General features: G+C 54.2%; 49 protein-coding genes, 1 tRNA gene and 3 rRNA genes (1 of these 53 running past the window's edge). 29 read left to right on the top strand and 24 right to left on the bottom strand.

The features are described 5' to 3' along the window. Positions 1–503 precede the first annotated feature (503 nt). The gene (gene yihA / locus AC3WS9_RS22240) at positions 504–1130 is read left to right on the top strand and encodes a ribosome biogenesis GTP-binding protein YihA/YsxC (RefSeq protein WP_282492211.1); all 627 of its coding nucleotides are present in this window, start codon (positions 504–506) and stop codon (positions 1128–1130) included. Positions 1131–1230: 100 nt separating this feature from the next. Here the strand turns inward: yihA and spfP are convergent, their stop codons facing one another. Then, the gene (gene spfP, locus AC3WS9_RS22245) at positions 1231–1278 is read right to left on the bottom strand and encodes a small protein SpfP (protein ID WP_071892919.1); all 48 of its coding nucleotides are present in this window, start codon (positions 1276–1278) and stop codon (positions 1231–1233) included. 166 nt (positions 1279–1444) lie between these two features. Beyond that, the gene (gene polA, locus AC3WS9_RS22250; RefSeq protein WP_324723244.1) at positions 1445–4237 is read right to left on the bottom strand and encodes a DNA polymerase I; all 2793 of its coding nucleotides are present in this window, start codon (positions 4235–4237) and stop codon (positions 1445–1447) included. Between the two features lie 438 nt (positions 4238–4675). Between polA and yihG the strand changes: the two genes are divergently transcribed. Then, a complete protein-coding gene (yihG, locus tag AC3WS9_RS22255) occupies positions 4676–5584 on the top strand; it encodes a 1-acylglycerol-3-phosphate O-acyltransferase, YihG family (protein ID WP_282492213.1) in 909 nt (302 codons plus the stop codon). 15 nt (positions 5585–5599) lie between these two features. Here yihG and dsbA read toward each other — a convergent pair whose 3' ends face one another. From dsbA to AC3WS9_RS22270, 3 genes are all read right to left on the bottom strand, one after another. Next, a complete protein-coding gene (gene dsbA, locus AC3WS9_RS22260) occupies positions 5600–6223 on the bottom strand; it encodes a thiol:disulfide interchange protein DsbA (RefSeq protein WP_282492214.1) in 624 nt (207 codons plus the stop codon). A gap of 26 nt (positions 6224–6249) precedes the next feature. Continuing rightward, the gene (locus AC3WS9_RS22265; RefSeq protein ID WP_492490275.1) at positions 6250–7236 is read right to left on the bottom strand and encodes a serine/threonine protein kinase; all 987 of its coding nucleotides are present in this window, start codon (positions 7234–7236) and stop codon (positions 6250–6252) included. A 75-nt stretch (positions 7237–7311) separates the two neighbouring features. Continuing rightward, positions 7312–7581: a YihD family protein gene (locus AC3WS9_RS22270; protein WP_282492216.1), complete on the bottom strand. Its 270-nt coding sequence runs from the start codon at positions 7579–7581 to the stop codon at positions 7312–7314. 68 nt (positions 7582–7649) lie between these two features. Here AC3WS9_RS22270 and mobA point away from each other — a divergent pair, with 68 nt between their 5' ends. Both mobA and mobB read left to right on the top strand, forming a co-directional pair. After that, the gene (gene mobA / locus AC3WS9_RS22275; protein WP_492490276.1) at positions 7650–8234 is read left to right on the top strand and encodes a molybdenum cofactor guanylyltransferase MobA; all 585 of its coding nucleotides are present in this window, start codon (positions 7650–7652) and stop codon (positions 8232–8234) included. Further along, entirely contained in the window at positions 8231–8737 is a 507-nt protein-coding gene (gene mobB / locus AC3WS9_RS22280; protein ID WP_285154576.1) for a molybdopterin-guanine dinucleotide biosynthesis protein MobB, read from the top strand. The genes mobA and mobB overlap by 4 nt, the downstream gene beginning before the upstream one ends. A 75-nt stretch (positions 8738–8812) precedes the next feature. Here the strand turns inward: mobB and rrf are convergent. From rrf to AC3WS9_RS22300, 4 genes are all read right to left on the bottom strand, one after another. Next, positions 8813–8928, bottom strand: a 5S ribosomal RNA gene (rrf, locus tag AC3WS9_RS22285). Positions 8929–9028: 100 nt separating this feature from the next. After that, positions 9029–11934, bottom strand: a 23S ribosomal RNA gene (locus AC3WS9_RS22290). Between the two features lie 216 nt (positions 11935–12150). Next, a tRNA-Glu gene (locus AC3WS9_RS22295) sits at positions 12151–12226 on the bottom strand. Positions 12227–12311: 85 nt separating this feature from the next. Beyond that, positions 12312–13853, bottom strand: a 16S ribosomal RNA gene (locus tag AC3WS9_RS22300). The 16S, 23S and 5S rRNA genes sit together here with 1 tRNA gene alongside, the layout of an rRNA operon. A gap of 481 nt (positions 13854–14334) precedes the next feature. On the opposite strand from AC3WS9_RS22300, the gene AC3WS9_RS22305 reads away from it, so the two are divergent. Next, on the top strand, positions 14335–15042 hold the full coding sequence (locus AC3WS9_RS22305) for a FadR/GntR family transcriptional regulator (protein ID WP_492490277.1): 708 nt from the start codon (positions 14335–14337) through the stop codon (positions 15040–15042). After that, positions 15039–16466 (top strand): multidrug transporter subunit MdtD, encoded by a 1428-nt coding sequence (gene mdtD, locus AC3WS9_RS22310; RefSeq protein WP_282494089.1) that lies wholly within the window; start codon positions 15039–15041, stop codon positions 16464–16466. Before AC3WS9_RS22305 ends, mdtD begins: the two co-directional genes overlap by 4 nt. Here the strand turns inward: mdtD and rbsR are convergent. The 7 genes from rbsR to kup form a co-directional block, all read right to left on the bottom strand. Further along, positions 16414–17424, bottom strand: coding sequence for a ribose operon transcriptional repressor RbsR (rbsR, locus tag AC3WS9_RS22315; protein ID WP_282494088.1), 1011 nt, complete (start codon positions 17422–17424; stop codon positions 16414–16416). The two genes, mdtD and rbsR, sit on opposite strands and share 53 nt — an antisense overlap. A 3-nt stretch (positions 17425–17427) precedes the next feature. Continuing rightward, positions 17428–18357, bottom strand: coding sequence for a ribokinase (gene rbsK, locus AC3WS9_RS22320; protein ID WP_285151080.1), 930 nt, complete (start codon positions 18355–18357; stop codon positions 17428–17430). Between the two features lie 108 nt (positions 18358–18465). After that, the gene (rbsB, locus tag AC3WS9_RS22325) at positions 18466–19356 is read right to left on the bottom strand and encodes a ribose ABC transporter substrate-binding protein RbsB (protein ID WP_492490278.1); all 891 of its coding nucleotides are present in this window, start codon (positions 19354–19356) and stop codon (positions 18466–18468) included. Positions 19357–19383: 27 nt separating this feature from the next. Continuing rightward, entirely contained in the window at positions 19384–20349 is a 966-nt protein-coding gene (gene rbsC, locus AC3WS9_RS22330; RefSeq protein ID WP_492490279.1) for a ribose ABC transporter permease, read from the bottom strand. 4 nt (positions 20350–20353) lie between these two features. Further along, complete coding sequence (gene rbsA, locus AC3WS9_RS22335; protein ID WP_492490357.1) at positions 20354–21859, bottom strand: ribose ABC transporter ATP-binding protein RbsA; 1506 nt, start codon at positions 21857–21859, stop codon at positions 20354–20356. Between the two features lie 7 nt (positions 21860–21866). Next, on the bottom strand, positions 21867–22286 hold the full coding sequence (gene rbsD / locus AC3WS9_RS22340; protein ID WP_125914997.1) for a D-ribose pyranase: 420 nt from the start codon (positions 22284–22286) through the stop codon (positions 21867–21869). A 225-nt stretch (positions 22287–22511) separates the two neighbouring features. Next, the gene (gene kup, locus AC3WS9_RS22345; RefSeq protein ID WP_492490280.1) at positions 22512–24380 is read right to left on the bottom strand and encodes a low affinity potassium transporter Kup; all 1869 of its coding nucleotides are present in this window, start codon (positions 24378–24380) and stop codon (positions 22512–22514) included. A gap of 222 nt (positions 24381–24602) precedes the next feature. Between kup and ravA the strand changes: the two genes are divergently transcribed. After that, positions 24603–26099: an ATPase RavA gene (ravA, locus tag AC3WS9_RS22350; RefSeq protein ID WP_492490281.1), complete on the top strand. Its 1497-nt coding sequence runs from the start codon at positions 24603–24605 to the stop codon at positions 26097–26099. Further along, entirely contained in the window at positions 26093–27544 is a 1452-nt protein-coding gene (viaA, locus tag AC3WS9_RS22355) for an ATPase RavA stimulator ViaA (RefSeq protein ID WP_285146308.1), read from the top strand. Before ravA ends, viaA begins: the two co-directional genes overlap by 7 nt. Positions 27545–27546: 2 nt before the next feature. Here the strand turns inward: viaA and asnA are convergent, their stop codons facing one another. After that, entirely contained in the window at positions 27547–28539 is a 993-nt protein-coding gene (asnA, locus tag AC3WS9_RS22360; protein WP_282494080.1) for an aspartate--ammonia ligase, read from the bottom strand. A 150-nt stretch (positions 28540–28689) separates the two neighbouring features. Here asnA and asnC point away from each other — a divergent pair, with 150 nt between their 5' ends. From asnC to AC3WS9_RS22425, 13 genes are all read left to right on the top strand, one after another. Beyond that, positions 28690–29148, top strand: a complete 459-nt coding sequence (asnC, locus tag AC3WS9_RS22365) for a transcriptional regulator AsnC (RefSeq protein ID WP_088221282.1) — start codon at positions 28690–28692, stop codon at positions 29146–29148. Positions 29149–29237: 89 nt separating this feature from the next. Further along, complete coding sequence (gene mioC, locus AC3WS9_RS22370; RefSeq protein ID WP_282494079.1) at positions 29238–29687, top strand: FMN-binding protein MioC; 450 nt, start codon at positions 29238–29240, stop codon at positions 29685–29687. Between the two features lie 373 nt (positions 29688–30060). Further along, on the top strand, positions 30061–31950 hold the full coding sequence (gene mnmG / locus AC3WS9_RS22375) for a tRNA uridine-5-carboxymethylaminomethyl(34) synthesis enzyme MnmG (protein WP_492490282.1): 1890 nt from the start codon (positions 30061–30063) through the stop codon (positions 31948–31950). Positions 31951–32069: 119 nt separating this feature from the next. Beyond that, complete coding sequence (gene rsmG / locus AC3WS9_RS22380) at positions 32070–32693, top strand: 16S rRNA (guanine(527)-N(7))-methyltransferase RsmG (protein WP_492490283.1); 624 nt, start codon at positions 32070–32072, stop codon at positions 32691–32693. A gap of 616 nt (positions 32694–33309) precedes the next feature. Continuing rightward, the gene (atpI, locus tag AC3WS9_RS22385) at positions 33310–33690 is read left to right on the top strand and encodes a F0F1 ATP synthase subunit I (protein ID WP_282494076.1); all 381 of its coding nucleotides are present in this window, start codon (positions 33310–33312) and stop codon (positions 33688–33690) included. Between the two features lie 8 nt (positions 33691–33698). Then, complete coding sequence (gene atpB / locus AC3WS9_RS22390) at positions 33699–34514, top strand: F0F1 ATP synthase subunit A (protein WP_282494075.1); 816 nt, start codon at positions 33699–33701, stop codon at positions 34512–34514. 50 nt (positions 34515–34564) lie between these two features. Then, positions 34565–34804 (top strand): F0F1 ATP synthase subunit C, encoded by a 240-nt coding sequence (gene atpE, locus AC3WS9_RS22395; RefSeq protein ID WP_000429386.1) that lies wholly within the window; start codon positions 34565–34567, stop codon positions 34802–34804. A 47-nt stretch (positions 34805–34851) separates the two neighbouring features. Next, positions 34852–35322, top strand: a complete 471-nt coding sequence (gene atpF, locus AC3WS9_RS22400; protein ID WP_095284091.1) for a F0F1 ATP synthase subunit B — start codon at positions 34852–34854, stop codon at positions 35320–35322. A gap of 14 nt (positions 35323–35336) precedes the next feature. Continuing rightward, complete coding sequence (gene atpH, locus AC3WS9_RS22405; RefSeq protein WP_282494074.1) at positions 35337–35870, top strand: F0F1 ATP synthase subunit delta; 534 nt, start codon at positions 35337–35339, stop codon at positions 35868–35870. Positions 35871–35882: 12 nt separating this feature from the next. Beyond that, complete coding sequence (gene atpA, locus AC3WS9_RS22410) at positions 35883–37424, top strand: F0F1 ATP synthase subunit alpha (RefSeq protein ID WP_100778298.1); 1542 nt, start codon at positions 35883–35885, stop codon at positions 37422–37424. A gap of 50 nt (positions 37425–37474) precedes the next feature. Further along, positions 37475–38338, top strand: a complete 864-nt coding sequence (gene atpG / locus AC3WS9_RS22415; protein WP_095284095.1) for a F0F1 ATP synthase subunit gamma — start codon at positions 37475–37477, stop codon at positions 38336–38338. Positions 38339–38364: 26 nt separating this feature from the next. After that, a complete protein-coding gene (gene atpD, locus AC3WS9_RS22420) occupies positions 38365–39747 on the top strand; it encodes a F0F1 ATP synthase subunit beta (RefSeq protein WP_095284097.1) in 1383 nt (460 codons plus the stop codon). A gap of 20 nt (positions 39748–39767) precedes the next feature. Then, positions 39768–40187, top strand: coding sequence for a F0F1 ATP synthase subunit epsilon (locus tag AC3WS9_RS22425; RefSeq protein ID WP_003023809.1), 420 nt, complete (start codon positions 39768–39770; stop codon positions 40185–40187). A gap of 302 nt (positions 40188–40489) precedes the next feature. Here the strand turns inward: AC3WS9_RS22425 and AC3WS9_RS22430 are convergent, their stop codons facing one another. Beyond that, positions 40490–42586, bottom strand: coding sequence for a right-handed parallel beta-helix repeat-containing protein (locus AC3WS9_RS22430; RefSeq protein ID WP_492490284.1), 2097 nt, complete (start codon positions 42584–42586; stop codon positions 40490–40492). Between the two features lie 344 nt (positions 42587–42930). On the opposite strand from AC3WS9_RS22430, the gene glmU reads away from it, so the two are divergent. From glmU to phoU, 7 genes are all read left to right on the top strand, one after another. After that, on the top strand, positions 42931–44301 hold the full coding sequence (gene glmU / locus AC3WS9_RS22435; RefSeq protein WP_492490285.1) for a bifunctional UDP-N-acetylglucosamine diphosphorylase/glucosamine-1-phosphate N-acetyltransferase GlmU: 1371 nt from the start codon (positions 42931–42933) through the stop codon (positions 44299–44301). A 224-nt stretch (positions 44302–44525) separates the two neighbouring features. Next, positions 44526–46355, top strand: coding sequence for a glutamine--fructose-6-phosphate transaminase (isomerizing) (glmS, locus tag AC3WS9_RS22440; RefSeq protein WP_285155066.1), 1830 nt, complete (start codon positions 44526–44528; stop codon positions 46353–46355). A 300-nt stretch (positions 46356–46655) separates the two neighbouring features. Next, positions 46656–47696 carry a phosphate ABC transporter substrate-binding protein PstS gene (gene pstS, locus AC3WS9_RS22445; protein WP_282494070.1) on the top strand — a complete coding sequence of 347 codons (1041 nt, stop codon included), beginning with the start codon at positions 46656–46658 and terminating at the stop codon, positions 47694–47696. Between the two features lie 124 nt (positions 47697–47820). Then, positions 47821–48780: a phosphate ABC transporter permease PstC gene (gene pstC / locus AC3WS9_RS22450; protein WP_282494069.1), complete on the top strand. Its 960-nt coding sequence runs from the start codon at positions 47821–47823 to the stop codon at positions 48778–48780. After that, positions 48780–49670 (top strand): phosphate ABC transporter permease PstA, encoded by an 891-nt coding sequence (pstA, locus tag AC3WS9_RS22455; RefSeq protein ID WP_282494068.1) that lies wholly within the window; start codon positions 48780–48782, stop codon positions 49668–49670. The genes pstC and pstA overlap by 1 nt, the downstream gene beginning before the upstream one ends. Positions 49671–49716: 46 nt before the next feature. Beyond that, on the top strand, positions 49717–50490 hold the full coding sequence (gene pstB / locus AC3WS9_RS22460) for a phosphate ABC transporter ATP-binding protein PstB (RefSeq protein ID WP_282494067.1): 774 nt from the start codon (positions 49717–49719) through the stop codon (positions 50488–50490). A 13-nt stretch (positions 50491–50503) separates the two neighbouring features. Continuing rightward, positions 50504–51229: a phosphate signaling complex protein PhoU gene (gene phoU, locus AC3WS9_RS22465; RefSeq protein ID WP_095284109.1), complete on the top strand. Its 726-nt coding sequence runs from the start codon at positions 50504–50506 to the stop codon at positions 51227–51229. A gap of 57 nt (positions 51230–51286) precedes the next feature. Here phoU and yieH read toward each other — a convergent pair whose 3' ends face one another. Next, on the bottom strand, positions 51287–51952 hold the full coding sequence (yieH, locus tag AC3WS9_RS22470) for a 6-phosphogluconate phosphatase (protein WP_285151071.1): 666 nt from the start codon (positions 51950–51952) through the stop codon (positions 51287–51289). A 167-nt stretch (positions 51953–52119) separates the two neighbouring features. On the opposite strand from yieH, the gene adeP reads away from it, so the two are divergent. Next, complete coding sequence (gene adeP / locus AC3WS9_RS22475; RefSeq protein WP_285146299.1) at positions 52120–53457, top strand: adenine permease AdeP; 1338 nt, start codon at positions 52120–52122, stop codon at positions 53455–53457. Between the two features lie 94 nt (positions 53458–53551). Here adeP and AC3WS9_RS22480 read toward each other — a convergent pair whose 3' ends face one another. The 5 genes from AC3WS9_RS22480 to mnmE all read right to left on the bottom strand — a co-directional run. Next, positions 53552–54118, bottom strand: a complete 567-nt coding sequence (locus tag AC3WS9_RS22480; RefSeq protein WP_492490286.1) for an NADPH-dependent FMN reductase — start codon at positions 54116–54118, stop codon at positions 53552–53554. Positions 54119–54155: 37 nt separating this feature from the next. Continuing rightward, entirely contained in the window at positions 54156–54902 is a 747-nt protein-coding gene (locus tag AC3WS9_RS22485; RefSeq protein ID WP_282494063.1) for a 4'-phosphopantetheinyl transferase family protein, read from the bottom strand. A gap of 142 nt (positions 54903–55044) precedes the next feature. After that, positions 55045–56007, bottom strand: a complete 963-nt coding sequence (gene yidZ, locus AC3WS9_RS22490) for an HTH-type transcriptional regulator YidZ (protein WP_492490287.1) — start codon at positions 56005–56007, stop codon at positions 55045–55047. Beyond that, positions 55976–57151, bottom strand: coding sequence for an MFS transporter (locus AC3WS9_RS22495; RefSeq protein ID WP_282494061.1), 1176 nt, complete (start codon positions 57149–57151; stop codon positions 55976–55978). Before AC3WS9_RS22495 ends, yidZ begins: the two co-directional genes overlap by 32 nt. A gap of 111 nt (positions 57152–57262) precedes the next feature. Then, on the bottom strand, positions 57263–57671 hold the end of the coding sequence (mnmE, locus tag AC3WS9_RS22500; RefSeq protein ID WP_095284122.1) for a tRNA uridine-5-carboxymethylaminomethyl(34) synthesis GTPase MnmE. It continues 956 nt past the right edge of the window; only the last 409 of its 1365 coding nucleotides appear in the window; the start codon falls outside the window, past its right edge; its stop codon occupies positions 57263–57265.

Consider the following 57671-nt stretch of genomic DNA (forward strand, 5'->3'; position numbering starts at 1 on the left):
CGACAGAGCAATCTGTCGCCTTTTTTCCTGACTCTCAACCCTTAACGGGTCAAACATTCCATGTTTGCCAACAACTAACCCTGTTTATCCTTTAGCGGATACCGTCCATGATACGGTTCCTTTTCCTTTCAAACGCCTCCAGGCGTGTCACCATCCTGGTTGTCCTGAGTCTTCGCCTCCTGGCGCTCCTGACCCTTCATCCTGAAGTCGTTATCCTGCTGGCATCCTCGCCTTGGTTGCTACTTTACCTTTTTCAGGTTTTCTGACAAGCCACCTGCGCGTCCAAATTAGAACTTTCGGATAATTCCTTATCGTCAACATTATGATTTTAAAGGTTTTGCTATTTTTTCTGCATGAGGATCCTCTTAAATATCCCATAGCAATAATGGTCAATGTCTTACATTTATAATGGTTTTAATCTACAGCCCGAACGCGAAGAGAAAAGCCTTTTGCCTGCATTCAGGTATACTCCCCATCAGATTACGATTTTTGGAGACGACCACGTGACTACCTGGAACTACCAACAGACGCATTTTGTCACCAGTGCGCCTGATATTCGCCACTTACCGCCTGATACGGGTATCGAAGTGGCATTTGCTGGCCGCTCCAATGCGGGAAAATCCAGCGCCCTGAATACGCTGACAAACCAGAAAAGCCTGGCGCGTACCTCAAAAACCCCGGGTCGTACTCAGCTGATTAACCTGTTTGAAGTTGCCGACGGTAAGCGTCTGGTGGATTTACCCGGTTACGGCTACGCCGAAGTGCCGGAAGAGGTCAAAATCAAATGGCAGCGCGCGCTGGGTGAATACCTGGAAAAACGCCAGTGCCTGAAAGGTCTGGTGGTGCTGATGGACATCCGTCACCCGCTGAAAGATCTCGATCAGCAGATGATCCACTGGGGCGTTGCGAGCGATATCCCGGTTCTGGTGCTGCTGACCAAAGCCGATAAACTGGCGAGCGGTGCGCGTAAAGCGCAGCTGAAACTGGTGCGTGAAGCCGCAGTGGAGTTCGGCGGTGACGTGCAGGTTGAGACGTTTTCATCCCTGAAAAAGCAGGGTGTGGACGTGCTGCGTCACAAGCTCGACAGCTGGTATAACGGTCTGGAACCCGCGACTGAAGCGGAAGAGTGATGAAGAGCGCGGCGATGACCGCGCTTTTTTTTGGTCCAAATATTTTCTTTGCCGCAATAAAAAACGCCCCAGTCATTACTGACTGGGGCGGCTAAAATATTCAGCCAAATCCGATTACGTGAAGTAAAAGGTCTGAAAGATAGAACATCTTACCTCTGTACCCTACATCGATAACTCTACTCTTTTTTTATCGCTGGACAAAGCACTTTTTGTAGTTTTTTTTCACTCTTTACATAGGTAAATCTAATGGTTGTCACAAAAAGCGGGCTGTTATGTTGCTTACTTACATAATCAGCCGCTTGTTCATCGAACCCTTAGTGAGCCTGATCCCAGTTCGCCCCACTCCCCACTTCCACCAGCAATGGCACATCTAATTTCATGCTGCTTTCCATCAGTTCGTGGATCTTTTTCGATACGGCTTCCAGATCGTCTTTGTGCACTTCGAACACCAGTTCATCGTGCACCTGCATGATCATTTTCACGCGTGGTTTGTCGTTTTCCAGCCAGGCATCAACCGCAATCATGGCGCGCTTGATGATATCCGCGGCCGTCCCCTGCATCGGGGCGTTGATGGCCGCGCGCTCTGCACCAGCACGACGCGCCGCGTTGCTGGAGGTAATATCCGGCAGATACAGACGACGACCATCCAGCGTTTCAACGTAGCCCTTATCTTTTGCCTGGGCACGCGTGCGTTCCATATATTCCAGCACGCCCGGATAACGCTCGAAGTAGAGATCCATGTACTTCTGCGACTCTTTACGCGGAATATTCAGCTGGCGAGAAAGGCCAAAAGCGCTCATACCGTAGATCAGGCCGAAGTTGATCGCCTTCGCGCTGCGGCGCTGCTCGCCGGTTACGCTCTCTAATGGCAGACCAAAAACTTCTGCCGCCGTAGCGCGGTGGATATCTTTCCCTTCCGCAAACGCGGTCAGCAAACCCTTGTCACGCGACAGGTGCGCCATGATGCGCAGTTCGATTTGCGAGTAGTCGGCAGAGACGATCAGGTAATCTTGCGGAGCGATGAAGGCCTGACGAATGCGTCGCCCTTCTTCGTTACGCACCGGAATGTTCTGCAGGTTAGGATCGGTGGAGGACAAACGCCCTGTCGCCGCTACTGCCTGATGATAGGAGGTGTGAACGCGACCGGTTTTTGGGTTGATCATTAGCGGCAGCTTATCGGTGTAGGTCGATTTAAGCTTCGCGAGGCCACGGTATTCCAGAATCACTTTTGGCAGCGGGTAATCCAGCGCCAGCTCTTCCAGTACCTCTTCAGACGTCGACGGCGCACCGCCCGGCGTTTTCTTCAGCGGTTTAATACCCTGTTTTTCAAACAGAATGGTTTGCAGCTGTTTGGTCGACGCCAGGTTGAAGGGCTCGCCCGCAATGTCATGAGCTTTCAGCTCCAGCTCATTCAGACGCAGGGTGATCTCTTCCGAATGCTTGTGCAGAACGGCCGGATCGATTTTGACGCCGTTGCGCTCAATACGAGACAGCACAGGCACCAGCGGCATTTCGACATTCTCGAAAATGTTCAGCGGCCCTTCCTGCTTTTGCAGTTTCGGGTACATTTTCAGGTGTAACTGCAGCGTCACGTCAGCATCTTCTGCCGCGTAGCGACCCGCCTCTTCCAGGGCAATCTGGTTGAAGGTCAGCTGATTTTTGCCTTTGCCGGCAATTTCTTCGAAGGTGACGGTTTTATGCTTAAGCCAGCGATCGGAGAGCGAATCCATATCATGACGGCCCGCGACGCTGTTCAGAATGTAGGATTCCAGCATGGTGTCGTAGGCGATACCGCGCAGCTCGATGCCGTAGTTCTGCAAAATACCGCGATCATATTTCAGGTTTTGCCCAACCTTGAGCGCTTTGTCATCTTCCAGCAGCGGCTTGAGCAGCTCAAGTACGCGGTCACGCGAGATTTGATCCGGCGCGTCCAGATAGTCATGCGCGACAGGGACATAAGCGGCGATGCCCGGCTCTGTCGCAAAGGAGAGACCGACCATGTTGGCGGAGATATTATCGAGGCTGTCGGTTTCGGTATCGAACGCGAAGACCGGCGCTTTTTTCAGTTTCTCAATCCAGGCGATGAGCTGCGCTTCGTCGAGTACCGTTTCGTAGTTTTCGAAGGAGAGCTGACTCGCCGCCTCTTCGACTTCCTCTTCGGCATTAACAACGAGGGTCTCTTTTGGCTTGGCGGCAGGTTTGGCACCTTTCGCCTGCATCCATTTCCCGGCTTCGACGTCGGTTATCCAGCGTTTGAACTCATACTGCTTAAACAGGCCAAGGAGCTCTTCCGCGACCGGCTGCTGGACCTCAAGCTGCTCGCAGGTAAGTTCCAGCTCGACGTCAGTTTTGATGGTGGCCAGCTTATAGGAGAGGTAAGCCACATCTTTATTTTGCTCGAGCTTCGCGGCCATGGTTTTGGCACCACGGAACGTCAGCCCGGCGATTTTGTCGGATTCGGCATACAGCGTATCCAGTCCGCCGAGGCCCTGCAGCAACGCCTGCGCGGTTTTCTCGCCCACGCCTGGCACGCCCGGAATGTTATCCGAGGAGTCACCCATCAAGGCGAGGAAATCGATGATCAGTTCTGGCGGCACGCCATATTTGGTGACGACCTCTTCCGGCCCAAGGATGGTGTTGGTCATGGTATTGATCAGGGTGATCCCAGGAGTCACCAGCTGCGCCATGTCTTTATCACCGGTACTGATCAGCACCGGACGGCCCATTTTCTCCGCTTCACGCGCCAGGGTACCGATAACGTCGTCAGCTTCCACCCCAGAAACCGCCAGCAGCGGCAAGCCCATCGCTTTCACCATGGTGTGCAGCGGCTCGATTTGCGCGCGCAAATCATCCGGCATCGGCGGACGGTGGGATTTGTAATCCTCGAATAGCTCATCGCGGAAGGTTTTGCCCTTCGCATCAAATACCACCGCCGCATGGGACGGCTGGTATTGCAGGATCAGGCTGCGCAGCATATTCAGCACGCCATACATCGCGCCGGTTGGCTCCCCCGCGCTGTTGGTCAGAGGAGGAAACGCATGATACGCCCGATACAGGTATGAAGAGCCGTCGACGAGAATAAGAGGGTTTTCTGGAATCTGAACCATAATGTCCGTGCCTTTAATCAATTTATGGCTAAAGGATGCCACAGAAGGATGAAAACATCAGTTTTTAGCGCCGAATACAGGAAAAGATTTTGCGATCGTCAGGATCGATCGCAAAATCAAACTGTGGATAAGTTTGTGCATACTTTTAATTCATATGAAGAATCGAGTCATAGTTGGATCTTAATTAATTTTTTTATAAACTAAAATCAATGCTTTATAAATAGATCCGATCGGTATATTTCCAATTGATGACTATTTGCTCTATGTGGATATAAGAAGAGCCAAATAGGCTATCGCAGACAAATACTCTGTTAAGGCACATATCCCACACTATCGCAGAGTGAAAGCCCCCTGCTTTAATTCGTTTTCTGGTAAAATCAGCGCCCTGCGCAGCGATCTGGCCGCCAGATTCCAGCTAACTATCTGAAAAAACTCATCATGTCGAGATTACTCGCTGCGATAACATTACTGTTAAGCATCATTTTAACCATCCTGGTGACCATCGCCTGTTCTGTGCCGATCATCGTCGCCGGAATCATTAAACTTCTGCTGCCCGTTCCAGTCGTCTGGCGCGCGGTATCCGCATTCTGCAATTTTATGATGTACTGCTGGTGTGAAGGGCTGGCGCTGCTGCTGCGTCTTAACCCTCATCTGAAATGGGATATCGAAGGGCTGGAAGGCCTCAACAAAAAAAACTGGTATTTGCTGCTCTGTAATCACCACAGCTGGGCCGATATCGTGGTGTTATGTGTGCTGTTTCGCAAACATATTCCGATGAACAAGTACTTTCTTAAGCAGCAGCTGGCCTGGGTGCCGTTTATCGGGCTGGCATGCTGGGCGCTGGATATGCCGTTTATGAAACGCTACTCGCGCAGCTATCTTATTCGACACCCGGATCGCCGTGGCCGTGATGTTGAAACAACGCGTCGCTCCTGCGAGAAATTCCGCGCACACCCGACGACCATCGTTAACTTTGTTGAAGGCTCCCGTTTTACGGAACTGAAGCGTCAGCAAACTCGCTCCCCTTATAAGAATCTCCTGCCGCCGAAAGCCGCAGGGATTGCGATGGCGCTTAATGTGCTGGGCGCGCAGTTCGATAAATTGCTGAACGTCACTCTGTGCTATCCAGAAAATGACGGCACGCCGTTCTACGATATGTTGAGCGGGAAGCTGACTCGGATTGTGGTGAGAGTTAATCTGGTGCCCGTGGATGAAGAACTACACGGGGATTACATCAATGATAAGAATTTCAAACGTCGCTTCCAGCTGTGGCTGAACACGCTGTGGAACGATAAAGATGTGCTGATAAACGATATTAAATCTGCAAACAAAAACGCCGGTCAATGACCGGCGTTTTCACTTTTATTTCTTCTCAACCAGATATTTCACGGTCTCGGCATACTGCTGCACGAAGATATCCATGCTGCTGGTATCCATACCCTGTGGGTTCACCTGGTATTTACCGTTAACGAACATCGCCGGAACACCCTGCAGCTGGAGATCGGCTGCGGCTTTCTCCTGCTGAGCCACCAGAGATTTCACCACAAAGCTGTTCCAGGCCGCGTCGTAATCTTCGCCTTTCACACCGGCATCAACAAAGACTTTACGAATATCCGCAACGGTCTGAACGGTCTGGGTTTTCTGTACGGCTTCAAACATTGGCGCCGTCACCTGATCTTCCACGCCCAGCGCCAAAGCAACCGCCCAGGCTTGCGTCAGATCTTTACCCAAAGGACCCAGGAATTCGACATGATACTTGGTCATTTTGGTGCCTTCAGGCAGCTTTTTCTTCACGTTATCGGAAACGTGCAGAACTTCTTCAAACTGGTAGCAGTGCGGGCAATAGAATGAGAAGAACTCCAGCACCTGAGGCTCACCGGCGACCGGCTTTTCAAGGGTAGTGAACTGCTTGCCATCGCTGAATTGAGCAGCAGATGCGCTAAATGCCAGAATCATACCTGCCAGCGCCAGCCATATTTTTTTCATGATCAACTTTCTCCTGATGTGTCCGATTAATACATTGGCGTTAATTGTAGTGGCGGTTCCTGCAGAACCTTAACTTGCTGAATAAAGGTGGTTGTCTGGCTGCGCCAGTAATCTTCCCCGGTCAGCCATGGGAAGTTTTTAGGAAACGCGGGATCGTCCCAACGCCTGATTAACCATGCGAGATAATATACAAATCGCATGGCGCGTAAAGGTTCAATCAGGGCGATTTCGTCTGAATTGAAGGGGCTAAACTCTTCATAGGCTTCAATGATGGTTTCGAGCTGCATACGCTGTTCGGCTTTATCACCATTGAGCAGCATCCAGAGATCCTGAATCGCTGGCCCCATGCGGGCATCGTCAAGATCCACAAATAGCGGGCCGTCGCGCCAGAGGATATTCCCGGCGTGGCAGTCGCCGTGCAGGCGCAGAATGTCCGTTTGATCGTCCCAGCGCTCAGTCACCGCCGCAACAAGAGCATCAGTGGCTTTCAGGAAATCCGCTTTCAATGCCTTCGGAATAAGCGTTGATGTTTCGAATACCTGGCGGGGTTCGGTCAAATATTCCTGAATCCCGATCGTAGGGCGTACGTTGAAGGCCTTTTTACGTCCCGTCTGATGGATTCGTCCCAGATAACGGGCAACCCACTCCATCTGATCGATATTATCCGCCTCAAACTGGCGGCCACCCAGGCTCGGAAAAACAGCAAAATAATATCCCTGATGCATGAGCAGTGACTGGTTATTAAACTGAATGGGTGCGGCAACCGGAACATCATCGTTGACCAAATCGAGAGCGAACTGATGCTCTTCCTGAATTTGCTCAGCCGACCAACGCTGGGGGCGATAAAATTTAACGACGAAGCGCTGACGATCCTCGTCCTGGAATTGATAGACGCGGTTTTCGTAGCTGTTTAAGGGAGTTAGCCCGGAATCCACCCGAATACCCTGTTCGAAGAGGGCATCCATAATGGTATCCGGGTTTAATGTCTGGAAAGTAAAAGCCGTGTCGTTCATCCGATCATCCGGAAATTATACGAATGATTCAGGATATCATTTCACAGCGATTTCGGTGGCGCCGCTTACAAGGTTTTACTCTTTAATTACGCCACGGGCGCGCAAAAGCGCGGTTTTGAAATCTTCTTCATAGTCTTTCTTAATGCCTGGAATAGCGGCATCTTTATCAGAATCACGCATTTTGAGATGGTAGATCAGGATGTCATCAGAAAGGTCGGTCAGTTCACCGTCATAACCTGACTCTTTCGCCAGTTTCTGTAAAAATTGCATCAGGTTGAGCTCAGGCTCTTTTTGCCAGGCGGGCTGGAGAAGTTCGATAACTTCGTTCAGGCGTTTACATTTCATCGTAGTGCTCCTTTCATTGATAGGGACACGTTAGCAGGGTCAATCCCACAATAAAAGAGGCGACATTCGTGAATCAGTGCCGAGGAGTGACTGGCATCGTGCTTGCCGGGGGAAGAGCGACGCGTATGGGCGGGAAAGATAAGGGTTTACAGTTACTTAATGGCAAACCTCTATGGCAGCACGTTGCCGCTACGCTGAGTGGACAGGTTGAAATGATGGCTATCAGCGCTAACCGCCATATCGAGATTTATCAGCAAAGCGGGTATCCGGTATTTCAGGATAGCTTAGCGGATTACCCTGGCCCACTGGCCGGTATGCTGAGTGTTATGCAGCAGTCTGACGAGGAGTGGTTTCTCTTTTGCCCGTGCGATACGCCGTTTATTCCATCCTGTCTGGCTGAACGTCTTACTCATCAACGCAAAAACGCGCCCGTGGTCTGGGTATATGACGGTGAGCGCGATCATCCCACGATTGCGTTAATGAATCGGGCATTGATTCCTGAACTGCAGGATTATCTGGCAGCAGGAGAGCGGCGTGTGATGGTGTTTATGCGCCAGTCTGGCGGCCACTCCGTTGATTTCAGCGATCTGAAGTCTGCTTTTATTAACGTCAACACGACTGAGGATTTGCAAACGATGCAGGGGAAAGAATGAAACCTGTTTTAGCGATTGCCGCCTGGAGCGGCACCGGGAAAACGTCGCTTTTGAAGAAGCTGATCCCAGCCCTGTGCGCGCAGGGGATCCGTCCAGGGCTGATTAAACATACTCATCACAACATGGATATCGATAAGCCGGGGAAAGACAGCTACGAGCTGCGCAAAGCCGGTGCGGCGCAAACCATGGTCGCCAGCGCTCAGCGATGGGCATTGATGACGGAAACACCTGAGGAAGAGGTGCTGGATTTAGATTATCTGGTGAGTCGAATGGACCATTCGACGCTGGATTTGGTGCTGGTTGAGGGGTTTAAACATGAATCCGTGGCGAAGATTTTGCTTTTCAGAAGCGATGCGGGGCATGAGATCGAGGAGTTAACTATCGATCAGCATGTGATTGCGGTCGCCAGCGACGTTTCACTATCGCTTGATGTTCCGGTGCTGGATTTGAATGATACTGATGCGATCGTAGGGTTTATTCGGGGATGGATGGCTGGGCGCTGACATATTGCCAGCTTCTTATCAACGACAAAAACGCAAAAAGGCCATCCTTGCGGATGGCCTCTTCACTTGTTTGATGCCTGGCAGTTCCCTACTCTCACATGGGGAGACCCCACACTACCATCGGCGCTACGGCGTTTCACTTCTGAGTTCGGCATGGGGTCAGGTGGGACCACCGCGCTAAAGCCGCCAGGCAAATTCTGTTTTATCAACACGCATCTCTGCACGTCGATTAATCTGTTATCAGGCTGAAAATCTAAGTCTCTGCTTTCGCCAAAACATCTTCGGCGTTGTAAGGTTAAGCCTCACGGTTCATTAGTACTGGTTAGCTCAATACATCGCTGCACTTACACACCCAGCCTATCAACGTCGTAGTCTTCAACGTTCCTTCAGGACTCTCAAGGAGTCAGGGAGAACTCATCTCGGGGCAAGTTTCGTGCTTAGATGCTTTCAGCACTTATCTTTTCCGCATTTAGCTACCGGGCAATGCCATTGGCATGACAACCCGAACACCAGTGATGCGTCCACTCCGGTCCTCTCGTACTAGGAGCAGCCCCCCTCAATTCTCCAGCGCCCACGGCAGATAGGGACCGAACTGTCTCACGACGTTCTAAACCCAGCTCGCGTACCACTTTAAACGGCGAACAGCCGTACCCTTGGGACCTACTTCAGCCCCAGGATGTGATGAGCCGACATCGAGGTGCCAAACACCGCCGTCGATATGAACTCTTGGGCGGTATCAGCCTGTTATCCCCGGAGTACCTTTTATCCGTTGAGCGATGGCCCTTCCATTCAGAACCACCGGATCACTATGACCTGCTTTCGCACCTGCTCGAGCCGTCACTCTCGCAGTCAAGCTAGCTTATGCCATTGCACTAACCTCCTGATGTCCGACCAGGATTAGCTAACCTTCGTGCTCCTCCGTTACTCTTTAGGAGGAGACCGCCCCAGTCAAACTACCCACCAGACACTGTCCGCAACCCGGATTACGGGTCTACGTTAGAACACCAGCCATTAAAGGGTGGTATTTCAAGGTCGGCTCCACGCAGACTGGCGTCCACGCTTCAAAGCCTCCCACCTATCCTACACATCAAGGACCAGTGTTCAGTGTCAAGCTATAGTAAAGGTTCACGGGGTCTTTCCGTCTTGCCGCGGGTACACTGCATCTTCACAGCGAGTTCAATTTCACTGAGTCTCGGGTGGAGACAGCCTGGCCATCATTACGCCATTCGTGCAGGTCGGAACTTACCCGACAAGGAATTTCGCTACCTTAGGACCGTTATAGTTACGGCCGCCGTTTACCGGGGCTTCGATCAAGAGCTTCGCCTTACAGCTAACCCCATCAATTAACCTTCCGGCACCGGGCAGGCGTCACACCGTATACGTCCACTTTCGTGTTTGCACAGTGCTGTGTTTTTAATAAACAGTTGCAGCCAGCTGGTATCTTCGACTGGTTTCAGCTCCGTCCGCAGGGACTTCACCTACACACCAGCGTGCCTTCTCCCGAAGTTACGGCACCATTTTGCCTAGTTCCTTCACCCGAGTTCTCTCAAGCGCCTTGGTATTCTCTACCTGACCACCTGTGTCGGTTTGGGGTACGATTTGATGTTACCTGATGCTTAGAGGCTTTTCCTGGAAGCAGGGCATTTGTTACTTCAGCACCGTAGTGCCTCGTCATCACACCTCAGCGTTAAAAAAGGTCCGGATTTACCTAAACCTTCCGCCTACATGCTTAAACCGGGACAACCGTCGCCCGGCTAACATAGCCTTCTCCGTCCCCCCTTCGCAGTAACACCGAGTACAGGAATATTAACCTGTTTCCCATCGACTACGCCTTTCGGCCTCGCCTTAGGGGTCGACTCACCCTGCCCCGATTAACGTTGGACAGGAACCCTTGGTCTTCCGGCGAGCGGGCTTTTCACCCGCTTTATCGTTACTTATGTCAGCATTCGCACTTCTGATACCTCCAGCATCCCTCACAGGACACCTTCAACGGCTTACAGAACGCTCCCCTACCCAACAACGCATAAGCGTCGCTGCCGCAGCTTCGGTGCATGGTTTAGCCCCGTTACATCTTCCGCGCAGGCCGACTCGACCAGTGAGCTATTACGCTTTCTTTAAATGATGGCTGCTTCTAAGCCAACATCCTGGCTGTCTGTGCCTTCCCACATCGTTTCCCACTTAACCATGACTTTGGGACCTTAGCTGGCGGTCTGGGTTGTTTCCCTCTTCACGACGGACGTTAGCACCCGCCGTGTGTCTCCCGTGATAACATTCTTCGGTATTCGTAGTTTGCATCGGGTTGGTAAGCCGGGATGGCCCCCTAGCCGAAACAGTGCTCTACCCCCGAAGATGAGTTCACGAGGCGCTACCTAAATAGCTTTCGGGGAGAACCAGCTATCTCCCGGTTTGATTGGCCTTTCACCCCCAGCCACAAGTCATCCGCTAATTTTTCAACATTAGTCGGTTCGGTCCTCCAGTTAGTGTTACCCAACCTTCAACCTGCCCATGGCTAGATCACCGGGTTTCGGGTCTATACCCTGCAACTTAACGCCCAGTTAAGACTCGGTTTCCCTTCGGCTCCCCTATACGGTTAACCTTGCTACAGAATATAAGTCGCTGACCCATTATACAAAAGGTACGCAGTCACCCCATAAAGAGGCTCCCACTGCTTGTACGTACACGGTTTCAGGTTCTTTTTCACTCCCCTCGCCGGGGTTCTTTTCGCCTTTCCCTCACGGTACTGGTTCACTATCGGTCAGTCAGGAGTATTTAGCCTTGGAGGATGGTCCCCCCATATTCAGACAGGATACCACGTGTCCCGCCCTACTCTTCGAGTTCACAGCGTGTGCATTTTTGTGTACGGGACTATCACCCTGTACCGTCGGACTTTCCAGACCGTTCCACTAACACACGCGCTGATTCAGACTCTGGGCTCCTCCCCGTTCGCTCGCCGCTACTGGGGGAATCTCGGTTGATTTCTTTTCCTCGGGGTACTTAGATGTTTCAGTTCCCCCGGTTCGCCTCATGCCACTATGTATTCATGACATGATAGTGTGTCGAAACACACTGGGTTTCCCCATTCGGGTATCGCCGGGTCAAAGGTTCATATCACCTCGCCGACGCTTATCGCAGATTAGCACGCCCTTCATCGCCTCTGACTGCCAGGGCATCCACCGTGTACGCTTAGTCGCTTAACCTCACAACCCGAAGATGTTTCGTAAAACATCTCGTGTTGCGAAAATTTGAGAGACTCGAACACACCGTCATTCTGTTCTTATTACGGAGAACAGACGCAGCGTGTCGTTTCAATTTTCAGCTTGATCCAGATTTTTAAAGAGCAAATATCTCAAACATGACTCAGGAGTCAGTTTTGAGATATTAAGGCAGGTGACTTTCACTCACAAACCAGCAAGTGGCGTCCCCTAGGGGATTCGAACCCCTGTTACCGCCGTGAAAGGGCGGTGTCCTGGGCCTCTAGACGAAGGGGACACTGAAGTCTCAATCGCAAGACGCCTTGCTATTTACTTTTCATCAGACAATCTGTGTGAGCACTACAAAGGCAGGTTCTTTCAGGTAAGGAGGTGATCCAACCGCAGGTTCCCCTACGGTTACCTTGTTACGACTTCACCCCAGTCATGAATCACAAAGTGGTAAGCGCCCTCCCGAAGGTTAAGCTACCTACTTCTTTTGCAACCCACTCCCATGGTGTGACGGGCGGTGTGTACAAGGCCCGGGAACGTATTCACCGTAGCATTCTGATCTACGATTACTAGCGATTCCGACTTCATGGAGTCGAGTTGCAGACTCCAATCCGGACTACGACGCACTTTATGAGGTCCGCTTGCTCTCGCGAGGTCGCTTCTCTTTGTATGCGCCATTGTAGCACGTGTGTAGCCCTACTCGTAAGGGCCATGATGACTTGACGTCATCCCCACCTTCCTCCAGTTTATCACTGGCAGTCTCCTTTGAGTTCCCGGCCGAACCGCTGGCAACAAAGGATAAGGGTTGCGCTCGTTGCGGGACTTAACCCAACATTTCACAACACGAGCTGACGACAGCCATGCAGCACCTGTCTCAGAGTTCCCGAAGGCACCAAAGCATCTCTGCTAAGTTCTCTGGATGTCAAGAGTAGGTAAGGTTCTTCGCGTTGCATCGAATTAAACCACATGCTCCACCGCTTGTGCGGGCCCCCGTCAATTCATTTGAGTTTTAACCTTGCGGCCGTACTCCCCAGGCGGTCGACTTAACGCGTTAGCTCCGGAAGCCACTCCTCAAGGGAACAACCTCCAAGTCGACATCGTTTACGGCGTGGACTACCAGGGTATCTAATCCTGTTTGCTCCCCACGCTTTCGCACCTGAGCGTCAGTCTTTGTCCAGGGGGCCGCCTTCGCCACCGGTATTCCTCCAGATCTCTACGCATTTCACCGCTACACCTGGAATTCTACCCCCCTCTACAAGACTCTAGCCTGCCAGTTTCGAATGCAGTTCCCAGGTTGAGCCCGGGGATTTCACATCCGACTTGACAGACCGCCTGCGTGCGCTTTACGCCCAGTAATTCCGATTAACGCTTGCACCCTCCGTATTACCGCGGCTGCTGGCACGGAGTTAGCCGGTGCTTCTTCTGCGAGTAACGTCAATCGCTAAGGTTATTAACCTTAACGCCTTCCTCCTCGCTGAAAGTACTTTACAACCCGAAGGCCTTCTTCATACACGCGGCATGGCTGCATCAGGCTTGCGCCCATTGTGCAATATTCCCCACTGCTGCCTCCCGTAGGAGTCTGGACCGTGTCTCAGTTCCAGTGTGGCTGGTCATCCTCTCAGACCAGCTAGGGATCGTCGCCTAGGTGAGCCATTACCCCACCTACTAGCTAATCCCATCTGGGCACATCTGATGGCAAGAGGCCCGAAGGTCCCCCTCTTTGGTCTTGCGACGTTATGCGGTATTAGCTACCGTTTCCAGTAGTTATCCCCCTCCATCAGGCAGTTTCCCAGACATTACTCACCCGTCCGCCGCTCGTCACCCGGAGAGCAAGCTCTCCTGTGCTACCGCTCGACTTGCATGTGTTAGGCCTGCCGCCAGCGTTCAATCTGAGCCATGATCAAACTCTTCAATTTAAGTTTGATGCTCGTGAATTAAACTTCGTAATGAATTACGTATGTTCACTCAGAGACTTTGGTATTCATTTAGCGTCTTGCGACGTTTAGAATCCATGTCACTTTGAGTGCCCACACAGATTGTCTGATAAATTGTTAAAGAGCAGTGCAACGCGGCTTTCGCTCACCGTTGCGAGGTCCCGTATAATACGTTTTCCTCATTCAGAGTCAAGCGTTTAATTTCGCTTTTCTCTGTCGGCGTTCATCGCTGAACCCCTGCTGCTACGGCGGCTTGCGTGCCGTTGTTCCGTGTCAGTGGAGGCGCATTATAGGGAGTTATTCTGAGGTGACAAGAGGAAATGTAAAAAAACTTTCTAACCGTGTTTTTTTTCACCAATACGCCCGCGAATGAGCCATAAATTGCTCTATTTGCTGTTCCTGCAGCCACAATCACACTCCAGATGGCATACTAAATAGCATGAACCATTAAGGAATAAGAGCGATGCCCTTAAGCGCGCAACAGCTGGCAGCCCAAAAAAACCTCTCTTATGTGCTGGCAGAAAAACTGGCTCAGCGGATTCTGGCAGGAAAATACACGCCAGGAAGTATTCTCCCAGGCGAAATGGAGCTGGGTGAGCAGTTTGGCGTGAGCCGTACCGCCGTTCGTGAAGCAGTAAAAACCTTAACCGCGAAAGGAATGGTGCTCCCGCGCCCGCGCATCGGGACACGCGTGATGCCTCAGAGCAACTGGAACTTCCTCGATCAGGAACTGCTCTCCTGGTGGATGACCGAAGAGAACTTCCAGCAGGTCGTTGAACACTTCCTTATTATGCGTAGTAGCCTGGAACCACAGGCCTGCCTGCTCGCCGCCGTGCAAGGCAGCGCCGAACAGAAAGCCCAGCTCAACACGTTGATGGACGAAATGACCTTCCTGAAGCAGCATTTCAACCGCCAGCGCTGGATTGAAGTGGATATGTCCTGGCATGAGCAAATCTATGCAATGAGCGGAAACCCCTTCCTGACCTCCTTTGCCTCCCTGTTCCATTCGGTGTATCACACCTACTTTGCTTCTATTACTCAGAATGACGTGGTGAAGCTGGATCAGCACCAGGCTATTGTCGATGCCATTCAGGACAGCGACGGACAACGGGCTTTACTCGCCTGCCAGATTTTATTAGCGACACCACACCAACAACCGGACAATCAATGACTGAGAAAAAAGCACGCAGCATGGCGGGATTGCCATGGATTGCGGCAATGGCTTTCTTTATGCAGGCGCTGGATGCCACCATTCTTAACACGGCCCTCCCGGCCATCGCCGAAAGCCTCAACCGTTCTCCACTGGCGATGCAATCCGCCATCATCAGCTATACGCTGACCGTCGCGATGTTGATCCCGGTTAGCGGCTGGCTGGCGGACCGCTTCGGCACGCGGCGGATCTTCATGCTCGCTGTTACGCTGTTTACCCTCGGCTCGCTGGCCTGTGCGCTTTCGACCTCCTTATCCGAGCTGGTTGTCTTCCGCATTCTGCAGGGCATTGGTGGCGCGATGATGATGCCGGTCGCACGCCTGGCGTTACTCCGCGCTTATCCGCGCAGCGAACTGCTGCCGGTGCTGAACTTCGTCACCATGCCCGGGCTGGTTGGCCCGATCCTCGGCCCGGTTCTCGGCGGCGTACTGGTGACCTGGGCGAGCTGGCACTGGATATTCCTGATTAACATTCCGATTGGCGTGGCCGGTCTTTGCTACGCCCGCAAATACATGCCGAACTTCACCACCCCGAAGCGCAGCTTCGATATGGGCGGATTCTTCCTGTTCGGCCTGAGCCTGGTCCTGTTCTCGACCGGCATGGAGTTATTCGGCGAGAAAATCGTCGCCACCTGGATCGCGCTTTCCATTATCCTGAGCGGTATCCTGCTTTTCCTTCTTTATATACGTCACGCGCGCCGTCATCCGACGCCTCTCATTTCATTGCTGCTGTTCAAAACCCGAACCTTCTCGGTGGGCATTGCCGGAAACATCGCCTCGCGTCTGGGTACAGGCTGCGTGCCGTTTCTGATGCCGCTGATGTTGCAGGTCGGGTTTGGTTATCCGGCGCTGATTGCCGGATGCATGATGGCGCCGACCGCCGTCGGGTCTATCCTGGCGAAATCCATGGTGACGCAGATCCTGCGCAGGCTGGGCTATCGTAAAACCCTGGTGGGCGTCACCGTCTTCATCGGCCTGATGATTGCGCAGTTTTCGCTCCAGTCCGCCGCCTTCCCGGCGTGGATGCTGTTACTCCCGCTCTTTATCTTAGGGATGGCAATGTCGATCCAGTTCACCTCGATGAATACCATCAGCCTCGCCGATCTCACGGATGAAAATGCCAGCGGCGGCAACAGCGTGCTGGCCGTAACACAGCAGCTGTCGATAAGTCTTGGGGTTGCAGTGAGCGCAGCGGTGCTGCGCGTCTATGAAGGGATGGAAGGGACGAACACGGTGGAGCAGTTCCACTACACCTTTATAACGATGGGCGTCCTGACGGTGGTCTCGGCGCTGGTGTTTATGCTGCTGAAACCGAAAGACGGTCGCAATCTGATTAAAGATCGCCACCCGCCGAAACAGAACCGCGTTCCATCAGAACAGGAGTAAGCTGCAATCGCTGCTGCTGAAGGGCGGGCTGCGCCATCCGATGAATCAACACGTCGATCGCCAGCTCGCCCAGCTCATCTTTCGGCTGATGAATCGTGGTCAGCGGCGGCGTCATATACTGAGCCAGTTCGATATCATCGTAACCAATCACCGCCATATCCTGAGGGACGCGCAATCCCGCCTGATACAGCGCCTGATACGCGCCAAATGCCATCGCATCATTGCCAATAAATACCGCCTGCGGTCGCACGTCCTGCGCCAGCAGTTTTTGCATCGCTTCAAAACCGCCGTTAAATTCAAAATCACCGGTAATGCGATACCCGTCCGGAACCGGCAGGCCCGCGCGATCCATGGCCGCAAGATACCCTTCCAGACGCAAACGCGCCGGGGTTTTATCCAGCGGCCCGGTAATGCAGGCGATGCGGGTGTAGCCTTTGTCGATCAGATGTTGCGTCGCCATATCCCCGCCGAGCAGGGAGTTGTCCTGAATCAGATCGCTGGTCCCGTCGAAGGGTGCCCAATCCATCATCACCGTCGGAACCGACGGATAGCGCTGCATAATTTCTTTCGAGGGCTGGTGCGTTTCGGTACACAGCAGCAGCAATCCGTCGACGCGCTTTTGCATCAACGTTTCCAGATTACGGTTCATCCGCTGTTCGTCGCCCTCGGTGTTACACAGCACCAGGCTGTAACCGCGTTCGAAACAGCTGCGTTCAACGCCGCGCACCAGCTCAGAATAGAACGGATTGGTACTGGCAGTGATCAGCATGCCGATGGTGTGGGTCTGATTAAGCTTGAGACTGCGCGCGAGCGCCGAAGGAGCGTAGTTGAGGTCTTTGACGGCAGCTTCGACTTTTTCCCGTATCGCCTCGCTGACAAAGCGATCCTTATTAATGACGTGGGAAACCGTCGAGGTAGAAACGCCCGCCATGCGGGCGACATCTTTCATTGTGGCCAAGCGTTACCCCTGCTGACTCAAAAATTCATCAATCTCTTTGCGCCATGGAACCGAAGGCTGTGCCCCTTTGCGCGTCACCGCAATTGCCGCAGCGGCATGCGCAAAGCGAATGGCGTTGTCGAGCGACCCGCCTTCCAGCAGCGCCGTGACCAGCGCACCGTTAAAGGTGTCGCCCGCGGCGATGGTATCAATGGCCTTAACGTTAAAACCGGGAACGCGACGACCTTCGCCGTTAACGCTCGCCCACACGCCGCGACTGCCCAGCGTAATGATGACCGTGCCGATACCTTTATCGTGCAGCGCCTGAGCGGCACGCGCCGCGTCGTCATCATTTTCCACGCGAATGCCCGTCAGCTTTTCAGCTTCCGTTTCGTTCGGGGTGATAATATCCACCAGCGCCAGCAACTCGTCTGATAATAGACGCGCTGGAGCAGGGTTAAGTACGACAGTGGTATGATTTTCATGTGCAATTTTCGCGGCCGCCAGCACGCTTTCCACCGGCGACTCGAGCTGCATCAGCAGCGCTTCGGCGCTGGCAATCAGCCCACGCTGTTCTTCTACACGCTCAATATTCAGCGCCGCATTGGCTCCCGCATGAATACCGATAACATTCTCACCTTCCGCGTTGACGAAGATCAGCGCCACGCCGGTTGATTCGCCCGCCACCACGCTGACCGGCGCAATATCAATATTGTCGCTCTCCAGCTGTTTACGCACGCGCTCGCCGGTGTCGTCATCACCCGTACAGGCGATGAAGGCAATGTGCGCCCCGCTGCGTCCGGCGGCCACCGCCTGGTTGGCGCCTTTGCCACCGAAAGCCACCTGATACTGGTTGCCGGTGACGGTTTCGCCAGGGGTCGGGAAAGTCTCAAGGTTAAGAATGTGATCGGCATTGATACTGCCAAGGACGACGAGATTGACTGCGGTTTTCATGATTGAGGTGTCCAGTAAAGGAAGCCACCGGTTTTACCCGGTGGCGTATGCCACACTTTTCTTTATTTTTAGTCCCTCAGGCCGCCAGATGACTGCCTGAATCGCCTATTACTGCTTAACGACCAGCTTCAGGTCAACCGGATATTTCGCCTGGACTTTCTCGCCCTTCAGCACTTTATCCGCAGTCTGAACGTCTGTCGCGCCGATCTGCTCTGGCAACTGAGCGATAGTCGCCGCCAGTTTGCCATCATTAACCGCTTTCTCACCGTCTGGTGTACCGTCAAAACCGACCACCATCACATCAGATTTACCGGCAGTCTGCAGAGCGCGCAGCGCACCCAGAGCCATTTCGTCGTTCTGTGCGAACACAGCCTGCACTTCCGGATGCGCGGTCAGCAGGTTCTGCATCACGTTCAGACCTTTAGTACGGTCGAAGTCAGCGGGCTGGCTGGCCAGAACATTGAATTTGTGTGCCGCAACGGCCTGCTGGAAACCTTCGCCACGCTCACGCGCCGCAGAAGTCCCTGCGATACCCTGCAGTTCGATAACTTTGGCGCCTTCACCGGCTTTCTTAGCGATGTAGTCACCGGCAATTTTGCCGCCCAGCACGTTGTCAGACGCGATGTGGCTGACCACTTCGCCTTTGGTCGCTACGCGGTCCAGAGTAATGACCGGGATTTTTGCCTGGTTGGCCATCTTCACGGCGTTACCTACCGCATCAGAATCGGTTGGGTTGATCAGCAGGATTTTGGTGCCACGAACGGTTAAGTCCTGAACGTTGGCCAGCTCTTTCGCCGGGTTGTTCTGAGAATCCAGAACCACCAGGTTGTAACCCAGTTTGTCGGCTTCTTTCTGTGCGCCATCCTTCAGGGAGACGAAGAACGGGTTGTTCAGCGTTGAGATGACCAGCGCGATGGTGTCTTTCGCCATGGCGTTCGCACTCACGGTAGCGCTCAGCGCCACAGCAGAAACCAGGGTAGCCAGTTTTTTCATGTTCATATTCAAGATGTCCTGTAGTGTCGTCAGTTACTGTTTTTTGTTGTCTACCAGAACCGCCAGCAAAATCACCACTGCTTTAACGATCATCTGGTAATAGGAAGAAACACCTAATAAATTCAAACCATTATTCAGGAAGCCAAGGATAAGTGCGCCGATCAATGTCCCAACAATGCGACCTTTACCGCCCGCGAGGCTGGTACCGCCCAGCACGACTGCGGCAATCGCATCCAGCTCATATCCCGTCCCCGCCGTCGGCTGCGCAGAAGAGAGACGCGCCACTTCGATGATACCCGCCAGCGATGCCAGCAGACCGCACAGGGAATAGACGATAATTTTGACTTTATTGACGCTGATGCCGGAAAGACGCGTCGCCGCTTCGTTACCGCCCAGGGCATAGATATAACGGCCCAGACGAGTGTGGTGCAGCATGTACCACGCCGCCAGGAAGACGATCCCCATAATCCACACTGGCGTCGGAATACCCAGCGGACGACCGATACCAAACCAGCCAAACAGATCGGCGTTGTCGGTAAAGCCGGTATTGACGGGGCTGCCGTTGGTGTAAACCATCGTCACGCCGCGCAGCAGCAGCATCATCACCAGCGTGGCGATGAACGCCTGCACGCGGCCTTTTGCCACAATCATCCCGGTGACCGCACCGACAGCCGCACCTAACGCCAGCGCAGCCGCAATGGCCACCAGCGCGTTGACCTCAATCCCTACAATCGAGGCCGCTACCGCGCCGGTGAGCGCCAGCAAAGAACCGACGGACAGGTCGATTCCCGACGTCAAAATCACCAGCGTCATGCCCACGGCCATAATGGCGTTGACGGACGTCTGCTGGAGAATGTTGAACAGGTTATTAACGGTAAAAAAGTTCGGGCTCATGGTCGACACAATCGCGATCAACACCAGCAGGGCGATCAGCGATTTTTGTTCCAACAGCCATGCTTTAGTGAAATAGCGGCGACCAGTAACAGCCTGGGTAGTCATCTTCTTACTCCTGATTCACGCGATTAAGCTTGCCCACAGCGGCAGCCATCAGAACTTCCTGGGTGGCCTGCTCGCGAGTGAATTCACCGCCGAGATGCCCTTCATGCATAACCATAATGCGATCGCTCATGCCTAATACTTCTGGCATCTCGGAAGAGACCAGAATGATGCTCAGACCGTCAGCCTTGAACTGATTAATCAGCTGATAAATCTCTTTCTTGGCGCCGACGTCAACGCCACGGGTTGGCTCGTCGAGGATCAGCACTTTCGGACGCGTCATCAGGCCGCGGGCAATCGCCACTTTCTGCTGATTCCCGCCGGAGAGCAGACCGATCCCCTGTTCCATCGATGGTGTTTTGACGTTGAACAGGCGGATAAAATCGCTGACTGCCTGCTGTTCGTCTTTGTGTTTTAAGCTGCCGCCGCTGCGGCTGAAGTAGCGCAGCGCCGTCAGGGACATATTCTCTTTTACCGACATGCCCAGCACTAAGCCGTCGCGCTTACGGTCTTCGGAGATATAGACGATGCCGTTCGCCAGCCCATCCTGCGGTGAGCGAGTGACCACTTCGTGACCATCGAGGGTGACGTAACCGCTGGTGCGCGGCAGCGCGCCGTACAGGACTTTCATCAGTTCGGTACGACCGGCGCCCATCAATCCTGCCACGCCGAGGATTTCTCCCTGACGCAGAGTAAAGGAGACATCGTTCACGCTCGGCCCGCAAAGGTTGTCGACTTTAAGGCGAACCGCGCCCGGCGTTTTGTCGAGGCGTGGATACTGCTCTTCGAGCTTACGCCCCACCATCATCTCGATCAGCGTATCTTCGGTCAGGGAGGAGACTTCGCGCTCGGCGATGAACTGCCCGTCGCGGAACACCGTGACGTCATCGCAAATCTCGAAGATCTCTTTCATGCGGTGGGAAATATAGACGATCCCGCGTCCCTGAGATTTCAGCTCACGGATCACGCGGAACAGGGATTCGGTTTCGGTATCGGTCAGGGCGTCGGTCGGTTCATCCATGACGATGACTTTTGACTCGAAGCTCAGCACCTTGGCGATTTCGACCATCTGCTGATCGCCGATAGACAGGTCGCCCACCAGACGGTCGCTTTTGAAGCGCAGATTCAGCTTCGCCAGCAGAATGTCGGCCTCGGCGTACATCTTTTTCCAGTCGATTTTGCCGAAGCGGTTTACGAACTCGCGGCCCAGGAAGATGTTTTCCGCAATGGTGAGCTGCGGGATCAGGTTCAGTTCCTGATGGATGATGCCGATCCCGGCTTCCTGAGAGGATTTAGGTCCGTTGAAAGTGGTCTCTTTCCCCAGCCACAGCAGCGAACCGGCGTCACGGGCATAGATGCCGGTGAGCACTTTCATCATCGTGGATTTGCCCGCGCCGTTTTCACCCACCAGCGCCATGACGCGCCCGGAGTAAACGTTTAACGCCGCGCCGGAGAGGGCTTTTACGCCCGGGAACGATTTATCGATCCCTTTAAGTTGCAATAATGCGTCCATGATGGCCTCAGAAGGTGACGCCAGCACAGAGAATGATATTCGCATACGGGGAACACTCCCCGCTGCGAATCACCGCCTGACTGTCTGCGGTTTGTTGTTTGAATTGTTCGTGCGTTGTGTAACGAATTTCTATGGTGTTTCCCTGGTGTTGTTGCAGTTGCTCAATGTGGCTGAGCAACGTTTCGTGGAGTTGCGGATTATGTTGTTTGATCTCCGTCGCGAGAATGGCCGCCTCAACCTGCATCTCCGCCGTCACCACGCCCAGTACCTGCATAAACGAGGGCACGCCCTGCGTTAACGCCATATCAATACGGGTTGTGCTGCGCGGAACCGGTAAGCCTGCATCGCAAACCACCAGCGTATCGGTATGCCCAAGACGGGAAATAACCGATGAGATTTCAGAGTTGAGAACCGTACCTTTCTTCATTTTCTTGCTCCACTAGCGAAACGTTTCGCTGAAATAAGTTTAATCTCAACGGTGTTCAGAAAACCATCATGACGTAACAGAATTGTGATCAACGTCGAAACGTTTCGCTAAGTGAAATGGGGAGCAAAAGAATTGCCCGGCGGCGCTACGCTTGCGCGGGCCTACGGGTAAAGTAGGCCGGGTAAGCGAAGCGCCACCCGGCATTTTTGGAAGGTATTGCGGATGTTAAATCTCGACCTGCGTCCCTAGCTCAATCACGCGGTTAGGCGGGATTTCGAACTGGTCGGGCGCGCGCAGGGCGTTACGCTGCAGGATAAGGTACAGCTTGCCGCGCAGACGCAGATACCACGGACGTTTGCCAACGATCAGCGACTCGTGGGACATAAAGAACGAGGTCTCCATCATTCGGCAGCTCAGGCCTTCAAGACCGCAGCGGTGGAACACCTCTTCCACGTTTGGCGTTTCACGCCAGCCGTAGCTCGCCACCACGCGCCAGAAGGTCGGCGACAACTGCTCGATCTGCACGCGACGAACGTTATGCACGTACGGTGCATCTTCGGTTCTGAGCGTCAGCAGGATCACGCGCTCATGCAGGACTTTGTTGTGCTTGAGGTTGTGCATCAGGGCAAAAGGAATCACATTCAGCGCACGCGACATATACACCGCGGTGCCCGGCACGCGCACCGGCGGGGATTTCTCCAGCGAGGCGATCATCGCTTCCAGAGAGTTACCGTGCTCATGCATACGGCGCAGCAGACGGAAGCGCTCGCTCTTCCAGGTGGTCATCACCAGGAACATCACCAGACCCAGAGTCAGCGGCAGCCAACCGCCGGAGACGATTTTGTCGAGGTTCGCGGAGAACAGCGGCACGTCGATGCACAGGAAACCGATCAGAATCAGCGCCACCAGGAACTTGTTCCAGTGCCAGTTTCGATACGCCACGGTGGTGGAGAGAATCGAGGTCAGCACCATGGTGCCCGTCACGGCGATACCGTACGCCGCCGCCAGGTTGCTGGAGTGCTCGAAGCTGACAATCACGATCACCACGGCGAAGTAGAGCAGCCAGTTAATGAACGGAATGTAGATCTGCCCGGATTCCATCTCCGAGGTGTGAATAATACGCATCGGCGACAGATAGCCCAGACGAACCGCCTGGCGCGTCAGGGAGAAGACGCCTGAAATCACCGCCTGAGACGCAATCACCGTCGCCAGGGTGGCGAGGATCAGCATCGGAACCAGCGCCCAGTCAGGAGCCAGCAGGAAGAACGGGTTCTTGATCGCTTCCGGATGTTTGAGCAGCAGCGCGCCCTGGCCGAAGTAGTTCAGTGCCAGAGAGGGCAGCACCACGGAGAACCACGCCAGACGAATCGGCAGCTTACCAAAGTGGCCCATATCGGCGTACAGCGCTTCCACACCGGTAATCGACAGCACGACCGCACCCAGTGCAACAAACGACACCGTTTTATATTCGAGGAAGAAGTGGACCGCCCACATTGGGTTCAGCGCCTGCAGCACTTCTGGATTGCTGAGAATACCGCGCAGGCCGAGCGCCGCCAGGATCAGGAACCAGGCCAGCATAATCGGTGCAAACAGCTTACCCACCAGCCCTGTGCCGTGTTTCTGAATCGCGAACAGCAGTGTCAGCACAATAATGGCGAGGGGCACCACCCAGGTATCCAGCTGCGGCGCGATAATCTCCAGCCCCTCTATCGCCGAGAGGACCGAAATCGCCGGGGTGATCACCACTTCTCCATAGAAGAAGCTGCCGCCAATCAGGCCGATAATCACCAGGAACGAGGTCATTTTTGCCGACGTGTTACGACCGGCAAGGGACATCAACGTCAGGATCCCACCTTCACCGGCGTTGTCTGCGCGCATGACGAAAGAGAGATATTTAACCGAGACCACCAGGATCAGCAGCCAGAAGATGAGTGACAAAAAGCCAAAAACGGCGTCACGTTCAACACCAAAACCAAACTGACCGGACAGACATTCGCGAAGCGTATAGAGCGGGCTGGTACCGATATCACCGTACACAACCCCAATGGCCGCCAGCGTTATAGCGCGTAATGATTGCTTATTATCATTGCTCATAGACTAGTCTTTTCGTTGTATAACAAATGTGTGCTTAGTCCCTTGGCCCACAAAAAGGCGCACAGTATGCACGATTAATCGCAAGATCGTACCCCTAAATGCAAGCGTATTAATGTAGCGCAAAGAAAATAGCGCCGCACTTCAGTCTATTACCAGCCCATGCTGAAACGTCTATACTCGCATCAATTAGCTGCGACGACGCCGAAAGGACGCAACACAATTATGGCTCACTCACATTTATTAGCAGAAAGAATTTCCCGCCTCAGCGGTGCGCTGGAGAAAGGCCTTTTCGAACGCAGCCATGCGATTAGGCTCTGTTTGCTGGCAGCGCTCAGCGGCGAAAGTGTGTTCCTGCTCGGTCCACCCGGCATCGCCAAGAGCCTGATTGCTCGTCGACTGAAATTTGCCTTCCAGAACGCGCGCGCCTTCGAATATCTGATGACCCGTTTTTCCACCCCGGAAGAGGTGTTTGGCCCGCTCTCGATTCAGGCCCTGAAAGATGAAGGGCGCTATCAGCGCTTAACGGCGGGTTATCTGCCCGAAGCGGAAATTGTCTTTCTGGATGAGATCTGGAAAGCGGGCCCGGCAATCCTGAACACCCTGCTCACCGCCATCAACGAACGCCGCTTCCGAAACGGCGCCTTTGAGGAAAAAATCCCGATGCGTCTACTGGTGGCAGCGTCTAACGAACTGCCGGAAGCCGACAGCAGCCTCGAAGCGCTGTATGACCGTATGCTGATCCGCCTGTGGCTGGATAAGGTGCAGGACAAATCGAATTTCCGCTCCCTGCTGGTGAGCCAGCAGGATGAAAACGAAAACCCGGTTTCGCCCTCCTTGCAGGTGACGGATGAAGAGTACCAACAGTGGCAGCAGGATATCGGCAAAATAAAACTGCCGGACGCGGTGTTTGAGCTGATCTTTATGCTGCGCCAGCAGCTGGATCTCTTACCCGCCGCGCCTTACGTCTCAGATCGTCGCTGGAAAAAAGCGATTCGCCTGCTGCAGGCCAGCGCCCTGTTCAGCGGCCGGGATTCCGTCGCCCCCATCGATCTAATCCTGCTGAAAGATTGCCTGTGGCACGATGCCGAAGGGATGCATCTGTTGCAGCAGCAGCTGGACGTTTTGATGACCGGACACGCGTGGGGGCAGCAGGCGATGCTCACCCAACTGGGCGCAATCACCCAGCGACGCATCCAGCTTCAACAGCAGCAAAGTGATAAAACCGCGCTGAAAGTGAGCCGTCTCGGCGGAATGTTCTCGCGTAAACCGCACTACGAACTGCCCACCGAACTGACGGAGACTACGCTGACGCTCCTGCTCCAGCAGCCGTTAAAACTGCATGACATGCAGGTGGTACACATCACCATCGAGCGCGAGGCGCTGGCGCTGTGGCTGGACAAAAATGGCGAAATCCGCGGGAAGCTCAACGGCATCGGCTTTGCCCAGGTGCTGAACCTGGAAGTGGATACCAGTTTGCATCTGGTGATCCGCGATGTGAGCCTACAGGGATCACGCCTCGCCCTGCCGGGAAGTGCTTCAGACAGCGTGCCGGAAGAGATTAAACAGCAGCTCGACGCGCTGGATACGGAGTGGCACCAGCAGCACACGCGCTTTAGCGAACAGCAAAAATGCCTCTTTATTCATAGCGACTGGTTGGGTCGCATCGAAGCCAGCCTGCAGGATGTCAGCGCGCAGATCAAACAGGCGCGTCAATGCTAACGCTGGATACTCTCAATGTGATGCTGGCGGTTGGCGAAGAGGGGCTGATTGAAGAGGTCGTCCTGACCTTACTCGCCTCTCCCCAGCTGGCCGCATTCTTTGAGAAGTTTCCTCGCATAAAAAAGGCCGTCACCGACGATCTCCCGCGCTGGCGGGATAACCTGCGTCAGCGGCTGAAAGAGACCGAAGTCCCGCCCGAACTGACGGAAGAGGTGGCGTGCTACCAGCAATGCCAGCGGCTATCCACATCCCAGTTCATCGTCCAGCTCCCGCAGATCCTGGCGCTGCTTGATAAAGTGCATTCCCCTTATGCTTCCCAGGCCCGCACGCTGGTCTCGGACAACGCCACGTTTACGCCCGCGCTGCATACGCTGTTTCTACAGCGCTGGCGGCTCAGTCTGGTGGTGCAGACCACGTCGCTCAACCAGCAACTGCTGGAAGAGGAGCGCGAACAGCTGCTGAGTGAAGTTCAGGAGCGCATGACCCTGAGCGGCCAGCTGGAGCAGGTGCTGGTGGAGAACGAACACTCCGCCGGGCGTCTGTGGGATATGAGTGCCGGACAGATTCGGCGCGGCGACTACCAGCTGATCGTTAAATACGGCGATTTTCTGGCACAACAGCCCGAGCTGATGCAGATTGCCGAACAGCTTGGCCGTTCGCGGGAAGCGAAGTCGGTGCCGAAGAAAGATGCGCCGATGGAGACCTTCCGCACCCTGGTGCGCGAACCGGCCACCGTGCCGGAACAAGTCGACGGCCTGCAGCAGAGCGATGACATTTTGCGCCTGCTGCCAACGGAGCTGGCGACGCTTGGGATCACCGAGCTGGAGTATGAGTTTTACCGGCGGCTGGTGGAGAAGCAGCTCCTGACCTATCGCCTGCACGGTGAATCCTGGCGCGAGAAAATCAGTCAGCGCCCGGTCGTACATCAGGATTTTGACGAGCAGCCGCGCGGACCTTTTATTGTCTGCGTCGATACTTCCGGGTCGATGGGCGGCTTTAACGAACAGTGCGCCAAAGCCTTTTGCCTGGCGCTGATGCGCGTGGCCCTCGCCGATCGGCGGCGTTGCTTCATTATGCTGTTTTCCAGCGAAGTGGTGGGATACGAACTGACGGGTGAGCAGGGTATCGAGCAGGCGATCCGTTTTTTGAGCCAGCGCTTTCGCGGCGGGACCGATATCGCCAGCTGTTTTCGCGCCATCGCAGAACGTATGCAGGGCGGAGACTGGTATGACGCAGATGCGGTGGTGATTTCTGACTTTATTGCCCAGCGGCTGCCGGATGAGGTGGTGGCAAAGGTGAAGTCGTTACAGCGGGATCACCAGCATCGTTTTCACGCCGTCGCCATGTCGCAACATGGAAAACCCGGCATCATGCGCATCTTCGATCATATCTGGCGCTTTGATACCGGGTTGCGTAGCCGCCTGGTCAGACGCTGGCGGCGTTAGCTTTACAGTAAGGAACCGACGCTTTCACGAACCTGCTGCGGCCATACGCCACACTGTACCTGCCCGATATGGGACAGCTGCAGCAACAGCATCGTCAGACGCGACTGGCCGATACCTCCGCCGATGGTTTGCGGCATTTCACCGCGCAGCAGCGCCTGGTGCCATTCGAGTTTCAGGCGATCTTCATCCCCCGTCGTCGCCAGCTGGCGTTTCAGCGCGTCGGCATCCACGCGGATCCCCATGGAAGAGAGCTCAAACGCATCTTCCAGAATCGGGTTCCACACTAAAATATCGCCGTTCAGACCAGCCAGTTCACGCTCATCGCGGGTGCTCCAGTCATCATAATCCGGGGCACGCACGTCGTGGCGTTGACCGTCTGACAGCTTTCCACCGATACCGATCAGGAACACCGCGCCCAGCTCTTTGGCGATCGCGCGCTCGCGGCCTTTGGCGTCGAGATCCGGGAAACGGCTCAGCAGATCCTGGCTGTGTACAAACTGGATCGAATCTGGCAGGAACGGTGCCAGACCGAACTCTTCACTCACCGCCGCTTCGGTCGCTTTGATCCCCGCGTAGATAGCTTCTACGGTGGATTTCAGCGTGCCCAGGTGGCGTTCGCCATCACCCATCACGCGTTCCCAGTCCCACTGGTCAACGTAAACAGAGTGGATGGCCGTCAGGCGGTCTTCATCGGGGCGAAGGGCTTTCATGTGCGTGTAGAGCCCTTCACCCGCGCTGAAGTCGTGTTGTCCCAGTGTCTGACGTTTCCATTTCGCGAGTGAATGCACCACTTCGAACTGGGCGTCTGGCAAGGTTTTCACTTTTACCTGCACCGCTTTTTCGCAACCAGACAAGTTGTCCTGCGTCCCATCGCCAACGCGGCTGAGGATCGGGGCCTGCACTTCAATCAGGCCAAGCTTCTCTTCGAGCTGACGTGAAAAATGGGATTTAACGAAACTGATCTGGCGTTGTTTTGCGATATAAGCGGTTTTCATTTTTATACTCCTGCGTCCTGTTGATATTGATTAAGCAACAAAACCGGCACTCAATTCAATAATCCAACAACAAAAAGCCTGCTTCACTTTTGATTCGTTAAAATAAGGCGCTAGAATAGAGGGATTACTCAATCTTCATAAGAAAAACCTATGGAAAATTATCAGATCGACAATCTGGACCGCGGCATCCTCGAGGCATTAATGGCCAATGCGCGCACGGCGTATGCTGAACTGGCTAAACAATTCGGCGTCAGCCCGGGGACAATTCACGTTCGCGTCGAGAAGATGAAGCAGGCAGGGATTATTACCGGGGCGCGGATTGACGTCAGTCCGAAACAGCTCGGGTACGACGTCTGCTGCTTCATTGGCATTATTCTGAAAAGCGCAAAAGATTACCCCTCGGCGCTGGCCCGGCTCGAAAGCCTGGAAGAGGTGACCGAAGCCTATTACACCACCGGGCACTACAGCATCTTTATTAAGGTGATGTGCAAGTCGATCGATGCCCTGCAGCAGGTACTTATCAACAAGATCCAAACAATTGATGAAATTCAGTCCACCGAGACGCTGATCTCCCTGCAGAACCCGATCATGCGCACCATCCGCCCGTAGCGGCACCTTTTAATCACCACATTTTCCACAGGTAGATCCCAGCTCGCTCACAGCGTACAATGCTTCCCTCTTTATATGAGCGAGCGATCATGGCAGATATAACTCTTATCAGTGGCAGTACTCTTGGCGGCGCGGAATATGTTGCAGAACACCTGGCCGAAAAGCTGGAAGATGCCGGTTTTTCCACCGAAACCCTCCACGGGCCGTTGCTGGAAGATCTTTCTGTTGATGGGATCTGGCTGCTGATCACCTCGACCCACGGTGCGGGCGATATCCCGGATAACCTGCAACCTCTTTATGATGAGCTTCTCGAGCAGCTCCCTGACCTGTCAGGCGTGCGTTTTGGCGCGATCGGTATTGGTAGCCGCGAATACGACACCTTTTGCGGTGCTGTAGAGAAAGTCGAAGCCGCGATCATCTCCGGTGGGGCAAAACAGATCGGCGAAACGCTGAAGATCAACATCCTCGATCATGATATTCCGGAGGATCCAGCCGAAGAATGGCTGGGTGGATGGATTAATTTACTCAAGAACGCTTAAAGATCGTGCGATCAGATGTGGATAAGTCTGGTTAAAACCTTGGATCAACCGGTAGTTATCCAAGGTATAACCGTTGTCTGGTTTTTGACCTGTGTATAAGTCGAGGATCTAACCCCAGCTTATACTGTCCAGGATCACCGATCATTCACAGCAAACGATCCTTTCTATCCTTATGATCTTTCTCATGAGATCCCACTTACCCACAGGTGAAGGCGATCCTAATAAGAGATCATAGTAAAACAGATCTCTAAATAAGAAGATCTTCTTTTTAATAGCCAAGATCCCAATGCTTTCTCGAAAGACTAAACTTGAGTAGAATCCACGGCCCGGGCTTAAATCCATTTTCAAACCGCTTTACGCAAGGCAGGAAAGCATGTTTTATCAGGATCCTTTTGACGTCATCATCATTGGCGGGGGTCACGCAGGCACTGAGGCCGCTATGGCTGCAGCGCGTATGGGTCAACAGACTCTGCTTTTGACACACAATATCGACACGCTGGGACAAATGTCCTGTAATCCGGCGATTGGCGGCATTGGGAAAGGACACCTGGTAAAAGAAGTGGATGCTCTTGGCGGCCTGATGGCGAAAGCGATCGATCAGGCTGGCATTCAGTTTAGGATACTAAACGCGAGCAAAGGTCCCGCCGTTCGAGCCACTCGCGCTCAGGCAGACCGCGTGCTCTACCGCCAGGCTGTGCGTACTGCGCTGGAGAACCAACCGAACCTGATGATCTTCCAGCAGGCGGTGGAAGATCTTATCGTCGAGAACGATCGTGTCGTCGGTGCCGTGACCCAGATGGGTCTGAAGTTCCGTGCCAAATCCGTGGTGCTGACGGTCGGAACCTTCCTCGATGGCAAAATTCACATTGGTCTGGATAACTACAGCGGTGGCCGTGCTGGCGATCCGCCGTCCATTCCCCTGTCTCGTCGTCTTCGCGAACTGCCGCTGCGCGTCAGCCGCCTGAAAACCGGTACGCCGCCGCGAATTGATGCGCGCACCATCGATTTTAGCGTGCTGGCAGAGCAGCACGGCGACAACCCGATGCCGGTCTTCTCGTTCATGGGTTCCGCTGCACAGCATCCGCAGCAGGTGCCGTGCTACATCACGCACACCAACGAAAAAACCCATGACGTGATCCGCAATAACCTCGATCGTAGCCCGATGTACGCCGGTGTGATCGAAGGGATCGGCCCGCGCTATTGCCCGTCGATCGAAGACAAGGTGATGCGTTTTGCCGATCGTAACCAGCACCAGATCTTCCTGGAGCCGGAAGGCCTCACCTCTAACGAAATTTACCCGAACGGCATCTCCACCAGCCTGCCGTTCGATGTGCAGATGCAAATTGTTCGCTCAATGCAGGGCATGGAGAACGCAAAAATCGTTCGTCCTGGCTACGCTATTGAGTACGATTTCTTCGACCCGCGCGATCTGAAACCGACACTGGAGAGCAAATTTATCCAGGGCCTGTTCTTCGCCGGACAGATCAACGGCACCACCGGCTACGAAGAAGCCGCCGCGCAGGGCCTGCTGGCGGGTCTTAACGCCGCGCGCTTCTCTGCCGAAAAAGAGGGCTGGGCACCGCGTCGCGATCAGGCCTATCTGGGCGTGCTGGTCGACGATCTCTGCACCCTCGGTACCAAAGAACCGTACCGCATGTTCACCTCACGTGCGGAATATCGTCTGATGCTGCGTGAAGACAACGCCGATCTGCGTCTGACCGAAATGGGTCGCGAGCTGGGTCTGGTCGATGATGAACGCTGGGCGCGTTTCAACGACAAGCTGGAGCGTATCGAAACTGAACGCCAGCGCCTGAAAACGTCCTGGGTGAACCCACAGACCGAATCAGTAGGCGAAGTAAACGCTCACTTGAGCGCACCACTGTCGCGCGAAGCCAGCGGGGAAGATCTGCTGCGCCGCCCGGAAATGACCTACGAGAAGCTGGTGCAGATGATGCCGTTCGCGCCGGGTCTGGACGACGCCGAAGCGGCCGAGCAGGTCGAAATCCAGGTCAAATACGAAGGTTACATCGCGCGTCAGCAGGATGAGATCGAGAAACAGCTGCGCAACGAGAACACGCTGCTGCCGGCAATGCTGGACTACCGCCAGGTGACGGGGCTGTCCAACGAAGTGATCGCCAAGCTGAACGATCACAAACCGGTGTCGATCGGCCAGGCATCTCGCATCTCCGGCGTGACGCCCGCAGCGATCTCCATTCTGCTGGTATGGCTGAAAAAACAAGGTATGCTGCGCCGCAGCGCTTAACAGCAGGCAATCTTTGCCATTTTGGCGGGTGGCGCTTCGCTAACCCGCCCTACAGTTCGTATCGTAGGCCCGGTAAGCGCTAGCGCCACCGGGCTCATTATTTCAAACAGGTATTCACCGTGCTCAACAAACTCTCTCGTCTGCTGGATGAAGCAGGTATTTCGCTCACCGATCACCAGAAAAATCAGCTGGTGGCCTATGTCGATATGCTGAACAAATGGAACAAAGCGTACAACCTCACGTCGGTACGCGATCCCAACGAGATGCTGATTCGTCATATCCTCGACAGCATAGTGGTGGCGCCTCACCTGCAGGGTGAGCGTTTTATCGATGTCGGTACTGGCCCGGGTCTGCCCGGTATTCCGTTATCCATCGTGCGCCCGGAGTGCCATTTCACGCTGCTGGACAGCCTGGGTAAGCGCGTGCGCTTCCTGCGTCAGGTCCAGCATGAGCTGAAGCTCGAGAACATTGAGCCGGTCCAGAGCAGGGTAGAGGCGTTTCCGTCCGAGCCACCGTTCGACGGCGTGATCAGCCGCGCGTTTGCTTCGCTCAACGATATGGTGAGCTGGTGCAAGCACCTGCCCGCGCAAGAGGGCCGTTTTTACGCGCTCAAAGGACTGGTTCCTGACGATGAAATCGCCCAACTCCCTGATGGATATACCGTCGAGTCCATTGTTAAACTGCGGGTACCGCAACTCGATGGTGAACGCCATTTGGTGATAATTAAGCCAAACAATTTTTAAAAATCTCATAAAAAATGCGGAATTCGTGCTGTTCTTAGAGTGTTAAAAAGCAGCACGAAGTCGGGCTTCACCCTGAACTGAATTTAACCTTGTTGTTACCGGGGATTACCCAAACGTTAACCTGAATGCGTTTGTTCCCCCAAAATATAGTCAGCACTGAAAATATCAGTCTGCTAAAAGTGGAATTCAGTAACGAGATTGCGATGTTAAATATTTATTAAAAATGTCAATGAAAGGTTTTTGTCGTGTACGGGGCTGTTTTGAAAATAGTTACTGGCATTTATCTTTAATATCATAAAGATGAATTAAACCAAATTATTGATTTGATAAATATGACCTTATCGTAAATGTGTATTTTGTGATCTCGTGCACGCTTTGTCGCCAACGTTTCTACGCGGTTTGCAGTTTTCCCGGATTGCGTGGGGTTTGGCGAAAAGTTAAAAAATAGCGGTGGGGAAAATTATTTAAACATTTATTCACCTTTTCGCTACTTAATGTTTGAATTCACGGGTGCGCACCGTATAATTTGACCGCTTTTTGATGCTTGACTCTGAGCGTTAAAGGACGTTTTATACGACACGCGACATACCTCGAAGGGAGCAGGAGTAAAAACGTGATGTCTGTGTCGCTCTTGAGTCGAAACGTTGCTCGTAAGCTTCTGTTCATTCAGTTTCTGGCTGTGATAGCAAGTGGACTGCTGTTCTGCCTCAAAGACCCCTTCTGGGGCATCTCCGCAGTGTGTGGAGGTTTGGCAGTGGTTTTGCCAAACATGTTGTTTATGATTTTTGCCTGGCGTCATCAGGCGCATACACCTGCCAAAGGCCGCGTGGCCTGGTCCTTCGCTCTTGGCGAAGTGTGTAAGGTGTTGCTGACCTTCGCCTTCCTGGTGGTGGCGCTGGCTGTTTTGAAAGTGGTATTTTTGCCGCTGATCGTGACGTGGGTTTTGGTGCTGGTGGTACAAATTCTGGCGCCAGCTGTAATCAACAACAAAGGGTAAAAGGCATCATGGCTTCAGAAAATATGACGCCGCAGGATTACATAGGTCACCATCTGACGAACCTTCAGATGGACCTGCGTACATTCTCGCTGGTGGATCCGCATAACCCCCCGGCCACCTTCTGGACGCTCAACATTGACTCCATGTTCTTCTCGGTGGTGTTGGGTCTGTTGTTCCTGGCCATGTTCCGTAGCGTTGCTAAAAAGGCGACCAGCGGTGTTCCAGGGAAATTCCAGACGGCTATCGAGTTAGTCATCGGCTTCGTTCATGGCAGCGTCAAAGACATGTATCACGGTAAGAGCAAGCTGATTGCTCCGCTGGCGCTGACTGTCTTCGTCTGGGTCTTCCTGATGAACCTGATGGACCTTCTGCCTATCGACCTGCTGCCGTACATCGGTGAGCATGTTCTCGGCCTGCCGGCACTGCGTGTGGTTCCGTCTGCTGACGTGAACATCACCCTGTCCATGGCGCTGGGCGTATTCATCCTGATTCTTTTCTACAGCATCAAAATGAAAGGCGTAAGCGGCTTTGTGAAAGAGCTTACCTTGCAGCCGTTCAACCACTGGGCGTTCATTCCGGTCAACCTGATCCTGGAAGGCGTAAGCCTGCTGTCCAAACCGGTTTCACTCGGTCTGCGACTGTTCGGTAACATGTATGCGGGTGAGCTGATTTTCATTCTGATCGCGGGTCTTCTGCCGTGGTGGTCACAGTGGATTCTGAATGTGCCCTGGGCCATTTTCCACATCCTGATCATTACGCTGCAAGCCTTTATCTTCATGGTTCTGACGATCGTCTATCTGTCGATGGCGTCTGAAGAGCACTGATTTTTTAACCACCACTACTACGTTTTTATTGAAACAAACTGGAGACTGTCATGGAAAACCTGAATATGGATCTGCTGTACATGGCTGCCGCTGTGATGATGGGTCTGGCGGCTATCGGTGCTGCGATCGGTATCGGCATCCTCGGGGGCAAATTCCTGGAAGGCGCTGCGCGTCAACCGGATCTGATTCCTCTGCTGCGTACTCAGTTCTTTATCGTTATGGGTCTGGTGGATGCAATCCCGATGATCGCTGTAGGTCTGGGTCTGTACGTGATGTTTGCTGTCGCGTAACTCGTTTTTAAAAACCCAAGCCACAGAAATTAAAGAGGTATTGTGCTGTGAACATGAACGCAACAATCCTCGGCCAGGCCATCGCGTTTATTCTCTTTGTCTGGTTCTGCATGAAGTATGTATGGCCGCCTTTAATGGCAGCCATCGAGAAACGTCAGAAAGAAATTGCTGACGGTCTGGCTTCCGCAGAGCGCGCTAAGAAAGATTTGGACCTTGCACAGGCCAACGCGACAGACCAGCTGAAAAAAGCGAAAGGTGAAGCTCAGGTAATCATTGAACAGGCTAACAAACGCCGTGCTCAGATCCTGGACGAAGCCAAAGCTGAAGCAGAACAGGAACGTACCAAGATCGTTGCACAAGCTCAGGCTGAAATTGATGCTGAGCGTAAACGTGCTCGTGAAGAACTGCGTAAGCAGGTTGCGATTCTGGCTGTTGCTGGCGCCGAGAAGATCATCGAACGTTCCGTGGATGAAGCTGCTAATAGCGACATCGTGGACAAACTTGTCGCTGAACTGTAAGGAGGGAGGGGCTGATGTCTGAATTTGTTACGGTAGCTCGCCCCTACGCCAAAGCAGCTTTTGACTTTGCTGTCGAACACCAAAATGTCGATCGCTGGCAGGATATGCTGGCGTTTGCCGCTGAGGTAACGAAAAACGAGCAAGTGGCTGAGATGCTTTCCGGTGCGTTAGCACCCGAAACCCTTGCTGCATCGTTTATCGCCATTTGTGGTGAGCAACTGGATGACAACGGCCAGAACCTGATTAAGGTCATGGCTGAAAATGGTCGTCTGCGAGTGCTCCCTGATGTTCTCGAGCAGTTCCAGCACTTACGTGCCCTCAGTGAAGCTACCGCCGAAGTTGAAGTAACCTCTGCGAATGAACTGAGTGAAGAACAGCTTGCGAAGATCTCCGCCGCGATGGAAAAACGTCTGTCACGCAAAGTTAAGCTGAATTGCAAAATCGATAAGTCTGTAATGGCAGGCGTAATCATCCGAGCGGGTGATATGGTCATTGATGGCAGCGTACGCGGCCGTCTTGAACGCCTTGCAGACGTCTTGCAGTCTTAAGGGGACTGGAGCATGCAACTGAATTCCACCGAAATCAGCGAACTGATCAAGCAGCGCATTGCTCAGTTCAGTGTTGTGAGCGAAGCTCATAACGAAGGTACTATTGTTTCTGTAAGTGACGGTGTTATCCGCATCCACGGCCTGGCCGATTGTATGCAGGGTGAGATGATTTCCCTGCCGGGTAACCGTTACGCTATCGCACTGAACCTGGAGCGCGACTCCGTAGGTGCTGTAGTGATGGGCCCGTACGCTGACCTTGCCGAAGGCATGAAAGTCAAATGTACTGGTCGTATTCTGGAAGTTCCAGTCGGCCGTGGCCTGCTGGGTCGCGTGGTGAACACCCTGGGTGCACCAATCGACGGTAAAGGCCCGGTTGATAACGATGGCTTCTCGCCAATCGAAGTTATCGCACCAGGCGTTATCGAACGTCAGTCCGTTGATCAGCCAGTTCAGACGGGTTATAAATCCGTTGATGCCATGATCCCAATCGGTCGTGGTCAGCGTGAACTGATCATCGGTGACCGTCAGACCGGTAAAACCGCGATGGCAATCGATGCGATCATCAACCAGCGCGATTCCGGCATCAAATGCGTGTACGTGGCTATCGGCCAGAAAGCGTCCACCATTTCCAACGTGGTTCGTAAACTGGAAGAGCACGGCGCGCTGTCAAACACCATCGTGGTGGTTGCAACCGCTTCTGAATCTGCTGCACTGCAATACCTGGCGCCATATGCCGGTTGCGCAATGGGCGAATACTTCCGTGACCGCGGTGAAGATGCACTGATCGTGTACGATGACCTGTCTAAACAGGCTGTTGCTTACCGTCAGGTTTCCCTGCTGCTCCGTCGTCCACCAGGACGTGAAGCCTTCCCGGGCGACGTATTTTACCTCCACTCCCGTCTGCTGGAGCGCGCATCCCGCGTTAACGCTGAGTACGTTGAGAAGTTCACCAATGGTGAAGTTAAAGGTAAAACCGGCTCCCTGACTGCACTGCCGATTATCGAAACTCAGGCGGGTGACGTTTCTGCGTTCGTTCCGACCAACGTAATTTCCATTACCGATGGTCAGATCTTCCTCGAAACCAACCTGTTCAACTCCGGTATTCGTCCTGCGGTTAACCCAGGGATCTCCGTATCCCGTGTGGGTGGTGCTGCTCAGACTAAGATCATCAAGAAACTGTCCGGTGGTATTCGTACCGCTCTGGCACAGTATCGTGAACTGGCTGCGTTCTCTCAGTTCGCTTCCGATCTGGATGAAGCGACCCGTAAGCAGTTAAGCCATGGTCAGAAAGTGACCGAGCTGCTGAAACAGAAACAGTATGCCCCAATGTCTGTTGCACAACAGGGCCTGGTGCTGTTCGCGGCTGAACGCGGTTACCTCGAAGATGTGGAACTGGCGAAAATCGGTAGCTTTGAAGCCGCACTGCTGGCTTACGTTGACCGTGATCACGCTCCGCTGATGCAAGAGATTAACCAGTCCGGTGGCTATAACGACGAAATCGAAGGCAAGCTGAAAGCTATCCTCGATTCCTTCAAAGCAACCCAGTCCTGGTAACGTCCGGCGGCTTGTCTTAGGACAGGCCGCAAGGCATTGAGGAGAAGCTCATGGCCGGCGCAAAAGAGATACGTAGTAAGATCGCAAGCGTCCAGAACACGCAAAAGATCACTAAAGCGATGGAAATGGTCGCCGCTTCCAAAATGCGTAAATCGCAGGAGCGCATGGCGGCCAGCCGTCCTTATGCAGATACCATGCGCAAAGTGATTGGTCACCTTGCGAACGGTAATCTGGAATATAAGCATCCTTACCTGGAAGAACGCGACGTTAAACGCGTGGGCTACCTGGTGGTGTCTACCGACCGTGGTCTGTGCGGTGGCTTGAACATTAACCTGTTCAAAAAGCTGCTGGCTGAAATGAAAGTCTGGTCCGACAAAGGCGTTCAGAGCGATATCGCGATGATCGGCTCCAAGGGCGTTTCTTTCTTTAATTCAGTGGGTGGCAACATTGTCGCTCAGGTGACCGGCATGGGTGATAACCCATCCCTGTCCGAACTGATCGGCCCGGTAAAAGTGATGTTGCAGGCCTACGATGAAGGCCGTCTGGACAGACTGTATGTGGTCAGCAACAAATTTATTAATACCATGTCTCAGGTTCCGACCCTCACTCAGCTGCTGCCATTGCCGGCATCAGAAGATGAAGAGTTAAAACATAAAGCCTGGGATTACCTGTATGAACCCGATCCGAAACCGCTGCTGGATACCCTGCTGCGTCGTTACGTTGAATCTCAGGTTTATCAGGGCGTGGTAGAAAACCTGGCCAGCGAGCAGGCCGCACGTATGGTGGCGATGAAAGCCGCGACCGACAATGGCGGCAGCCTGATTAAAGAGCTGCAGTTGGTATACAACAAAGCTCGTCAGGCCAGCATTACTCAGGAACTCACCGAAATCGTCGGTGGTGCATCCGCGGTATAACCAGGTTAATTCGTAGAGGATTCAAGATGGCTACTGGAAAAATTGTCCAGGTAATCGGCGCCGTGGTTGACGTCGAATTCCCTCAGGATGCCGTACCGCGCGTGTACGATGCTCTTGAGGTTCAGAATGGTAATGAGAGCCTGGTGCTGGAAGTTCAGCAGCAGCTCGGTGGTGGTATCGTGCGTACCATCGCCATGGGTTCTTCTGACGGTTTGCGTCGTGGTCTGGAAGTTAAAGACCTTGAGCACCCGATCGAAGTCCCGGTTGGTAAAGCAACGCTGGGTCGTATCATGAACGTGCTCGGTCAGCCGATCGACATGAAAGGCGACATCGGCGAAGAAGAGCGTTGGGCGATCCACCGCGAAGCGCCTTCCTACGAAGAGCTGTCAAGCTCTCAGGAACTGCTGGAAACTGGTATCAAAGTAATGGACCTGATCTGCCCGTTTGCAAAAGGCGGTAAAGTCGGTCTGTTCGGTGGTGCGGGTGTAGGTAAAACCGTAAACATGATGGAGCTGATCCGTAACATCGCGATCGAGCACTCCGGTTACTCCGTGTTTGCAGGCGTGGGTGAGCGTACTCGTGAGGGTAACGACTTCTACCACGAAATGACCGACTCCAACGTTCTGGATAAAGTATCCCTGGTTTACGGCCAGATGAACGAGCCACCAGGAAACCGTCTGCGTGTGGCACTGACCGGCCTGACTATGGCTGAGAAGTTCCGTGACGAAGGTCGTGACGTACTGCTGTTCGTTGATAACATCTACCGTTACACCCTGGCCGGTACTGAAGTATCTGCACTGCTGGGCCGTATGCCATCAGCGGTAGGTTATCAGCCGACTCTGGCGGAAGAGATGGGCGTTCTGCAGGAACGTATCACTTCTACCAAAACCGGTTCTATCACCTCCGTACAGGCGGTATACGTACCTGCGGATGACTTGACTGACCCATCTCCAGCCACCACCTTTGCTCACTTAGATGCAACCGTGGTACTGAGCCGTCAGATCGCGTCTCTGGGTATCTACCCGGCCGTTGACCCGCTGGACTCCACCAGCCGTCAGCTGGATCCACTGGTTGTTGGTCAGGAACACTACGACACCGCGCGTGGCGTTCAGTCCATCCTGCAGCGTTACCAGGAACTGAAAGACATCATCGCGATCCTGGGTATGGACGAACTGTCTGAAGAAGACAAACTGGTGGTAGCACGTGCGCGTAAGATCCAGCGCTTCCTGTCCCAGCCGTTCTTCGTTGCAGAAGTCTTTACCGGTTCTCCGGGTAAATTCGTATCGCTGAAAGATACCATCCGTGGCTTTAAAGGCATCATGGAAGGCGAATACGATCACCTGCCAGAGCAGGCGTTCTATATGGTTGGCACCATCGATGAAGCTGTCGAGAAAGCCAAAAAACTTTAACGCCTTAATCGGAGGGTGATATGGCAATGACTTACCACCTGGACGTCGTCAGCGCAGAGCAACAAATGTTCTCTGGTCTGGTCGAGAAAATCCAGGTAACGGGCAGTGAAGGTGAACTGGGTATTTTCCCAGGGCACGCACCGCTGCTCACCGCCATTAAGCCTGGTATGATCCGCATCGTAAAACAGTTCGGTCATGAAGAGTTTATCTATCTGTCCGGCGGCATTCTTGAAGTGCAGCCTGGTAGTGTGACCGTTCTTGCTGATACCGCTATTCGTGGACAGGATCTCGACGAAGCACGAGCTCTGGAAGCGAAGCGTAAAGCAGAAGAGCACATTAAGAGCTCTCATGGCGACGTGGATTACGCACAGGCCTCAGCTGAGCTGGCTAAAGCGATCGCGAAACTGCGCGTTATCGAGTTGACCAAAAAAGCGATGTAACACCGGCTTGAAAAGCACAAAAGCCAGTCTGGTTTTCAGACTGGCTTTTTTTATGGCTGCGTTTCAGATTTTATGGAACTGAAAAGGTGTTTTAATATTTTGTGATTTTGGTCACAAAAATATTGATCGGTTAAATGTTGAGGAGTAGACTTCTTTTTGTGATGTGTGTCACATAATCAACTCCAACAACAGGGGATACCCACATGAAACTGATCAATAAAGTCATCGCTCTCTTCAGCAACATGAACGTCTCTTTTGGTACGTTCAACCTGTAATCTGCTGTATGCCGAGTGGCGCCACGCTTACCGTTGTGTGATAAGCGAAGCGCCATCTGGCAGCACTTCTCCGCCGTTATTCACGCTCTTCCCGTCTGCGATAAAATAGTTCGTCTCATCAATATTCCCGACCACCGCATCGTCATAGCGACCAGGCTGCGTGCGCACGGATTTGTTGCCGCTGAAAATGCCCTGCGTTGATGCATCCCCATACGGGCTTGGGCGGAAGATAAAGTTAAAACGCTGATTGTCCACCGCCACATTGTTCGTCACCACCAGCTTGCCGGGATTGAAGTTGTCGGTAAAACCATCCAGCTGATTCCCTTCCGCCTTGCTGTTTCGCACTTCATGCGCCACCGGCTGCCCTTCTCCGCCGAGTTTAAATCCGTTGCTGGTGTTGTTGCGGGCGATTGAATTCTCGATCACCACAACCCCGTTCGCACCGTCCTCTATCTTATTGAACAGGTCGAAACCGTCGTCGATATTGTCGTGGGAATAGCAGTTCTCCAGACGGTTACCTTCGCCCACGCGCATCTTCACGGCAAAACCATCGGCGTTGATTTTGCCGGGATCGACATTGGCGTAAGACTCAGAATGTATTACCCGGTTATGGCTTGCCCACAGCGGTCGGCCCACGTTGTCCGGGGACGATATCTGAATGCCCGTATCGTCGTTCCGGTAGGCGGTCACGTTCTCAATCAGGTTGTGGCTGCCCTGAATGCGCAGGCTTTTGTCGGTAATGTCGATGCCCTTGATGTGCCAGTAGCTGGCATCCACCAGCAGACCATGAATCACGGCCTTGCCGTCTGCCTGCAATGTTTTGCGTAGATCGGCATTGCCGCTGGCGGCCAGTGGGATCTCGCTGCGCGGATACTCCCCGGCTTTGAGGATAATCGTTCCGCCAGGTGCGAGCAGATCAATCGCGGAGGCTAAATCCAGCGGCGAGGCGAGCGTACCTTTCCCGTCGGCTTTGCCGTCAGGGGCGGCGTGCAGCGTCGTAGCCGTAAACCCATCCACCTTTTCAACGCTAAATGGCTGATGAATGGTTTCGCCGCTGGCGGGCGTAAAGCTCAGGCTGAAGGCGTTATTTTCCGTCAGGGTCGCTGGCAGGCCGTACATCTCTCCGGCTTTCACCGCTTTATCGTTACCGATCACCACTTCGTTCTGACGCACACTGAAAACCCCGTCATGGTTCGCTCGCGCCTGAACGAGGTACTTATCCGATGTACTTTTCCCTGATGATGTCAGCTGCACCACCGTCGGGAGCGCTTTGGCCTGCCAGGGTTTTGAAGGTTCGGTTTCTGCGGCGGAGGTGGTCAGCGAGGCGTCCGATACGGTGATTTTGGCGTTACGCGAGGCGAAAAAGCCGACGTAATAGCGATCTTTATTTTGCACAGCGATCAGGTCCGCACGCGGTACGCTTTGGCTCACCCACGCGTCACTCCCGACGGGGGACCAGGCGGTGATAAAGCCGTCGTTAGTGCGCTGCAGCTTCAGACGGAATTCCGGCGTCTGGCTCAGGTCGATCTCTTCTTTATAGCTCTGCTTTTTGATCGCTGCGCCCGCGTTACCCCAGGGCTGGGAAATCCCTTCGCGGGTGATGGCCTGCATTTTGACCCGCTGGTGGTCCTTTTTATCCTGGGTCATGATGGCATTCATCACCAGGTTTGAGGCGGCCGGAAACTCTTCATAGCCCTCTTTAAGCGGCTGCTGGCGGGGCACGCCAATCACGTCGCGCACCAGCAGCCCTGCGCCCTCCTGCGCGGCTGGTTTTGCGCCATTCTCCGGACCAAACTGCTCAACTTTAACGGTGGCCAGCAATTCGAAATTCTCACGAGTCGGCAGCTCGGTATAGAAAAAGGTTAGCCCGTCGTGCGAGTTGGCAATCTTCCCGCCCCGGCTTTCAATGGTGATGGGTTTCGAGAGATCCGCCGTGTCCTGCGGCGACAGCTTTTTGCCGTCGATGGTCACGTCGTTGACGCCGATTTTTTCCGGCAACACGTTAGAGGAAAAATTCAGATCGGTAGACTGCCCAAAGGCAATCGCTTTCCAGACGTGCTGCCCGGCAGCCGAGACAGCAAAGGAGCTACACATCATTAGGGCCAGAGGTATTTTATAGTTCATCTTATTCTCCTGATTGATAAGTGAGCGCCATTATCATCAAGATGAAACGGTGTTTCTTTTTTAGGTGTCACAATATTGAATAATTAAAACACCGTTTTGCTTTAAACGGATCTTTATTCTTGAGGCGAAAAAATCGCTAACCTGTTGTGAACCCTTGCGACTTGCCTTAAGAAAGCTATTTTCCAGAGAAAAAGTGATTTACTCTGACCGCAAAACTATCCTCAAATAGCGAATATCGCCGGATGTTGAACGTTTTACGAGCGGTCCATTTTATGACGCAAAATATGTAGAATTTTCAACGTCAAAGGGTTTTACTTCTCACTCAAATTACAGTCAGGACGCGTATGTTGAACAATACGATGAGCGTGGTCATCCTTGCCGCTGGCAAAGGCACCCGCATGTATTCCGATCTTCCTAAGGTGCTTCACACACTGGCAGGAAAGCCAATGGTGCAGCATGTCATTGATGCCGCTGGGGAACTTGGCGCAAGCAAGGTCCATCTGGTGTATGGCCACGGCGGCGATCTGCTCAAGCAAACGCTGCGCGATGACAAACTCAACTGGGTCCTTCAGGCAGAACAGCTGGGAACGGGCCATGCGATGCAGCAGGCCGCGCCGTTCTTTGCGGATGACGAAGACATTCTGATGCTTTACGGCGATGTCCCGCTGATCGCAGTAGAAACCCTGACGCGCCTGCGTGAAGCCAAACCGCAGGGCGGCATCGGTTTATTGACCGTTAAACTCGACGATCCGACAGGCTATGGCCGCATCACCCGTGAAAACGACAAAGTGACCGGCATCGTTGAGCACAAAGATGCGACTGACGAACAGCGTCAGATTCAGGAAATCAATACCGGTATCCTGATCGCCAACGGCGCAGACATGAAGCGCTGGCTGGCAAAACTGAACAACAATAATGCCCAGGGTGAATACTACATCACCGATATCATTGCTCTGGCGCACCACGAAGGAAATGAGATCGTGGCGGTTCATCCCGATCGCCTGAGCGAAGTGGAAGGCGTGAACAATCGTCTGCAGCTCTCTCGTCTTGAGCGCGTTTACCAGGCCGAGCAGGCGGAAAAACTGCTGCTGGCGGGCGTGATGCTGCGCGATCCGGCGCGGTTTGATATGCGCGGCACGCTGAATCACGGGCGCGATGTGGAAATCGACACTAACGTTATTATTGAAGGTCAGGTCACGCTTGGGAATCGCGTCAAAATCGGTACCGGGTGTGTGATCAAAAACAGCGTGATTGGCGATGACTGCGAAATCAGTCCGTACAGCGTGGTGGAAGATTCACATCTGGAAGCGGCCTGCACCATCGGCCCGTTCGCGCGTCTGCGCCCTGGCGCCGAGCTGCTGGAAGGTGCGCACGTGGGCAACTTCGTTGAGATGAAAAAAGCGCGTCTGGGTAAGGGCTCGAAAGCGGGTCATCTGAGCTATCTGGGCGACGCGGAAATTGGCGACAACGTGAATATCGGGGCGGGTACGATCACCTGTAACTACGATGGCGCGAACAAGTTTAAAACCATCATCGGTGACGATGTGTTTGTCGGCTCCGACACGCAGCTGGTGGCGCCGGTCACCGTCGGTAAGGGTGTGACCATCGCCGCCGGAACGACCGTGACGCGCGATGTGGCGGATAATGAGCTGGTGCTCAGCCGCGTACCGCAGGTGCATAAGCAAGGCTGGCAGCGTCCGGTGAAGAAAAAGTAACAACCAGGCGGGTGGCGCTTCGCTTACCCGCCCTACGATTAAGTAGGCCTGATAAGGCGTAGCCGCCATCAGGCTAACTCGGGTGAGGAGATAAAGATATATTTCCCCCCACTGGCAGTAACCATAACTATAACCCCACTCTCTACAAGGCTCGGGGCGCCCTAAAAGGGCAATACAGGTCAGCGACAACGCATGGCATAACGCCATTATCAGGAAATCTAACTATGTGTGGAATTGTTGGCGCAGTTGCGCAGCGTGATATTGCTGAAATCCTTCTCGAAGGTTTACGTCGTCTGGAATACCGTGGCTATGACTCTGCCGGTCTGGCAGTAGTGGATGCAGAAGGTCATATGACCCGTCTGCGCCGTCTCGGTAAAGTGCAAATGCTGGCGCAAGCTGCGGAAGAAACTCCGCTGCACGGCGGAACCGGTATCGCGCACACCCGCTGGGCAACCCACGGCGAACCGTCTGAAGGTAACGCCCACCCGCATGTGTCTGAACACATTGTGGTGGTGCATAACGGCATTATCGAAAACCACGAACCGCTGCGCGAAGAGTTGAAAGCGCGTGGCTACACCTTTGTCTCTGAAACTGACACCGAAGTTATCGCTCACCTGGTTCACTGGGAACTGGAGCAAGGCGGTACGCTGCGCGAAGCGGTGCTGCGCGCCATTCCTCAGCTGCGCGGCGCGTACGGTACAGTGATCATGGATTCTCGCGATCCGAGCACCCTGCTGGCGGCACGTTCCGGTAGCCCGATGGTCATCGGTATGGGTATGGGCGAGAACTTCATCGCTTCCGATCAGCTGGCACTCCTGCCGGTCACCCGTCGTTTTATCTTCCTCGAAGAGGGCGATATCGCGGAAGTGACCCGTCGCAGCGTGACGGTCTTTGATAAATCCGGCGCGCAGGTGAAGCGTCAGGAGATCGAATCGAATCTGCAGTACGATGCGGGCGACAAAGGCGCGTACCGTCACTACATGCAGAAAGAGATCTATGAGCAGCCAAACGCCATCAAGAACACCCTGACCGGGCGCATCAGCCACGGTGAGGTGGATCTGAGCGAGCTGGGTGCTAACGCCAACGAGATGCTGGCGAAGGTCGAGCATATCCAGATTGTCGCCTGCGGCACCTCTTACAACTCAGGTATGGTTTCGCGCTACTGGTTTGAAGCCCTGGCGGGCGTGCCGTGCGATGTCGAAATCGCCTCGGAATTCCGCTACCGCAAATCTGCCGTGCGCCGTAACAGCCTGATGATCACCCTTTCCCAGTCCGGTGAAACGGCGGATACCCTGGCGGCCCTGCGTCTGTCGAAAGAGCTGGGCTATCTCGGTTCTCTGGCGATCTGTAACGTCCCTGGCTCATCGCTGGTGCGTGAATCGGATCTGGCGCTGATGACCAAAGCCGGGACTGAAATCGGCGTGGCGTCGACCAAAGCCTTTACCACTCAGCTGACCGTGCTGTTGATGCTGGTGGCGAAACTGGCGCGTCTGAAAGGCCAGGATGCGTCCATTGAGCAGGATATCGTTCACGGGCTGCAGGCGCTGCCGAGCCGTATCGAGCAGATGCTCTCCCAGGACAAACGTATCGAAGCGCTGGCAGAAGATTTCTCTGACAAACACCACGCCCTGTTCCTTGGCCGAGGCGATCAGTACCCAATCGCGCTGGAAGGCGCGCTGAAGCTGAAAGAGATCTCCTACATCCATGCGGAAGCCTACGCCGCAGGCGAGCTGAAACATGGCCCGCTGGCGCTGATTGACGCAGATATGCCGGTGATCGTGGTTGCCCCGAACAACGAACTGCTGGAAAAACTGAAATCGAATATCGAAGAAGTGCGCGCCCGTGGCGGCCAGCTGTACGTCTTCGCCGATCAGGATGCCGGGTTTGTCAGCAACGACAACATGCACATCATCGAGATGCCGCATGTTGAAGAGGTGATTGCCCCGATCTTCTACACCGTTCCGCTGCAGCTGCTGGCGTATCACGTCGCGCTGATCAAAGGCACCGACGTCGACCAGCCGCGTAACCTGGCGAAGTCCGTCACCGTAGAATAATCCCTTCAGGCTCCACCTTCGGGTGGAGCTTTTTTTATCCCTTCCCGACGTTTTTATTTATGACAATCTGTCATCTTCAGCTACTTTTTTCAGTGTCACAGAAAGAAAATTTTTCTGAAATCGCACTGTCATATAAGTGGCTAACACGATGATTATTAATGCTAATTTTGCAGATTCTTAAGTCAAACTTTCAGTGTCATAAAACTGTCATAATTCGTACATTTATCTGTCACCTGTTTGTCCTATTTTGCTCATCGTAGCCACTCAAACAATGATTTACGAAATCTTGCAGGAGACATTATGAAAGTTATGCGTACCACTGTCGCAACTGTTGTCGCCGCGACCTTATCTCTGAGCGCTTTCTCTGTATTCGCAGAAGCAAGCCTGACTGGCGCTGGTGCAACATTCCCTGCGCCGGTGTATGCCAAATGGGCTGATACTTACCAGAAAGAAACCGGTAACAAGGTTAACTATCAGGGTATCGGCTCCTCCGGTGGCGTGAAACAAATTACCGCGAACACCGTCGATTTCGGCGCATCAGACGCTCCGCTGTCTGATGACAAACTGGCGCAGGAAGGTCTGTTCCAGTTCCCGACCGTTATCGGTGGTGTTGTGCTGGCCGTGAATATCCCTGGCCTGAAATCTGGCGAACTGGTGCTGGACGGCAAAACCCTGGGTGATATCTATCTCGGCAAAATCAAAAAATGGGATGACGAAGCCATCACCAAACTGAACCCGGGCATCAAACTGCCTTCGCAGAACATCGCCGTGGTTCGTCGTGCTGACGGTTCCGGTACCTCCTTCGTCTTCACCAGCTATCTGGCGAAAGTGAACGAAGAGTGGAAATCCAAAATCGGTTCTGGCTCTACCGTTAACTGGCCGACCGGTCTGGGCGGTAAAGGTAACGACGGTATCGCCGCGTTCGTCCAGCGTCTGCCTGGCTCAATCGGCTACGTAGAGTACGCTTATGCTAAGCAGAACAACCTGGCTTACACCAAACTGATCTCTGCCGATGGCAAACCGGTTAGCCCGACTGAAGAGAACTTTGCGAACGCTGCCAAAGGCGCAGACTGGAGCAAATCCTTCGCTCAGGACCTGACCAACCAGAAAGGTGACGAGGCGTGGCCAATTACTTCCACGACCTTCATTCTGGTCCACAAAGATCAGAAGAAACCTGAGCAGGGCGCAGAAGTGCTGAAGTTCTTCGACTGGGCGTACAAAAACGGCGGCAAACAGGCTAATGACCTGGATTACGCCAGCCTGCCAGACAGCGTGGTTGAGCAGATTCGTGCTGCATGGAAAACCAACGTGAAAGACAGCAGCGGTAAAGCATTGTACTGATTTAGAATTCTGACGAAAATGGCGGGTGGCGCAAGCTTACCCGCCCTACGGTTCTGACTGTAGGCCGGATAAGCGTTAGCGCCATCCGGCAATTCGTGAAACGTATTTAACAGAAGAGTGATTTATGGCTGCAACCAAGCCTGCTTTTAGCCCTCCGGGGAAACATGGTGACAAGATTTTCAGCGCGCTGGTCAGACTGGCTGCGCTGATTGTGCTATTGCTGCTGGGCGGCATTATCGTGTCACTGATTTTCTCCTCCTGGCCGAGCATCCAGAAATTCGGTTTTGCCTTCCTGTGGACCAAAGAATGGGACGCGCCAAATGATATCTACGGTGCGCTGGTGCCGATCTACGGCACGCTGATGACCTCGTTCATCGCCCTGCTGATTGCGGTTCCTGTGAGCTTTGGTATTGCCCTGTTCCTGACGGAGCTGGCGCCAGGCTGGCTGCGACGCCCGCTGGGTATCGCGATTGAACTGCTGGCGGCGATCCCGAGTATCGTTTACGGCATGTGGGGCCTGTTTATCTTTGCGCCACTGTTCGCGAAGTATTTCCAGGAGCCGGTGGGGAATATCCTCTCCAACATTCCGTTTGTCGGCGCGCTGTTCTCCGGCCCGGCCTTCGGGATTGGTATCCTGGCCGCAGGCGTGATCCTCGCCATCATGATTATTCCGTACATTGCGGCGGTCATGCGCGATGTCTTCGAACAAACCCCGGTGATGATGAAAGAGTCGGCCTACGGTATCGGCTGCACCACCTGGGAAGTTATCTGGCGTATCGTTCTGCCGTTCACCAAAAACGGTGTCATCGGCGGCATTATGCTGGGCTTAGGTCGTGCGCTGGGTGAAACCATGGCCGTGACCTTTATCATCGGCAACACCTACCAGCTCGACAGCATATCGCTGTACATGCCGGGCAACAGTATCACCTCAGCGCTGGCGAATGAGTTCGCCGAAGCGGAATCCGGGCTGCACGTGGCGGCACTGATGGAGCTGGGTCTGATTCTGTTTGTGATCACCTTCATTGTTCTGGCGATCTCTAAGTTTATGATCATGCGCCTCGCAAAAAGTGAGGGGGCACGCTAATGACAACTCTCGAAATGCAATCCACCGCGGAACTGGCTGAATCCCGCCGCAAAATGCAGGCGCGTCGCCGCATGAAAAACCGTCTGGCGCTGACGCTGTCGATGGCGACCATGGCGTTCGGTCTGTTCTGGCTGGTGTGGATCCTGTTTTCTACCGTGACGCGCGGTATCGACGGTATGTCTCTTGCGCTGTTCACCGAAATGACCCCACCGCCGAATACCGCTGGTGGCGGGTTAGCGAACGCCCTGGCGGGCAGCGGACTGCTGATCCTGTGGGCGACCGCCGTCGGTACGCCGCTCGGCATCATGGCGGGGATCTATCTGGCGGAGTATGGCCGTAAATCCTGGGTCGCAGAGGTGATTCGTTTCATCAACGATATTCTGCTCTCCGCACCTTCTATCGTTGTCGGTCTGTTCGTTTACACCATCGTGGTGGCACAGATGGAGCACTTCTCCGGCTGGGCGGGCGTGATTGCGCTGGCGCTGCTGCAGGTGCCTATCGTGATTCGTACCACCGAGAACATGCTGAAACTGGTCCCGGACAGCCTGCGCGAAGCGGCTTACGCACTCGGCACACCGAAATGGAAGATGATTTCGGCGATCACCCTGAAAGCGTCGGTCTCGGGGATCATGACCGGTATCCTGCTGGCGATTGCCCGTATCGCGGGTGAAACCGCGCCGCTGCTGTTCACCGCGCTCTCCAACCAGTTCTGGAGCACGGACATGATGCAGCCGATCGCCAACCTGCCGGTCACCATCTTTAAATTTGCGATGAGCCCGTTCGCGGAGTGGCAGCAGCTGGCCTGGGCCGGGGTGCTGATTATTACCCTTTGCGTACTGTTGCTGAACATTCTGGCGCGCGTCATTTTCGCGAAGCAGAAACACGGTTAATTTTGACGGCGCGGCACAACGCGGCGCCGAATGAGGAAATGAGTCAATGAGTATGGTTGATACTGCACCGGGTAAGATTAAGGTTCGTGATTTGAACTTCTACTACGGTAAATTCCATGCCCTGAAAAACATCAACCTGGATATCGCCAAGAACCAGGTCACGGCATTTATCGGCCCATCAGGCTGTGGCAAGTCCACCCTGCTGCGTACCTTTAACAAGATGTTTGAGCTATATCCGGATCAGCGCGCGGAAGGCGAAATTCTGCTGGATGGCGACAACATTCTGACCAACACCCAGGATATTGCCCTGCTGCGTGCCAAAGTGGGGATGGTGTTCCAGAAACCGACGCCGTTCCCGATGTCGATCTACGACAACATCGCCTTTGGCGTGCGTCTGTTCGAAAAGCTTTCTCGTGCTGATATGGACGAGCGCGTGCAGTGGGCTTTGACCAAGGCCGCATTATGGAACGAAACCAAAGATAAACTTCACCAGAGCGGATACTCTCTCTCCGGTGGTCAGCAGCAGCGTCTGTGCATTGCGCGCGGTATCGCCATTCGCCCGGAAGTGTTGCTGCTGGATGAGCCGTGCTCAGCCCTCGACCCGATCTCCACCGGTCGTATCGAAGAGCTGATCACCGAGCTGAAACAGGATTACACCGTGGTGATCGTGACCCACAACATGCAGCAGGCTGCGCGTTGTTCCGATCATACGGCGTTTATGTACCTGGGCGAGTTGATTGAGTTCAGTGACACAGATGCTCTGTTCACCAGGCCCGCGAAGAAACAAACCGAAGATTATATTACTGGCCGCTACGGTTGATTTGGAGTGAATCATGGACAACCTCAATCTTAACAAACACATTTCCGGCCAGTTCAACGCAGAGCTGGAAAGTATCCGCACCCAGGTGATGACGATGGGCGGCATGGTCGAGCAGCAGCTGTCTGATGCGATCACCGCCATGCATAACCAGGACAGCGAGCTGGCGAAGCGCGTTGTCGAAGGCGACAAAAACGTCAACATGATGGAAGTGGCGATCGACGAAGCCTGCGTGCGTATCATCGCGAAACGTCAACCGACGGCGAGCGACCTGCGCCTGGTGATGGCGATCATCAAAACCATCGCCGAGCTGGAACGTATTGGCGATGTGGCGGATAAAATCTGCCGCACTGCGCTGGAGAAATTCTCCCACCAGCACCAGCCGCTGCTGGTGAGCCTGGAATCCCTGGGCCGTCATACGGTGCAGATGCTGCATGACGTACTGGATGCGTTCGCGCGCATGGATCTTGATGAAGCGGTGCGTATTTACCGTGAAGACAAGAAGGTCGACCAGGAATATGAGGGCATCGTGCGTCAGCTGATGACCTACATGATGGAAGATCCGCGCACCATTCCAAGCGTACTCACCGCGCTGTTCTGCGCGCGCTCTATCGAGCGTATCGGCGACCGCTGCCAGAACATTTGTGAATACATCTTCTACTTCGTGAAAGGACAGGATTTCCGTCACGTGGGCGGGGATGAGCTGGACAAGCTGCTGGCGGGGAAAGACCCGAAAGAGTGATCGGTTCTGGCAGGTTTTGTAGGCCGGATAAGCGCAAGCGCCATCCGGCTTTTTTCATTAACGCGTAATATCCCACCCGCGCGCCTTCCACAGCTCTGGCAACTGCGCCAGATCGGTAAAGGTTGTCACTTTCGGATGGCTGATCGGCTGGTTATGCGGATCGGCGCAGAAGTAAAACACCTCCATCCCCGCATCAATCCCTGACTGCGCACCTGCGCTGGAATCATCCACCAGAATGCAGTTTTCAACGTTCACGTTCATCGCTTTCGCGGCGTGGAACATCAGAGCCGGATCCGGCTTCCAGCGCTGGATATCGTAGCCGCTGAACAGTTTTTCCGGGAAATGGTGCAACATGTCCAGCTTGCCGAGGGAGTGCTGCATTTTGCTGACCGGGCCGTTGGAGACCACGCACATCGGCACTGTCATTGAATCGAGCAGCGCATTCGCTCCGGCGATCACTTCCAGCTCCGAGTCGAAAAGGCGTGCGACCTCGGCGCGGTAAACTGGTTCTAAGTCGGCTTTCGCCAGACTGACGCCGTGCTCGGCGTTGATAATGTCGATGATCTCGTAGAGTTTGACGCCTTTGAAGCGCTTAAACGTCTCTTCGAGATCGAGCGTAATGCCAAATTCCTGGAACATGCTGACATACGCGCGGGAACAAATGACCTCACTGTCGACCAGCGTACCGTCGCAGTCGAAAAATACCGCTTCAATTCCGGACATGCCTTTCCCTTTTAACAAGTTTAACGTTTACGTAATGCAGTTTTGCGAGACGCAATCGTTGCCGTATAAGCAAAATCAATGAAAAAAAGTATCTCGCAAACGCGCCTATTGTCGCATTTTGGTATAGGATAGCGACGGATTTTTCCCTCCTTGTTCGGAAACTGATGATGAGCCAACAACACACTACCCAGACGTCTGGTCAGGGTCTGCTTGAGCGCGTGTTTAAACTGCGCGAGCACGGCACAACGGCACGCACCGAAGTGATCGCCGGTTTTACCACCTTCCTGACGATGGTTTATATCGTTTTTGTTAACCCGCAAATTCTGGGCGTTGCTGGCATGGATACCAGCGCCGTCTTCGTGACCACCTGTCTGATCGCCGCCCTCGGCAGCATCCTGATGGGCGTGTTCGCTAACCTTCCGGTCGCTCTGGCACCGGCAATGGGTCTGAACGCATTCTTCGCCTTCGTGGTGGTACAGGCGATGGGCCTGCCGTGGCAAGTGGGGATGGGCGCCATCTTCTGGGGCGCGGTCGGCCTGCTGCTGCTGACCATTTTCCGCGTGCGTTACTGGATGATCGCTAATATCCCGGTGAGCCTGCGTGTGGGTATCACCAGCGGTATCGGTCTGTTCATCGGCATGATGGGCCTGAAAAACGCGGGCGTGATTGTCGCCAACCCGGAAACCCTGGTGAGCATCGGCAACCTGACCTCGCACAGCGTCCTGCTGGGTGTGTTGGGCTTCTTCATCATCGCCATTCTGGCCTCCCGTAACATTCACGCTGCGGTGCTGGTCTCGATTATCGTGACCACCCTGCTGGGCTGGATGCTGGGCGACGTGCATTACAGCGGCATCGTCTCTGCGCCACCAAGTGTGACCACCGTGATTGGCCACGTGGATCTGGCGGGGTCGTTTAACCTCGGCCTGGCGGGCGTGATCTTCTCCTTCATGCTGGTAAACCTGTTCGACTCCTCCGGTACCCTTATCGGTGTAACCGATAAAGCCGGTCTGGCAGATGAGAAAGGTAAATTCCCGCGCATGAAGCAGGCGCTGTATGTGGACAGCATCTCGTCGGTAGCCGGTTCTTTCATCGGTACTTCTTCTGTCACGGCGTACATCGAGTCTTCTTCCGGCGTCTCCGTCGGTGGCCGCACCGGTCTGACCGCAGTAGTCGTGGGCCTGCTGTTCCTGCTGGTGATCTTCCTCTCTCCGCTGGCGGGGATGGTTCCACCGTACGCGGCTGCAGGCGCGCTGATTTACGTCGGCGTGCTGATGACCTCGAGCCTGGCGCGCGTGAAGTGGGAAGATTTAACCGAAGCGGTTCCAGCGTTTATTACCGCCGTGATGATGCCGTTTAGCTTCTCCATCACCGAAGGTATCGCCCTGGGCTTTATCTCCTACTGCGTGATGAAAATCGGTACCGGTCGTTTCCGCGAACTGAGCCCATGCGTGATTGTGGTGGCGCTGCTGTTCGTGCTGAAGATTGTATTTATCGACGCGAAATAAACAGCAAGGCCTTCCCAAATGGGAAGGCCTTTAGTGTTTGCGCCCTCTCCCCGTGGGAGAGGGTTGGGGTGAGGGCATCAGACCGCACTCACCCCTAGGCTTTAACCCGCTGAATATACTCACCAAACGCGGTCAACTGACCGGTCAGATGATCCAGCGTGCTTTGATCGACCACTTCGCCCGTCTGGGTATCGACTTTGTTCTGAATCACCCCGCCCATAAATTCCGGCTTGTTCATCACCATCGCATCCAGGAACACCAGAATCTGACGCAGATGATACTGGCAGCGTGCGCCGCCAATCGCGCCCATCGAGCTGGTCTGAATCAGTACCGGCTTGCCGGACAGCGGCTGTTCCGGCAAACGGGAGAGCCAGTCGATCGCATTCTTCAGGCCACCCGGCACCGAATAGTTGTATTCCGGGGTGACAATCACCACGCCGTCGGCCTGGCGGATCTGCTCGGCCATCGCCTCGACGCTTTGCGGGAACCCTTCTTCCTGCTGAACATCGGCGTCGTACAGAGGGATATCGCCAATCGACGGCAGCGCGGTCACGTCCATCCCAGCCGGTGCCAGCTTAGGCAGCGTGCGGGCAACCATCCCGTTAAATGAACCTTTGCGCAGGCTTCCCAGTAACGTAACAACTTTCAACGTATCAGACATGATTACTCCTTTTTCATCATGATGGCCCATCAGCGGGTCAGTTAAGGGTAAGAGCTTTTTCTGCCGGTAAACTGGTTAATCTCATCAGGCGCGCGGCGGGCTCGTTGGCGCGCGCGGGGACATCAGGAAGGCTACGCCATCCGTCGCGGCTGTCAAATTCCCAGATTTTCAGGCGCTCAATGGCGGGTGTGACGGCAATCGACCAGATCAGCACGTCTTCGGCGTCGCTGAGGGCTTCCACCCGCGCGGCTTTGGTCGCCCGCAGACGGCCTGAGCCCGGCAGCAGCTGGAGCAGGCTGGCATCGTCCACGGCACAGCCCGAGAGCTTCTGAATGCTCTGACGCAGGGTGATGAGCTGTGCTTTGGCTTCGTTAGGGTCGTTTTGATTACGCACCCACAGCTTTTCGTTGCTCGAGAGCGGGTAGTCGTCGTGGGCGTGAGGGCCGTGGAAACCGCGAGTCGCGCGCTGGAGTTCCATATCCAGTCCACAATCGCCTTCCGTTGTGAGGGCCACGCCGACGATGTTTCCGGTGTAGGCGATGGAAAAACGCGGCAGTTCAGGGTCAGCAAACACCGGGCGGCCTTCGGGCTGGGTGATCATCTCCGGCAGTTCGGTCGTGCCGTAGAGCATAAACAGCAGTTCGGAGAGTAAGGCCCGGGAGGCCAGAAAGCGCGAGCGTCGGTGATCGGGAAGCTTGCGCGCTTCGTTGTGACAGGATGAGGAGAGTCTGACTGACACCAGTCGTCCTTCGGTCAGGATCCCTCTTGCAAAATGCGTTGCCATTTTTCGCTCCATGATAATGGTCAGTGACAGGTTAAACGGTTACATGATTATCGCTTAACTTCGCATCTGTTTTAATCGGTAAATCCACGAATGAGAAGCCTGGGGACTGAACTTTACATTTTTAGAGGGAAAAATTGGATCTCTAACGCAGGGAATCGCAGTACAACGCCTTAATCGTCTCTTTCAGCCAGATGATTTTCGGGTTGTGGCTGTTCCGTTTATGCCAGATCAGGGTGAATGGAACGTTCAGCTTTTCGGCCAGCGCTTCGTCGATGGGGATAGGGCGGCGGACCAGCTTGCGCTGGTGGAGTTGATTGTAATGATGACAGTAGTGCGGCGCGGTGGCGATATAGTTGTGGTCCGGCTGCGCGGCCATAAACATCGACTGCTCAAAGCCCGGCAGGCTCAGGGCAATGTTGCGCTCGAGCCCCATCTCCCTCAGCACTTCGTCCAGCGCCCAGGTATCGCTGCGCTCCCAGAAAATGCTGATGTGGGGATAGCGCAAAAAAGTGTCGAGATTCCACTCTTCGTTTAGCGCCGGGTGATCCTCGCGTAAATAGACACAAGGCCGGTCGCTGAAGAGGATTTCGTGGTCGATAAACCACGGGAGCAGCTTCAAAAGTTCGCGCGAGCGTGGATGGGTTTCGCGCCCGGTAAAACCGATATCCACCTCGCCGCGGGTGATGGCATCCAGCGAGTCGTAATCCCAGTGGCGCATCCGCACCGTCGCCTGCGGATAGCGCTGATTCACCTGATCTAACAGGGCGTTAAAGCGGATCAGCATTAGCGGCGTTTCCGCCGCCAGCTCGAATTTCAGCCCGCTGAGGGAATCGTGATGCGGTTTATCGAGGATCTGATTGCCGATCTGCATCCAGTCCGTCAGGTTTTGCTCAAGACTGACGGTCAGCGGTGTCGGCAGCAGGCCGAGCGGGGTTTTCACAAACAGCGGGTCGTCGAACCAGTCGCGCAGTTTCGCCAGCGATTTACTCACCGCCGACGGCGTGACGTTCATCCGTTTCGCGGCTTTGTTGACGCTGCGTTCCTGCAGTAACAGCTGCAGGCACAGTAACAGGTTAAGATCGAGGCTGCTGATGGGCTTCTTCATAGTGCGCTGCGGGCTGTATCGCCATGATTAACAGGATGCAGACCATGCTACAGCCAATCAGAATCCCGATCAGCATATTCAGCGCATTAAGACCGATCACCGCCGCCAGCCAAATCCACAGGGACGAGCCGCATACCTGAGCAATCCCCAGCGCGGAGCTGGCCACACCGGCGCGCAGGGAGAACGGCCCCAGCGCCTGGCTCATCGCCACGCCAAATCCGACCGAGAACCCGGCGCAGATCAGGGTGATACCCGCCAGCATAATGGCGTGAGAACTCGCCGTCGCCAGCACCACGCCCGCAATCAGGAACAGGATCTGCGAGGTCATCATCAGCGTACGCTGGCTAAACACATTGAGGGCAAACGGCGTCGAGAACGACACCGCCATACTCACCATCGCGGTCAACGCCATCACCGTGGAGTACTCCCCACGATCAAACCCCATGGTTTCCATCAGTAAAACAGGGGAAACGTTTACATAGGTGAGGATGACCACGACGCTTAAGGTGGTGATCAGCAGACGGCTGATGAAAAAGCGATTCAGGAGTTTCTCAGCCGGGTGAATCGTCGCGGCATTCCCCGCGTGATGCGAGCCAGGATGCGTCTCTTTCAGTACCGTGATCGAGAGGATAAAGACCAGCAGACCCATCGCCGCCATCGTCCAGAACAGGCTCTGCCACGGCAGTTTGAGCATAATCAGATAACCGATCACTGGAGCCAGCACCGGGATAATACAGGTGATGCCGTTGAGCATGGAGAGCACTTTCGCGCGGCGCTGGGCGCTGAGTGTATCGCGCAAAATAGCAAACGCCACCACATAACAGCCGCCCGCCCCGATGCCCTGAATGAAGCGACCGGTCAGGAACAGCGTGCTGTCCTGCGCCATCGAGCACAGCACCGACGCCAGCGCAAAGATCACCGCCCCGGTAATCGCCACAGGTTGCCGCCCGGCTTTGTCGGCAATCTTACCGGCAAACACCATCGACGACGCCATGCCCGCCAGATAAGCCGAAAACGCGATATGCAGTTGCGCTTCGCTGGCCCCCAAATCACGCGCAATGTGCGGCAGGCCGACCAGATACATATCAATGCCCGACGGATAAAGCAGAACCAGTGCAAAACTACAGAACAGAAAACGCGCCATAAATCCCCCATGTAAGGCAGGCTGGAAGCATAGGGGGAGAACGGGGAAGATGCGAGTTGCCATTTGGACAAAGGTGATTTCCTGGGAGGAAATCACCTTTGAGGCGGGAGATTATTTCCCGATACAGAAGCTCGAGAAAATCCGGCCCAGCAGATCATCAGAGGTAAATTCGCCGGTAATCTCGCTCAGGCTTTGCTGTGCCAGACGCAGCTCTTCCGCCAGCAGTTCACCGGCCCAGGCGCCGAGCAGCTGTGCTTTGCCCTGATCGAGATGATTTGCGGCCTGTTCCAGCGCCTGCAGGTGGCGACGGCGCGCCAGGAAGCCGCCTTCCATGCTCGTATCAAAGCCCATGCTCTGCTTGAGATGGTTACGCAGGTCATCCACGCCTTCACCGGTCCGGGCCGACAGGCGGATGAGTGAGTGACCGTTCACATCGCTCAGACCCAGCGTTTCGCCTGTTTTATCGGCTTTGTTACGCACCACGGTGATCGGCAGTTTAGCCGGCAGGCGGGCGATAAAG

It is taken from the genome of Lelliottia sp. EB106-05-01-XG201 (genome assembly GCF_058791735.1).

Excerpts from the sequence above, each read along its gene's own strand:
- polA (WP_324723244.1), bottom strand. The coding sequence starts at position 4,237 with ATGGTTCAGATTCCAGAAAACCCTCTTATTCTCGTCGACGGCTCTTCA.
- yihG (WP_282492213.1), top strand. The coding sequence starts at position 4,676 with ATGTCGAGATTACTCGCTGCGATAACATTACTGTTAAGCATCATTTTA.
- dsbA (WP_282492214.1), bottom strand. The coding sequence starts at position 6,223 with ATGAAAAAAATATGGCTGGCGCTGGCAGGTATGATTCTGGCATTTAGC.
- AC3WS9_RS22265 (WP_492490275.1), bottom strand. The coding sequence starts at position 7,236 with ATGAACGACACGGCTTTTACTTTCCAGACATTAAACCCGGATACCATT.
- AC3WS9_RS22270 (WP_282492216.1), bottom strand. The coding sequence starts at position 7,581 with ATGAAATGTAAACGCCTGAACGAAGTTATCGAACTTCTCCAGCCCGCC.
- mobB (WP_285154576.1), top strand. The coding sequence starts at position 8,231 with ATGAAACCTGTTTTAGCGATTGCCGCCTGGAGCGGCACCGGGAAAACG.
- AC3WS9_RS22305 (WP_492490277.1), top strand. The coding sequence starts at position 14,335 with ATGCCCTTAAGCGCGCAACAGCTGGCAGCCCAAAAAAACCTCTCTTAT.
- mdtD (WP_282494089.1), top strand. The coding sequence starts at position 15,039 with ATGACTGAGAAAAAAGCACGCAGCATGGCGGGATTGCCATGGATTGCG.
- rbsK (WP_285151080.1), bottom strand. The coding sequence starts at position 18,357 with ATGAAAACCGCAGTCAATCTCGTCGTCCTTGGCAGTATCAATGCCGAT.
- rbsB (WP_492490278.1), bottom strand. The coding sequence starts at position 19,356 with ATGAACATGAAAAAACTGGCTACCCTGGTTTCTGCTGTGGCGCTGAGC.
- rbsC (WP_492490279.1), bottom strand. The coding sequence starts at position 20,349 with ATGACTACCCAGGCTGTTACTGGTCGCCGCTATTTCACTAAAGCATGG.
- rbsA (WP_492490357.1), bottom strand. The coding sequence starts at position 21,859 with ATGGACGCATTATTGCAACTTAAAGGGATCGATAAATCGTTCCCGGGC.
- rbsD (WP_125914997.1), bottom strand. The coding sequence starts at position 22,286 with ATGAAGAAAGGTACGGTTCTCAACTCTGAAATCTCATCGGTTATTTCC.
- kup (WP_492490280.1), bottom strand. The coding sequence starts at position 24,380 with ATGAGCAATGATAATAAGCAATCATTACGCGCTATAACGCTGGCGGCC.
- ravA (WP_492490281.1), top strand. The coding sequence starts at position 24,603 with ATGGCTCACTCACATTTATTAGCAGAAAGAATTTCCCGCCTCAGCGGT.
- viaA (WP_285146308.1), top strand. The coding sequence starts at position 26,093 with ATGCTAACGCTGGATACTCTCAATGTGATGCTGGCGGTTGGCGAAGAG.
- asnA (WP_282494080.1), bottom strand. The coding sequence starts at position 28,539 with ATGAAAACCGCTTATATCGCAAAACAACGCCAGATCAGTTTCGTTAAA.
- asnC (WP_088221282.1), top strand. The coding sequence starts at position 28,690 with ATGGAAAATTATCAGATCGACAATCTGGACCGCGGCATCCTCGAGGCA.
- mioC (WP_282494079.1), top strand. The coding sequence starts at position 29,238 with ATGGCAGATATAACTCTTATCAGTGGCAGTACTCTTGGCGGCGCGGAA.
- mnmG (WP_492490282.1), top strand. The coding sequence starts at position 30,061 with ATGTTTTATCAGGATCCTTTTGACGTCATCATCATTGGCGGGGGTCAC.
- atpI (WP_282494076.1), top strand. The coding sequence starts at position 33,310 with ATGTCTGTGTCGCTCTTGAGTCGAAACGTTGCTCGTAAGCTTCTGTTC.
- atpB (WP_282494075.1), top strand. The coding sequence starts at position 33,699 with ATGGCTTCAGAAAATATGACGCCGCAGGATTACATAGGTCACCATCTG.
- atpE (WP_000429386.1), top strand. The coding sequence starts at position 34,565 with ATGGAAAACCTGAATATGGATCTGCTGTACATGGCTGCCGCTGTGATG.
- atpH (WP_282494074.1), top strand. The coding sequence starts at position 35,337 with ATGTCTGAATTTGTTACGGTAGCTCGCCCCTACGCCAAAGCAGCTTTT.
- atpA (WP_100778298.1), top strand. The coding sequence starts at position 35,883 with ATGCAACTGAATTCCACCGAAATCAGCGAACTGATCAAGCAGCGCATT.
- atpG (WP_095284095.1), top strand. The coding sequence starts at position 37,475 with ATGGCCGGCGCAAAAGAGATACGTAGTAAGATCGCAAGCGTCCAGAAC.
- atpD (WP_095284097.1), top strand. The coding sequence starts at position 38,365 with ATGGCTACTGGAAAAATTGTCCAGGTAATCGGCGCCGTGGTTGACGTC.
- AC3WS9_RS22425 (WP_003023809.1), top strand. The coding sequence starts at position 39,768 with ATGGCAATGACTTACCACCTGGACGTCGTCAGCGCAGAGCAACAAATG.
- AC3WS9_RS22430 (WP_492490284.1), bottom strand. The coding sequence starts at position 42,586 with ATGAACTATAAAATACCTCTGGCCCTAATGATGTGTAGCTCCTTTGCT.
- glmU (WP_492490285.1), top strand. The coding sequence starts at position 42,931 with ATGTTGAACAATACGATGAGCGTGGTCATCCTTGCCGCTGGCAAAGGC.
- glmS (WP_285155066.1), top strand. The coding sequence starts at position 44,526 with ATGTGTGGAATTGTTGGCGCAGTTGCGCAGCGTGATATTGCTGAAATC.
- pstS (WP_282494070.1), top strand. The coding sequence starts at position 46,656 with ATGAAAGTTATGCGTACCACTGTCGCAACTGTTGTCGCCGCGACCTTA.
- pstC (WP_282494069.1), top strand. The coding sequence starts at position 47,821 with ATGGCTGCAACCAAGCCTGCTTTTAGCCCTCCGGGGAAACATGGTGAC.
- pstA (WP_282494068.1), top strand. The coding sequence starts at position 48,780 with ATGACAACTCTCGAAATGCAATCCACCGCGGAACTGGCTGAATCCCGC.
- pstB (WP_282494067.1), top strand. The coding sequence starts at position 49,717 with ATGAGTATGGTTGATACTGCACCGGGTAAGATTAAGGTTCGTGATTTG.
- phoU (WP_095284109.1), top strand. The coding sequence starts at position 50,504 with ATGGACAACCTCAATCTTAACAAACACATTTCCGGCCAGTTCAACGCA.
- yieH (WP_285151071.1), bottom strand. The coding sequence starts at position 51,952 with ATGTCCGGAATTGAAGCGGTATTTTTCGACTGCGACGGTACGCTGGTC.
- adeP (WP_285146299.1), top strand. The coding sequence starts at position 52,120 with ATGAGCCAACAACACACTACCCAGACGTCTGGTCAGGGTCTGCTTGAG.
- AC3WS9_RS22480 (WP_492490286.1), bottom strand. The coding sequence starts at position 54,118 with ATGTCTGATACGTTGAAAGTTGTTACGTTACTGGGAAGCCTGCGCAAA.
- AC3WS9_RS22485 (WP_282494063.1), bottom strand. The coding sequence starts at position 54,902 with ATGGCAACGCATTTTGCAAGAGGGATCCTGACCGAAGGACGACTGGTG.
- yidZ (WP_492490287.1), bottom strand. The coding sequence starts at position 56,007 with ATGAAGAAGCCCATCAGCAGCCTCGATCTTAACCTGTTACTGTGCCTG.
- AC3WS9_RS22495 (WP_282494061.1), bottom strand. The coding sequence starts at position 57,151 with ATGGCGCGTTTTCTGTTCTGTAGTTTTGCACTGGTTCTGCTTTATCCG.